The sequence below is a fragment of the Cedecea sp. B1(4) genome, from assembly GCF_059414925.1.
Window position 1 is genome coordinate 55,687 of the sequence record NZ_JCAHMZ010000014.1, and the last position, 57,191, is coordinate 112,877.

Consider the following 57,191-nt stretch of genomic DNA (forward strand, 5'->3'; position numbering starts at 1 on the left):
GGTTATTTGCCCGATAATGCCGAGGGCAGGGAGCTGGCAGCAATGCTGGCGCTGGTGATTGACGGGGCGATAGTCAAAGCCCAGCGCGATGGCCGCGGCGAAGAGGCGCTTCTGCTGCTGCGGGCGTGGCTGGCGCTGCTGCCCGCAGCAGAGGGTTAATCCTCTTTTTGCCGGTGCTTGAACCACAGGCGGACGGCCACGACCAGCACCACGGCGACAATAAGCCAAATCCAGTGGCGCAGGTGCGTATCCAGGCTGTGCAGCCACGGGCCGACGACTTCACCGCCGAGATAGCCGAGCGTCGTAAACAGCGTGGCCCACAAGATGGCCCCGCAGATATTCAGCGGGATAAACAGCTTTGGCGGCAGCTTGCTGGCGCCGATGATAATCGGCCCGACGATGCGAAACCCGTACATAAAGCGGCTGCCAATCACGAACAAATAGGGATGGCGGTTGATCAGCGCCTGCGCCTTGGCCACTTTCTTTTGATGCTTCTTAAAGCGAGCCAGCAGGGCGCTGCCGAAATGTCTGCCGACCAGGAACAGCACCTGATCGCCAATCATGCCGCCCAGCGCGACAGACAGGACGACTAATGGGAAGGTTAAAAGCCCCTGATGCGCGGCCACGCCGCCTAGCAGGGTAATGGTTTCCCCCTCTGCCATACTGCCGATAATCAGCGCGGCGTAGCCATACTGTTCTATTAAGCCATTGATATCCATTAAGCTGGACTCTCCTCCATGTATACCCGTCATACTTCAAGTGGCAGGTGCGTTGGCTGCATCCGCTCACCTCAGTCACATAGTTAGCTATGCTCCTGAGGATTCCCGGCCTTGCCGTCTTCCTGCAACTCGAATTATTTAGGGTATGAAATTTTCCCTAAAGCATACAACTCATCGCCGCCAGGCTTGTACAGAATCGGAGATATTTTTCGTCTGGTTAAATAATAACCTGAAGGTGAATTATACTTGGAGTATCGCAAGCATTTGCGCCGCAGGTCCGGAGGTTGTATGAGCCATGTCTGGGGATTGTTTTCCCATCCCAATCGGGAAATGCAGGAAATTAAGCGCGAGAACGAGTCCGTCTCGCACCACTACACTCACCATGTGCTGTTGATGGCGGCTATTCCCGTCATCTGCGCGTTTATCGGCACCACGCAAATCGGCTGGAACTTCGGGGACGGCACCTACGTTCAGCTCTCTATGTTTACCGGCCTGTATCTGGGCATTCTTTTCTACGCTCTGATGCTCGGCGGCGTCGCGGTGATGGGCCGGGTTATCTGGTGGATGGCGCGTAACTATCCGCAGCGCCCGTCGCTTGCCCGCTGTATGGTTTTCGCAGGGTACGTGGCCACGCCGCTGTTCTTAAGCGGGATTGTGGCACTTTATCCGCTGGTCTGGCTGTGCGTGGCGGTAGGCGCCCTGGCGCTGGTCTACACCGGCTATCTGCTCTACGTTGGCGTGCCAGACTTCCTCGGCATCGACAAAGAAGAGGGGATGAGTTTTTCCAGCTCAACCCTGGCCATTGGCGTGCTGGTGCTGGAAGTATTGCTGGCCGTCGCGGTGATTCTGTGGGGCTATGGCTACCGTTTGTTCTGACGGGGCGAATTAACAGAAAGTTTTGATATAACGTTACGATTCTTAACTGGCAGTCAAGCGGGGCGGCGGAGTATGATTCCGGCGCCCCGCACGTTTATGTCATCCCGATGACGCTTAGCGGTGAGCCTCTACTTTTCCGGAATCATTACAGAAGTGTCACCATGCCGACAAAAATCCGTTTATCGTTGTTCAGCCTTGCGCTGATGATGACTGTGCCTTTTGCCCCGCAGGCAGAGGCCAGTAAGGTCGCCACCCACGCGGCCAGCGCCGGTCAGGAGATTGCCTCCGGCAGCGCCATGATTGTCGATCTGCAAACTAACAAGATTCTCTATTCCAGCCATCCGGATCTGGTTCGTCCTATTGCCTCCATCACCAAGCTGATGACCGCGATGGTGGTGCTGGACGCCCATCTGCCGATGGATGAAATGCTGAAAGTGGACATCAGCCACACGCCTGAAATGAAGGGCGTTTACTCTCGCGTTCGCCTGAACAGCGAAATCAGCCGCAAAAACATGATGCTGCTGGCGCTGATGTCGTCAGAAAACCGCGCGGCGGCGAGCCTGGCACATCACTACCCTGGCGGCTACGACGCGTTTATTCGTGCGATGAATGCGAAGGCGAAGTCCCTCGGCATGACCCACACCCGCTATGTGGAGCCTACCGGCCTGTCGATTGAAAACGTCTCGACCGCGAGCGATCTGACCAAACTGCTGGTGGCGACGCAGAAATACCCTCTGCTGGGCCAGCTCAGCACCACGCATGAAGATATGGCGACCTTCCGCAACCCGGCTTATACGCTGCCTTTCCGCAACACCAACCATCTGGTGTACCGTGAAAACTGGAATATTCAGCTGACGAAGACTGGCTTTACCAATAACGCAGGCCACTGCCTGGTCATGCGCACGGTCATCAACGGCCGCCCAGTGGCGCTGGTGGTGCTGGATGCGTTCGGGAAATACACCCACTTCGCTGACGCCAACCGCCTGCGTTCCTTCCTGGAAACCGGCAAAGTAACCCCTGTTCCGGCGGCGGCGTTAAGCTACAAGCGCTCTAAAGCGGCGCAAATGGCCAGCAACACCGCAGCAGGTTCAGAAGAAGAGTAATCAGTCCGGCAGCGTCCCGTCTCCACCGTTGAGGGGGCGCTGCATCATCACCGTGTCCCGCCAGTCTCCCAGCTTAAAGCCAACGCTTCGCAAACATCCGACGGTTTCAAACCCGTGCTGACTGTGTAATTTGCACGATCCGGTATTATTTTCCCCGTCGCCAATCACCGCAATCATCTGCCGCCAGGGCCCTTTTTCACACAGTGAGATGAGCTGGCTCAACAGGGCTTTGCCAATGCCGCGTCCGGTCATTGCGGCGTCGATATACACCGAATCTTCTACCGTGTAGCGGTAGCCGGGGCGAGGGCGGTACACCGTAGCGTAGCAGTAGCCCACCACTTGATTGTCAATCACCGCAACCAGCCACGGCAGGCCGTGAGCGCGAACCGCCGCCAGCCGCTCGGTCATCTGTTTTCCATCAGGCGGAGTTTCTTCAAACGATCCTTTGCCGTGCAGCACGTGCCAGGCATAAATCGTTGTCATCGTGGGGATATCGTCGGGGGTGGCCTCCCTGATGAGTACGGCAGGGAAAGGCAGAGTTTCTACTGCGGACATCTTTCGCTCCTTGGGCAGAAAAAGGGTGAAGATAGCCTTCACCCTGCTTCATTAATCTATGCCCAAAAAAGCGTGAAACATAGTTTGCTCGTCATAGGAGAAACTTATCTCTGTCAGCCGTGCTCCTGCACGCTGTCGTCTTCGGCCCAGCTTTTACGCCGGGTTGTTTTGCCAATCCCCGGGTTCATGCTGTTGGTCGGGTCGTTGGCCTTGTAGAACTGCTTCAGCGTTTCCGGCGCTTTGTAGAGATGGCCTACGTTATGCTCGGCGGGGTACTGCGCCCCGCGTTCGTGCAACAGCGCCAGCATCTGCTCTTTCAGCTCGTGCACGTCCACGCCTTTTTTGACGATGTAATCCTGGTGGAAGACATGGCACATAAAGTGGCCGTAATAGAGACGGTGGATCAGCTTATCGCCGATCTCCGGCGGCAGCTCTTCGAACCAGTCTTCGTCGTTGCGGCGCAGCGCGATATCCAGCGCCAGAATATCTTCCACTTCATCCGCATGCACGGCGTGATAGCGGATGGCGGCCCCGGCGGCGGCAAAGCGGTGCAGGAAGGCTTTGCTGCCTTCCTCCGCAGTACAAACGAAGAAGTCACCTTCGGCGGTTTTAAAATATTCGCTCAGCCATGCTTTGGCTTCATCGATCCCGTCCCCGGCCATTTTCAGCAGCAGATGGTGAGGATATTTATCCCGCCAGGTTTTCATCCGTTCCGGCAGGTGCGCCGGGAAAACGCCGCCGAGTTTCTGCATAAAGCGGTCGGTAAAGTGCGGCTTAAACAGCGACACTTTATCGAGCATCGCATCGGTGCGTCCTTTCATGGTGAAGAAGAACGGCATTTTGTCGGTGCCGAGCTTGTCGATCATCAGGAACGTGTCTTTGCCGTACTTCTCCGCGATGTCGTAAATATCGCGATGCATATACTCCCCGGCAACCGGCAGATTTTCGAAGTTGGCCAGAATATGGCGGCGGATTTCGCCCAGCACGCGGGGCTGGTTGGTGCCGATGTAAAACACCTGCTGGCGCTTTTCCGCCTGGAAGGTGTCGAGGCGGACGGCGAAGACCGCCAGCTTGCCCGCACAGCCGGAAGATTCAAACAGGCGGTCCGGGTCTGCGTTATAACGCGCGGGCGTGTCGGCCTCCACGTCGCGCACGCGGGTGACATAATCGTGGTCGTGAGCGTGGCGGCCATCGTGCTGCACGTCGCTGTCTTTCACGCGCTCATCGTCGAGCGCGCCAAGAATTTGTTCCGGCGTGGTGCCAAGGTTAATCCCCAGATGGTTTACCAACTGCAGCTTGCCGCTTTCATCAATGCGCGCGAAAAGCGACATCTCGGTATATGCCGGGCCGCGCTGTACCAGCGACCCGCCGGAGTTGTTGCAAATCCCGCCGATTACCGAAGCGCCAATACAGGATGATCCAATCACCGAGTGCGGCTCGCGCCCGAGCGGTTTCAGCGCTTTTTCCAGCGAGTAAAGCGTGGTGCCTGGGTAGGCTAGCACCTGCTCGCCCTTATCCAGCAGATGCAGCTTGTCGAGGCGCAGCGTGCTGATAATCACAACATCGCGATCGTAATCGCTGCCGCTGGGCGTCGAGCCTTCGGTCAGGCCGGTATTAGCGGCCTGCATAATAATGATTTTATCCGCCGCGACGCAGGCGCTTAATACGCGCCACAGCTCCAGCAGAGAGCCGGGGAAGACCACCGCCAGCGCTTCCCCCTGGCCGGAACGGAAGCCTTTGCGGTAGCGGGCCGTTTTGGCCGGGTCGGTTAAAACATGGTGCGAGCCAACGTGGCGAGAGAGTTCGTTTATCAGCGTTTTATTATCGGAAGTCATCAAAACAGACATGGATCCACTCCTTGTGATGGCATCAAAAAGTCTGTCGTTAAGCATAGCGCCGAAAAACGTGAGCGTAACGAGGAAATCTCCACGAAATCAGCAGCCAGCCTTGGCTACGCTCTTCTTACCGTGATGGCGATGTGGCAAACTGCACGCCTTAACAAAAGCTTGTGAGAGTGAATCCGATGAAATGGCTCTGTTCTGTAGGGATTGCCGTAAGCCTGGCGCTGCAGCCTGCGCTGGCTGACGAAATGTTTGGCCCGCACCCTTTAACGCCGGAAGCGCGTGATGCCTACGTCACCGACCTGCTGAAAAAAATGACCACCGATGAAAAAATCGGTCAGCTGCGTTTGATAAGCGTCGGCCCGGATAACCCGAAAGAAGCCATCCGCGAAATGATCAAAGCCGGGCAGGTGGGAGCCATTTTCAACACCGTGACCCGCGAAGACATTCGCGCCATGCAGGACCAGGTGATGCAGCTCAGCCGCCTGAAAATTCCTCTTTTCTTCGCCTACGATGTGGTGCACGGCCAGCGTACCGTTTTCCCGATAAGCCTCGGCCTGGCGTCCTCGTTCAACCTTGATGCGGTCAAAACCGTGGGGCGGATTTCCGCTTATGAAGCCGCCGACGACGGCCTGAACATGACCTGGGCACCAATGGTGGACGTCTCGCGCGATCCGCGCTGGGGCCGCGTGTCCGAAGGCTTTGGTGAAGACACCTACCTGACCTCGATTATGGGGCGCACCATGGTGGAAGCGATGCAGGGCAAAAGCCCGGCGGATCGCTACTCGGTGATGACCAGCGTGAAACACTTCGCCGCCTATGGCGCGGTCGAGGGCGGGAAAGAGTACAACACCGTCGACATGAGCCCTCAGCGCCTGTTCAACGACTACATGCCGCCGTACAAAGCCGCGCTGGACGCGGGCAGCGGCGGCGTGATGGTGGCGCTGAACTCCCTGAACGGTACGCCGGCTTCCGCCGACAGCTGGTTGCTGAAGGATTTGCTGCGCGACGAATGGAAATTCAAAGGCATCACCATCTCCGATCACGGCGCGATTAAAGAGCTTATCAAGCACGGCGTAGCCAGCGACCCTAAAGACGCGGTGCGCATTGCGCTCAATTCCGGCATCAACATGAGCATGAGCGACGAGTATTACAGCAAGTACCTGCCGGAGCTGGTGAAAAGCGGCGCAGTGCCGATGAAAGAGCTGGATGACGCCGCTCGCCACGTGCTGAACGTCAAATACGACATGGGGCTGTTCAACGATCCGTACAGTCACCTCGGGCCGAAGGACTCTGACCCGGTAGATACCAACGCTGAAAGCCGGCTGCACCGCAAAGAAGCGCGTGAAGTGGCGCGTGAAAGCATGGTGCTGCTGAAAAACCGCCTGCAGACTCTGCCGCTGAAAAAGACCGCCACCATAGCGGTGATTGGTCCCCTGGCGGACAGCAAGCGTGACGCGATGGGCAGCTGGTCTGCCGCAGGCGTGGCCGCGCAGTCTGTCACCCCGCTGGAGGGCATCAAAAATGCCGTCGGCCAGCAGGGCAAAGTGGTGTTTGCGAAAGGCGCGAACGTTACTGATGAAAAAGATATCGTCGAGTTCCTGAACCAGTACGAACCGGCGGTCACCGTTGACCCGCGCACGCCGAAGGCGATGATCGACGAAGCGGTGAAGACGGCGAAAAACGCCGATGTAGTCGTGGCCGTGGTCGGTGAAGCCCAGGGCATGGCGCACGAAGCCTCCAGCCGCACCAACCTGACGCTGCCGCAGAGCCAGCGTGGCCTGATTGCCGCCCTGAAGGCTACCGGTAAACCGCTGGTGCTGGTGCTGATGAACGGTCGTCCTCTGGCGCTGGTGAAAGAAGATCAGCAGGCGGACGCGATGCTGGAAGCCTGGTACGGCGGCACGGAAGGCGGTAACGCCGTCGCTGATATCCTGTTCGGCGACTACAACCCGTCCGGCAAACTGCCTATGTCCTTCCCACGCTCCGTGGGGCAAATTCCAACGTACTACAGCCACCTGAATACCGGCCGCCCGTACGATCCGGAAAAACCGAACAAATACACCTCCCGCTACTTCGATGAAGCCAACGGGCCGCTGTACCCGTTTGGCTACGGCCTGAGCTACACCACCTTTAAAGTCGGTGATGTGAAACTTTCCGCCCCAGGCATGAAGCGCGACGGTAAAGTTGAAGCGTCGGTTACCGTTACCAACACCGGCGACCGCGCAGGGGAAACCGTGGTGCAGATGTACCTGCAGGACGTGACCGCTTCCATGAGCCGCCCGGTAAAAGAGCTGAAAGGCTTTAAGAAAGTGGCGCTGAAAGCGGGTGAAAGCCAGACGGTCAGCTTCCCAATCGACATCAGCGCCCTGAAGTTCTGGAACGCGAAGATGAAGTACGATGCGGAGCCGGGCAAGTTCAACGTGTTTATCGGCCTCGATTCTGCCCGCGTGCAGCAGGGTGAATTTGAGCTGAAATAAAACTGGGGATCATCCAAATGCAGCCACCTTTAAAGGTGGCTGTTTTTTTAGGTGTAATCAATATTCCGCTGAAAGCTAGCGTATTCCCTGATTATTTTCGCTGGCAAGATTTAGCTCGTTTAATACTGGCGCAACAGAATGGAATGAGCCGCAAACGACAATCACATCGTCGGCACTGGCGTCATCTTTAGCCGCTTCCCAGCCGGATAAAATATCCGGGAAGCTTTTTGCCTTCGGTAAATACTGAGCAATATCTTCAGCTTTAGAGCTTCTGGGGCCCGCCTGAATACCACAGCAATACCACTCTCCGTTGAGGTCTTTTAACTGTTCAATCGTGCCGTTGATATCTTTATTAATAAGCATACCGATTACAAAAAGGTACTTTCCCTTTATGGAGAAGTTACGCAATCTTTCCGCTAAATATGCCGCAGCATGCGGATTATGCGCCACATCTAAAATCACCGTCGGTTGATGGTTAATGACTTGAAAACGGCCCGGCAAATTGGCTTTATCAATGACTTCACTCAGCGCGGTAAGATCAAATTTAAGCCCGCTGACGCGCAGGGCCGCCAGTGCGGTAGCCACGTTATCGCGTGGCATTTTAGGCTGGCTCAGCGGCGCAATTTCGCCGAGGTTATCGCTAAACGCCCATGCATCTCCACGGTCTGTTATTTGCCAGTTGGCCCCACGCTGATGGGGGACCGCGCCAATCTGTTCCGCATAGCGAAGCAATGATGCCGGTGCCTGAACTTGCCCAATCACCGCCGGACGTCCACTACGGAAGATGCCCGCTTTGATTTCGCCGATGGCTTCGGTGCCTTTCCCCAGCCAGTCTTCATGGTCCAGTGCCACGTTGGTTATCACAGAGACATCCGGCGTGAGAATGTTGGTCGCATCGTCCCGGCCGCCCATGCCGACCTCAATGATGGCGACATCAACCTGAGCCCATTTCATTAGGCAAAATGCGCCTAGCGTATTGAACTCGAAAGGCGTGAGCGTCGTGGCCTCGCGCGCTTTTTCAATTTCAACAAAAGCAGCAATGTGGGCGGCGTCCGACAGCGCCTGGCCCTGAATGCGCACGGTCTCTTTATAATGAATCATGTGGGGGGAACTGAAGACGCCCACTTTGTGCCCTGACAGCATCAGCACTTTTTCAAGGGTATGGCAGGTGGTGCCTTTGCCGTTGGTCCCGCCGACCAAAAAGACAAAAGGGGCGGGCTGTAAGACATTCAGTTTGGCTGCCACGTCCCTGATTCTGTCCAGTCCCATATCAATGACCTGCGAATGAAGGCTGTCGATGTAAGCCAGCCAGCGGGGTAAGTCTGCGGTGAGATCGGGTATGTTGGCGCGGTTGCTCATCAAATATTCCTTGGTTAAAACTAAACTTTGCGGGGTGGGGTTGCCGCTTTAGCTGGCTGGGTTCAGAACGAAATTGAAGTCCAGGGTGCAGAAAGATTGCGCGCAAAACGTACCGTCAGGCGCTATGCCCGGCGCGTGCTTAACCCAGTCGGCAATCAATGAGGCTCTTACGCCAAATACGCTGTCCGAATTGAGGTATTCATCCTCTTTATTAAAGACATGCGTAATTAAACGCTGGTATCCCTCGGCATTGATCATGAAGTGCAGATGCGCCGGGCGCCACGCGGCCCTCCCCTGGGCGGCGAGCAGGCTGCCAACCGGACCGTCGCTGGGGATCTCGTAAGCCTCAGGAACCACGGTTCTAAAAAAGAAGTTTCCCTGTAAATCCGCTTTCATGACGCCGCGGCACCGAAGTCCGTGAATATCCGCTGCCTGCACATCGTATTGGCCCTCGCCGTCGGCATGCCAGATATCAATCGTTGCATTGGCAACGGTTTCCCCGCCGATCCCGGTTACTTTGCCTCTTACAAACCACGGTGTGCCCGGCGCGCCCTGTGAAAAATCTTCTCCCTGTTCAAGAAGTGGGGCTTCTGCCACATGAAAAGGCCCAAATACGGTAGATTCCGTGCATCCGGCGGGTTTGCGATTATTTTGCGCAATGACCAAAGAAGATAATCCCAGCACATCGGAAATCAAAATAAACTCCTGGCGCTCGGGGCTGCAATATTTTCCAACCTGGGTAAGAAACTCGATGCCTTTCTCCCACTCCTGCTCCGTGAGCTGGACATCCCGGGCAAAAGAATGCAAATGCTCGATCAGGCCAGTAAAAATCGTATGCATACGGTCGTCGGTGGGAATTGAAATTTTGGAGAGCACTGCCTGGGTAATATTTTTATCATCAATGTTTAACATTTTATTATGTCTCGCTGTCACGAGGCGTAGGGTAGGGACCCACAATGTGACACTGACTTTTTAAACTTTAAATATGTTCTTCTGGAATTAATGTAATCAAGTGTATTAATTTTGGTTTGATTATTTTTGTGTGGTTATTAAGAAGTTAGACATCTAACCTCACGGGCTTGTCTGGTTTTTATAGTTTATTGCATCAATAAAAAATTAAATGTGAATAAAATGCGGCAGTGAAACGTTAGCTGAGTATGCCCGCTACCGGAAATACTCCATGCTTCGTATTCTTCTAAAAATAATCCTCGGTCTGTCGATTAGCCCTTGGCTTTATGCCGCGCCGGAAAGCTACAGCGTCCTTACGCCGCAAACGTCGATAGAACTTTCATGGCGCGCGTTTGGCGGGACTTCACAGGCGCACCTCGACGGCGTCACTGGCTCAGTTTTGCTGGATGGAGGGAACGACATGCACGATAGCATCAGCGTGCGCATCCCGGCCGCAACGCTTCAGGCTTCAAACAGCCTGCTGACTTATCAGCTGCAGAGCGGGCTATTCTTTGATACCGCACATTACCCAACGCTCTCGTTTAGCAGCACCAGGGTTGTGGCCCTGGGGGCCGGGCATTACCGGATTTTCGGCCTGCTGCAGGTAAAAAATGTTCAGCGTCCGGTAGTTTTGGAGGCGAGTCTGGATAACGCCCCCGCATTAACTTCAGGCCAAAATGCCCTCTCATTACGTGCCACAACGGTTATCTCCCGCGCCGCCTTTAATATGGATAAATTTGAGGCCGTGGTGGATGACAGTATTGCGATTGAGATTAAAATCCGCGCGAGGATTAGCTAGGTTTTTTAATGTAAGTATTTGTTGTATGTGTATTTAATTGCTTATTCTTTGAGGTGGTTGGGGTCCCTATTTTAACCTTTCAATTTTCCGTTCACCCGTAGATCGATTTCCCATATACGCTCAGATCACGGTGAACGTGTCAGGGGGCACTACGCCATGCCCCCTGACAACCCCCGGCGCCCGGCGAGCTCATCGCCGCTGAAGCGATAAACCCACCGGCTATCACCCAAACATTCGGGGTCGTTCGCGATGCGTTCCCGACGATCGCTCTCTTTCGCTGTTCCCGACAGCTCAACCCCGCCTGAGTTGGGTCATAACCGGGGGCGCTGAGAGCCGGGAACAAGGGCGTGGCTTTGAGACCTGAAGCAACGTTAACGTTCCGTGTGGCTGCGGGTATAAAGCGAGGCACGGTTCCGGCTTAAATCGCCTTCGTTTTCTCTCCGACTGGCCAGGGTCCGGCCGTCGGGAACGGCCGGAGGTTGAGAGCGTCGGGAACGCATCTCAGCCGACCCAGGACTGGGAGATAAAACGGAGGTTTGCCGCTCACGCGGTCGATTTATTTGGCCGGGAGTCCGGGGTCTCGGGGGAGTGACGGTGGCTCCCCCGAGCCGTTCACCGTCTCTGTGATGGCATATCAAACCGAACTGGAAGTGAACGGGACCTTAGCCGACCCTGCATAATCACGGGTATTTGCTGCCATAAGCCTGACCGGAAACCATCAATACAAATTCTGCGGCGTAAAAATCCCGTGGTGGGAAGTGCGTAAAGGAATCACTGTTGCAGGTGCTGGAGCAGGCGCAGCGCTGAGCGAATCAATAAAAGCTCTGGCCCACCACTGGCTGTCGTACCTTTCCACTTTGGCCAGCAGCTGCTGGTGGCGGCGTTTCCGCTCGTGCAGCGGCATCGTCAGCGCGGAATAAAGCGCATGGCTTGCTTCGTTGGCATCGTAGGGATTGATCAACACCGCATCCGTCAGCTGTTCCGCCGTGCCGGTGAGGGCCGACAGCATCAGTACGCCGGGGTCTTCGGCATCCTGCGCGAGAACAAAAGCTTTCGCCTCCAGGCTCATCCCCTCAGAAAGTGGGGTGAACATCGCCACGTGGGCGTTACGGTAAAACGCGTGAATCAAATCTGAATGGCAAAGATGGTTGCGAATATAGTTGATGGGGTACCAGGTCGCATCCCCAAAGCGAGCGTTAATTTCTGCGCACTGGTGTTCCAGCTGGTCGCAGAGATCCCGCGCCGACCACGAATAGCCCCTTGAAGCGTCAGAAATTTGCAACAGGCTGACGTCACGCAGGTACTCCGGGTGCGAACTTAGAAACGTTTCCATCGTATTCAGGTGGCAGTGCACGCCGCTGATATCGCTGATCGTGTCGTTGCTGATCACAATCTGGCGAGGGTAGTTCCGCACCGCTTCGGCGTTGGTGTGCGAAAGCGGCGGTAGGGTTTTATCCACGCCGCAGGGGAAAATCCCCAGCCGGATAATGTGCCCGTTGATCTGAATAAGATTATCCGCCAGCCGCTCCACGCGGTAAAACCGCAGCGCATAGGCGAGGAAATTATTCACATCTCCGCTCGACTGAAAGCCGAGCAGATCGTAGCTGAACAGCGCCTGCATCAGGCTGTCGTGTTCAGGCACCGAACGCAGCACATCGCCTGGCGGGAAGGGCTGATGCAGGAAGAAGCCGCAGCGGTTGGTATAGCCATCCTCTTTGAGCATCTTGCCGGTGAACAACAGATGGTAGTCCTGCACCCAGACGAGGTCGCCAGGCTCGATTTTGGCGGCCACCCGAGCTTTCACGTCATGGTTATAGTTTTTCCAGGTGGTGAAATACTCTTTTTTATAGTGGATCAAATCCGGGCGATTGTGGAAAACCGGCCACAGCACCTGATGAATATAGCCCTGGTAAAAGTTGTCGTATTCGTTGGGGGTCAGCGCCCAGCTGTATTGCTGGTAGCCCGACTGACTGAAAAAACGCTCTTTTCTCTGCTTATTCCCTGCGGCTATTTCCCCGTTCCAGCCAAACCACAGGCCCGAATGTTTCTTCAGAACGGCATGCAGTACCGGAAGCAGAGGATCGCCGCGCTGCCCGCGTTCCGGTTCGCAACGATTAGACAGCATAATAAGACGAGACATACATCACCTCAGGTTAGCATTCAGATTGAGAGCACACGGGCGTTAGCGGGACAGCACCGCTTCTTCCTGGGTCACGATAGTTTCAAACCACGCCAGTTCCGACAGCTTGTGGGTCACCCACTGGCGGGAGAACGCTTCCCCCAGGCTTTCGGTCATGTAATGACTTTGCTGAAATTCATCGATTGCGACGTGCTGGAACAGCGGCAGCTCAGGGGCAAACAGCGCCGAATTTTTCAGGGTATCGCTGTCGATATTTTCCAGGCCGTAAAGCATGCCGGTCAGAATGGCGGCCATCGCCAGATACGGGTTCACGTCGGCCCCGGCGAGGCGGTACTCAATGCGGCGGTTGCCATCGTCGGAGCAGGGGATGCGCAAGGCGGCGCTGCGCTTGTTGTAGCCCCAGGAACTGAACAGCGGCTCGGTAAGGTTTTTGCGCAGCCGCCTGAAAGAGTTGACGTGCGGGGCAATAATGGCCACGGCGGCGGGCATTGTTTGCAGCATCCCCGCCAGGCAGAGCTGGGTCATTTCGTTCAGGTTTTCTGCCGGGGAGGCAAAAACATTGTCGCCTTTACGGTCGTTCAGGCTGATATGAAAATGCAGGCCATTTCCGGCCAGGTGCGAAAACGGCTTCGCCATAAAGTTGGCCTGATAGCCAAACTTATCGGCCACGATGCTGGTCAGGCGGCGTAGCGCCAGCACGCTTTCGCACACGCCGACGATCTCTTTGCCATGCTTCAGGTTCAGCTCAAACTGCCCGGCTTCCGCTTCGCAGACGATACCGCTCAGCGGCAGCTTTTGATCGGCGGCGGCCTGCTCCAGCGCTTCAATAAAAGCGGTGTAATCGGAAGGGACGGGCATATAAAAGCAGCCCTGGGCCGGCACGTCCTGCTGGGCTTTGCTGACCAGGTAAAACTCTATTTCCGGCGCGGCGACCGGGTACAGGCCGTGGTAATGAAACTTCTGCAGGACATTTTCCAGCACCACTCTGGGTTCCAGCGCGTAGCCGCTGCCGTCGCTCTGCTTCATGGTTAACAGCAGCTGCGCGTTGTGCTTCGGGTCGTGGGCGCAGGGCCGCAGCGTACCCGCCACTGGCAGGCAAAGCCCGTCGGGCTCGTCGTATTCCACGCTGGCTGATGCCTGACTAAACGGTTTACCCTCGTGATCCATCGCGTAAACGGACTGCGGGAAATAGCAGCCGGCAGAGAGCGACAGCAGGCTGTCTACCGCGATGCGCTTGCCGCGAAAAGCCCCGTTGACGTCATTGAGGTAAATATCAACGTGCTTTGTGTCGGGGTGACGCTGCAGGTAGCGCTGTACCTCTTCGGCAAACTCTTTAGCTCGCTCTGCCGCTGGCTTTTGCCGCACTGACTGGCCGACGGATTCTTCATTGGATGAGGCCTGCGGAAAAGCGAAAAGCGTAAAAATGTTTTTAACGAGTGAGTGGTGAATGAGTGAGTTCATGGCGGTCTTTTTCTAAGCCTCTCGGCGACGAAAAGAGCATATTCACTGGCGTATAAAAAGAGGGTAAAAAAGCCCAGGCGGTGGGTAAAAAAAGTATAAATGGCAATAAGTGTGGGGATTTAGCCCGGTACCTGCGGCTGTCCGCCTGTCCAAACGAGTTCGCATATCATATACCGCTTAGTGCTTTCCCCAGCTGATTCAAACTCGGCTATTCTTTGTTTACTGCATGATTTTTAAGTAAAGAACAACGAGGAATAACTATGAACATATCAACACGTTGGGGTTTGGCAGGGTTAGTGATGTTGGCAACAGGCGCGCAGGCGGCGGAACCGGTGAAAGTCGGCTCTAAAATTGACACCGAAGGCTCTTTGCTCGGCAATATTATTTTGCAGGTGCTGGAAAGCCACGATGTAAAAACCGTGAATAAAGTCCAGCTCGGCACCACCCCGGTTGTGCGCGGGGCGATTACCTCCGGTGAGCTGGATATTTACCCGGAATACACAGGCAACGGCGCGTTCTTCTTCAAAACAGAAAACGATCCGGCCTGGAAAGATGCCCAGAAGGGCTATGAAAAAGTTAAGCAACTGGATTACGATAAAAATCATCTGGTCTGGCTGACGCCGGCCCCGGCCAACAACACTTACACCATCGCGGTACGTAAAGATCTGGCGGAGAAAAACCATCTGGTTTCCCTGGCCGATCTCAGCGAATACCTGAAAAAGGGCGGCACCTTTAAGCTGGCGGCTTCCGCCGAGTTTATCGAGCGCTCCGACGCGCTGCCGGCCTTCGAAAAAGCCTACGGCTTTAAGCTGGAACAAAGCCAGCTGCTTTCCCTGGCCGGGGGCGACACCGCAGTAACCATTAAAGCAGCGGCACAGCAAACCTCCGGCGTTAATGCCGCGATGGCCTACGGCACCGATGGCCCGGTTGCGGCCCTGGGCCTGGAAACGCTCACCGATCCGAAAGGCGTGCAGGCCGTTTCTGCGCCAACCGCCGTAGTGCGTGAGGCCGTGCTGAAAGAGTACCCGCAAATTGGCGACTGGCTGAAACCGGTCTTTACTTCCCTCGACCAGAAAACGCTGCAGCAGCTGAATGCGAAGATTGCCGTGGAAGGTCAGGATGCCAAAAAAGTGGCCGCTGATTATTTAAAGCAAAAAGGCTTTGTTAAATAGCCTGCTGGCGGCGTGCATTGTGCTTCAAAGCCCGAAATGCACGTCGTTATTTGGTCTGCCTCAAACAGTCGAAAACGCCGTTTTTCGGCTGTTTGTCATCAATCTGCTGGAATGACGTTTGCTAAAAATTCATAACAGGGTACTGCTGCTGCTGGTGTTACTGCTGGCTGCCGCCTTGATGTTACTCCCGATCATCAACAACGCGCCTAACCGCCTGGTTTCCGGCGAGCCGCTGGGCATCACCCAGTTGCCCGGCACGCTGTATTACTGGCTGGCGATTCCTTTTCTGATGCTGGCTGGCCTGACGCTGGCCCCCGCCCGCGCCCTCACTCAGCTGGTGATTATTGCCACCGGCGAGCTGCTGTTTATCGGCCTGTTATTACTGCTGGGGCACACCGCTAGCCAGCTTGCCCTGGAAGGCAGTTCCCTCGCGCGTACTTCCCCCGGCAGCGGGCTGTGGCTGATGCTGGCGGTTTGCCTGCTGCTTTGCGCCGATGCGGCTAACAGACTCACGGCCAGCCCCTTGTGGCGGCTCTTGCTGAATATCCAGGTCTGGGTCGTCCCCGTCGCGCTGCTGGCAACCGGCTACTTCAGCGATCTTTCGCTAATGAAGGAGTACGTCAACCGCCAGGACGTGTTTGACGATGCCCTGAGCCGCCACCTGGCCCTGCTGGCCGGTACGCTGGCTCCGGCGCTGCTGATTGGCGTCCCGCTGGGGCTCCTTTGCTATCGCCGCCCGGCCTGGCAATCCGGCGTGTTTTCTCTGCTCAACGTGATCCAGACGGTGCCTTCCGTGGCGCTGTTTGGCCTGCTTATTGCGCCGCTAGCGGGTCTTGCCGCCTGGCTGCCGTGGCTGGGGAAAATTGGCGTGAGCGGGATTGGCGTCGCGCCTGCGCTGATTGCGCTGGTGCTCTATGCGCTCTTGCCGCTGGTGCGTGGCGTGGTGGCGGGTTTGCAGCAGGTGCCGCGCAACATCGTGGAAAGCGCATTGGGCATGGGCATGTCGCGGGCGCAAATTTTCTGGCGAGCGGAAGTGCCGCTGGCGTTGCCGGTACTGCTCCGCAGCCTGCGTGTGGTCTGCGTGCAGACGATCGGCATGGCGGTTATCGCCGCGCTGATTGGCGCAGGTGGATTTGGCTCGATTATTTTCCAGGGGCTGTTGAGCAGCGCGCTGGATCTGGTTCTGCTTGGCGTGATGCCGGTTATCGCCCTGGCGGTGATCGTCGATGCGCTGTTTAAGCTGTTTATTTCTCTGCTGGAGGCAAAATAATGATCGAGTTCGATCGCGTCAGCAAATACTTCCACGGCGAAGCGGCGGTCAGTGATTTGACGCTGAACATCCGTGAAGGGCAATTCACCGTGCTGATTGGCACCTCCGGCTCAGGCAAGTCCACCACGCTGAAGATGATCAACCGCCTGGTAGAGCATGACGAAGGGCGTATTCGCTTTGCCGGGGAAGAAATCCGCAGCTTTGACCCGAAAGTGCTTCGCCGTCGCATGGGCTACGCCATCCAGTCCATCGGCCTGTTCCCGCACTGGACGGTGGCGCAGAACATCGCCACGGTGCCTGAGCTGCTGAAGTGGCCGAAGGCGAGAGTTGCCGAACGTATTGACGAGCTGCTGGAGCTGTTAGGCCTGGACGCCGCGCAGTTCCGCGACCGCTATCCGCACCAGCTTTCCGGCGGGCAGCAGCAGCGCGTGGGCGTGGCCCGTGCGCTGGCGGCCGACCCGGAAGTGCTGCTGATGGACGAGCCTTTTGGTGCGCTGGACCCGGTCACCCGCGCGACGCTGCAGCAGGAGATGATCCGCATTCATCAGTTGCTGGGGCGCACCATTGTGCTGGTGACGCACGACATTGACGAGGCCTTAACGCTTGCCGACAACATCGTGCTGATGGACGGCGGCAAAATTATCCAACAGGGAACGCCGCTGGAGCTGCTGACCAACCCGGCCAACGATTTTGTCCGTGATTTCTTTGGCCGCAGCGAGCTTGGCGTTCGGCTGCTTTCACTGCGCCATGTCGCGGACAGCATTCGCGCCGATGAACGTCTGGAAGGCGAACCTATCCGGGCAGACATGACGCTGCGCGAAGCGCTCTCGCTGTTTATCGACCGCCAGTGCGAAAAATTGCCGGTGGTGGATGCCCAGAATCAGCCCTGCGGTGTGCTGCACTTTAGCGACCTGGTCAGGAGGAGAGAACATGCGCCTGCTGCGTGATCCTTTGCTGTGGCTTATCGCGTTTTTTGCTGCGCTCCTGGTGCTGCTGCCCTACACCAGCGGGCTGTTTAGCTGGCTGTTCCCGCAGCTGACCAGGCCGATGTACCAGCAGGACAGCTTTGTCTCTCTGGCGCTGGCGCACTTAACGCTGGTGGGCATCTCCAGCGTGGTTGCGGTGGTGATTGGCGTGGGGTTGGGGATTCTGGTCACGCGTCCGGCGGGGGAGGAGTTTCGTTCGCTGGTGGAGACCATTACCGCCGCCGGGCAAACTTTTCCTCCGGTGGCCGTCTTAGCCGTGGCGGTGCCGGTGATGGGGTTCGGGCAAGAGCCGGCGATCATCGCGCTGGTGATTTACGGGCTGCTGCCGATTTTACAGGGGACGCTGGCGGGGATTGGGGCGGTGCCTGAATCCGCGCGCGAGATTGCGCTTGGCATCGGTATGAGCCGCGGGCAAATGCTGCGGAAAGTGGAGTTGCCGCTCGCCGCGCCGGTCATTCTGGCGGGTATCAGGACGTCGGTGATTATTAATATCGGCACCGCGACGATCGCGTCTACCGTGGGTGCTAACACGCTCGGGTCACCGATTATTATCGGGCTAAGCGGCTTTAATACCGCCTATGTGATTCAGGGCGCGGTGTTGGTGGCGCTGGCGGCAATTGTTACTGACCGCCTGTTTGAGCGCCTGGAAAGTTACGTCACGCGCCATGCAAAATAACGATGTAGCCGACCAGCATCACGCCGCCAATACCGCCGATCGCCATAACCAGCATTCCGCCCACAAGGGCCATTTTTGACAGTTTCATCCGTTGCTCCGTTTGTTAACGAAGCGATTATAAAGGGAAGCGGGGTTGTTAATGAACCTTTGATTGTGATGAGGAGGGAAAAAGGCCATTTTCCCTCTTTATTGCCGTCAGTCCGTGGGCGGTCTGCGTTCGATATTGCCCAGTGCAAACACCGGCAGCCCTGCGCTGCGCCACGATTCAATTTGGTCTATTTGCCGTTCTCTGGGGCAGTCACCGCACCAGACCAGCAGCGTTTGCCGGTCAAAAATCTCAGGTTTCAGGCTGCTCAGCGAATTAGCCAGCACGTCGACCCGCCAACCTTGCTGGCTGGCAATCCACGCCGCCATCCACAGCCGCGTTGTGTCCTGCACGTTCCAGCCCACGACTAAAGCATCTCTGCCATTCTGCTTGCGCGCGGTGGCAATACACATCGCAATATAGTTGATCAGAGCGCCATCCAGCAGGCTAAGCAGCGCGCACAGTGCAATTTGCTGCCCGTAAAGGCGGCGACGCAGCGGAAGATAGAGATGTTGCACCAGCGTGTGCGCCGGGTAGATACGCCCAATGTCGGCTATCCAGGCGCGGAGCAGGTTGGGGTTGCCGCTTTGCAGATGGCGGAGCAGCGTTTCCTGCCGCTCTCCCCAGGCGTGTTCTTTTTCCCGGTTTTCACCGCTGAGTAGGCCTTTGACTTTGCTGACCTGCACGCCTTGCTCGATCCAGGTTTGGATCTCGCGAATCCGCTCGATGTCGGCGGAATCAAACAGACGATGCCCGCCGTCGCTTCGTTTAGGTTTGAGCAACCCGTAACGCCGCTGCCAGGCCCGGAGGGTTACCGGATTAATATTGCAAAGCGCAGCCACTTCTCCGATGGAATAAAGCGCCATAACGTTACCTGATACCTTAAGGGGAGGCCCTTACTAACTGTAGTAAGTTCTGGTGAGTTTGGCTTCTTATGGCGGGAGTTGTTCTGCATTACTTAGCCACAAATACATTCTATGAAGGATCGGCTCAAGTACCGTTCACTTCCAGCCCTGTTTTATATGTCATCACAGAGTCAGTGAACGTCTCAGGGGAATCACCGTCATTCCCCCGAGACCCCGGACTCCCGGCGAAATAAATCGACCGCGTGAGCGGCAAACCTCCGTTTTATCTCCCAGTCCTGGGTCGGCTGAGATGCGTTCCCGACGCTCTCAACCTCCGGCCGTTCCCGACGGCCGGACCCTGGCCAGTCGGAGAGAAAACGGAGGCGATTTAAGCCGGAACCGTGCCTCGCTGTTAGCCCACAGCCATTCTGAAAGTCATTGTTGCTTCAAGTCCTACAGCCAAGCTCTTGTTCCCGGCTCTCATCGCCCCCGGCTATGACCCAACTCAGGCGGGGTTGAGCTGTCGGGAACAGCGAAAGAGAGCGATCGTCGGGAACGAATCGCGAACGACCCCGAATGTTTGGGTGATAGCCGGTGGGTTTACCGCTTCAGCGGCGATGAGCTCGCCGGGCGCCGGGGCTGTTCGGGGGATGGCGTTATCCCCCGGACACGTTCACCGTGCTCTGGACGTACAGGGGAAACAGATCTTAGGGTGAACGGAACTTGAGCCGTTCCTTCATAGAACGTATTTGTGACTAAGTGACAGATACTCTCGTAAAACCCGGCCTTGAGCGACCAGGTTTCAGACGGGCAAACTTAATCTTCGAAGTACCAATACCCCTGGTTAATCAGCGCCGTCAGCTGGCGGATAAATTCGTCATCCTCCACGGCGGCATCCAGCTCAGCTTTGGTCAGCCGGGTATAGCGGCACATGGCGACGGCGGCTGCGTGATGACTGACGTCCAGCGGTTCGCTGTTGACGAAGAAACCCTCGCCAACCTGTAAGACCCGCAGCCCGCTCAGACGAATAAGCTCTTCTCCACCAGCCAGCGCGGCAGCCACTTCTTCGGGCTCGTAAGGCGGCTCTGCAGAAGCAATATCCAGCTCGTGCCGCGGCGTGGTCACAAAGCTGCCGAACCACTGGTTGAACGCTTCCGGCTGGCTAATCAACGCCGTCATCATGCCGCGCAGGCGTTCCAGCTCGTAGTTTTCTACTTTGCCAGGGTTTACGCGGCAGGTGAGATCCGGGTCGCTGTAGTGATCGCCGCCGAGGTCATTTTCCAGCACGTAATCGGCAAAGCTGCTGATTAAGTCTCGGCTGTTTGGTCCGCGGAAGCCAACCGAATAGTTCAGCGCCGTTTCATGGGTAAAGCCGTCGTGCGGGAAGCCTGGCGGAATGTAGAGGATATCGCCGGGGGCTAAATCTTCATCGATGATCGGCGTGAACGGCTCAACGTGCAGCAGCGCTGGGTGCGGGCAAAACTGCTTCAGCGGCAGCTTATCGCCCACGCGCCAGCGGCGGCTGCCCATACCCTGAATAATAAACACGTCATAGTTGTCGATATGCGGGCCAACGCCGCCGCCCGGTACGGAAAACGAAATCATCAAATCGTCCAGCCGCCAGTCCGGCAAAACGCGGAAAGGGCGCACCAGCGCGGCGGCGGGTTCGTGCCAGTGATTAACGGCCTGGGCCAGCAGCGACCAGCCGGTCTCGCCGAGATTATCAAAGTGTTCAAAGGGGCCATTGCTGGCGTGCCATTTCCCCTCTTTAAAACTGACCAGCCTGCTGTCGACTTCATTTTCCATTGCAAGGCCGGCAAGTTCGTCGGGCGTTATAGGGTCGACAAAATTAGGCAGCGCGTTTTTGAGCACTACCGGCTTTTTCTGCCAGTACGTTTCCATAAACTCTGGCCAGTTGAAATTAAGTTGATAATCCACGGTTATTTACCCCTGTGCGGAAGGAGGCCGATTATAGAGAGCGGCGTTCGCCGCCGACCTTGTCATGGGTCAATCTGCCGCCACATTCCCGCTTTTTCTCCGGCCAGAAAACGCCGGGGCTATCGGTTTTTTCTGATTTTATTTTAACGTTTAACCGGGCTGTAGCCCTTGCTGTGGCTGGTTTTGTCAGGTTTTACACAGAGTTAAAGAAAATTTAGCCTGGAACCGGAACTCAATTCTTACCACTGACTAAGCGGAGAACGTGTTTGACTGTTAAGGGGTAACAGCATGGGATTAGGAATATCGGCTTTTATCAAGCCAGGGCGAGCCATTAGCGACCGTGAAATTACCGATTTACAGCAGGGGCGGTCACGCGCCTCAGCGATAAAACAAAGCAAAGCGCCACCCACGCAAACTGCGTCGGGGTCACTGCACGCCGAGGCCGGGGCTAAGCTGCCCCCCGGTGGGCTGAGGCAGAGCGCGGCAAATACGCAGACGCCGCAAAAAGGAATGTTCAGCCGTTTTTTAGGACGGCATCGCGGTGGACAAGAAGCCGCGAAAATCACTATTCCCGTCCCGGCAAGCGCTTCACGCGCCAGCAGCCCAAGTCTCTATAGCCAGGCCAGCGCCAACGCTTCACGCGCCAGTAGCCCAAGCCTCTACAGCCAGCCCAGCGCCAGCTCCGCCAGCGTTTACAGCCAGCCGGATGTGTCTGACCCGAACGCCATCCCCAGTAATGAAGTCGGGACGCCCGGCAGCCACTTTACCGAGCTGCCGCCGGAGATTGAGCCTGAAAAAAATATGCTGCTGGAAACCCGGCTGTCACTCGATAAAAAAGGGCGGCTGGAGATCGATACTCCCGCAACATCAGCACCTTTGCAGGCCCTGATGGAAAAAACCATCGGCCACGACCGCCTGCGTTATCAAAACCATCTGGCCAGCGACGACGGCCATCAGCATGTTTTACTGGATAAAGAAGGGCGGCTGATGACGCTGCGCAGCCAGCCCGGCGCGTTTATTGCCCTCAGCCACAGTCAGCAAAAAATAGAGTGGCGGGAAGAGCATCAGCCCCATCGGGGATTTATGCGCCGCCAGAGCCTGGCGCCCGCCGGGCAGCATCTGTCCTGGCACGATCGCCAGACCGTCGAGATTGGCGGTGAGAAAGTGCGTCTGCCGGAAACGGGCATCCGCGACCGCCTGACGGACAGCGTTACCGACGGCGACGGCACGCGCTACCGCCTGCACGACAAAAAACTCTATAGCTTTGACAGCGCCGCCAACGCCTGGCAATCGCTCTCCGGCGAGGACGATAAACTCTCCTCCCTGTCGCGCCAGAGCGACGGCATGCTGTGGCGAGTGAACGACGACAAACAGCTTGGCAGCGCCGTGGGTGACACGATCAAGGTCAATTTTGAGCACAAAATCGATCACTATGCGGTAGGCCCGAAGCGCGATGCTCTGGTGCTGCTGAGCGACGACGAGAAGAAGCCGCAGGTGGCCTATGTGGCCAACCTGGCGGCGACCGATCCTCAGCCTAAAATGCTGACGCTGCCCGAGAACATGACGCTGAAGAAAACGGCGCTGCACGGCTCGCTGCTGTTTGCGCTGGACAACAATGGCCGCCTGCATTGCGGTGATAAACCTGATGCACAAAGCACGGCGCTGACCTTTGGGGAAGCCCGGCACAAGCCGCTGCTGGATAACATCACGCAATACGTGGCCGCGACCGTTGAAGATGGCGCGCGAATAGAAGATATGCTGGCCGATGAAACCGATCGCCTGCACCTTATCGTGAAAGATAAGTACGACCAGAAGCACGCCATTACCTTCCACTGGCACGGCGGCGATCTCAAGCCGCAGAGTAGCTGGAACCTCAGCGACAGCCTGGTGCTGGACTACCAAAAAGGGCTGCCGCAGGTCACGCCTGCCGCCCATGATGTGGTGGATCTCGGGCGGCTCGGCAAGCTGGCTTTGCACGACGGCAAAGTGCACTACTTCAACGAAACCACCGGCCTGTGGGCTGCTTCCGACGAAAAAGCGGACAAGCTGCAGTGCGGCCTGGACGGCCAGCCGTGGCTGATGAAAGACGGCGAGCTGAAGCGCCTCAAGGTCAACCTGAGCAGTAACAAAGTCGACCACGGCAGCAACGTCTTTGCGCTGCCGCAGGTGACCAAAAGCGTAAGCGCCGATCTGGCCACGGCCGGGCTGGACAAAGCCGAGAAAGCGCAGGCGTTCACGGCGATAGACAGCCGCCGCTATCTGGCGGTGAACGAAAAAGGCGATATCGGCTTCCACCACATAGACACCACCACTCGCCGTAATCAGCGTGCCACCCAGACGCTCAGTCAGGCGGCTCTGCAGCAGCAAATTGAGAAGCTGGTACCCGGCAGCGCGGGGAAAGAGGATGCGACAAAAGTCAGCGATCTCGCCCTCGGTGAAGACAAGCAGCTTTGGCTGTTAAGCAAAGAGGGTGGGCTGTTCAGCCTGCCGGAAAATGGCTGGAGCAACGGCAAAGCCGACGGGTTAGCGAAAGCCATTCTGCCGGCAAACGAGGACGGCAGCCAGCCTGAACTCAGCGCGCTGCAAACCTCGGCTAAGGGGCAAGTCAGCGCACTGGATAAGCAGGGCAATACGTTTGTTTTCAAAGCCGGGGTCTGGGAAAAAGGCGACCCGGCGACCGCGCCGGTGGCGGAACCCAACATGGCTCGCCAGAACTACGAGCGCCTGACGAAAGCGTCAAAAGACTGGCGCCTACCGGGCACTGGGATCACCTTCAAACGCGAGGTGAACTTCCTCGGCCAGACCGGGCAGGACGGCAAGCAGGTTCGGACCTCGTTCCGCACTCGTCTCAGCACGTTTGTCTTCCGTCCGTCGCTGGAATGGCCGCGCCCGATAAAAACTGCCGCCTATTCCATTCAGCACCGTTACGCCGGGCGAGAAGGGCTGAAAGACGTCTACCAGCAGCAGGGGGATTTGACCCAGCGGCTGAAGGCGCTCTCACAGCAGCCGGGCAGAGCGGCCCCTCGCCCAGGCTTAAGCCAGCGCCTCGAAATCATGAGCGGGGAAACGGCGCGCCAGTGGCAGCCGCAGGAAAAAGCGCTGCTGGAAGAGATGAGCAGCTTTGCACGCCAGCTTTCCGACAGCAGCACGCATTACTGCGAGCAAATCGGCCAGCACTATGGCGTGCGTGACGAACGCCGCCAGGAGGCCACCCCGTCTCGCTTTGGCCTGAACCACAGCCAAAGCGGGGCGCTGAACCCGTCGAGCAGCCGCCAGGATAACCTGACCGGGCAACTGAACGAATTATTGCGGCGCTACCCGGCCGATAAAAGCAACCACGCCGGGGCGATTATTGCCGAGCTGGAAGCGCGGCAAATAACCCTTAGCCACCAGAAAGAACAGGTCCCGATGGGGCGCCAGCGCGATATCCATGACGATATCGGGCTGGTGAAATCCAGGGTGATGCTGGACGTGCTGACGCTGAAATCCCTGCATGACTCGGTGGATGAGCTGCAGCAGGCTTCGCTGCTGAGCGAACCTCAGCGTTCGGCCAAAATGACGGAGATTGCCGCCAACGTGGCCCGGCTGAGGGACAGCGAGTGGGGCGGGAATGTGATTAAAACGGTCACCACTCAGGGCTTCGGCAGCCACAAGTCGCTGGAGGCCAACTATGACGCCATCAAGGCGATGACCAAGGCGTTCAGTAAAGAAAACCACGGCGTGAACATCAACACTAAAACCGTGATGCAGGCGGAAAACCAGCGCGAAATGCAGGACAAAATGGTCTCCACCGTGCTCTCGCTGGAGAGCGGCGAAAACCTGGCGTTCAGCCGCACCTATGGAGCGTCTGCCACCGCCACGGTGGCACCGGGCACTCAGGTTGTGGCGGGCGTTGGTGGCAAAGTGGGCGCAGACCGTGGCTATACTATGAGTTTTTCTCGCAGCGATACGGGGATTAACGTTAGCTTCGGGCGCACCGGTGCCGTCTCGGCAACCGGTATTGTGGGCGCGGGTTACAACGTGCTGACCGACTACAATAAAACCCACAAAGTTTACCTCGACGGCGACCATAAGCACCCGCTGTCGCAGGGCGTGCGACTGGGCGGCGGCGTCACGCTGGGCGGGCAGCTTCAGTCCCAGCACGGCGTTTCGTTTGAACTGGCGGAGCACGAAATTCCTGGGTTTATCGAACAGTTGAGCAGCGGCACGCTGGATCCGCTGGAGTTTTTAAACCGGGGCGCCAACCACAGCGTAAAAAGTGGCGCAACCCAGAGCTTCAGCGTGGACATCAACGCCGCCGCGCTGGCGAGCGTCGGCTTCCCGTTTACCGACAGCCACGAAAAAGATTTCCCGACCAGCGCTCGCCTGGGCGGCGGCGTCTATGCCAACACGAACCTGCTGGCGGGCAGCCGCGAGCGGACCGACTCCCGTAACGCCGAAGGGCAGGGTGTCAGCCACAGCGACCATCGCCTGAGGGCGTTCAACCAGATGAACGCCGGGGCCAACATCGCCATTCCGGTCAGCACCACCATTCAGCCGAAGCGCAAAGATCCCTTCTCGGTGGGTGTCGGTGTCGGAGCCAGCGTGCAGCTGTCGATCAACAACCGGACGACGCACAGCCTCACCGTAGACTTAAAGAATGCCCAGCCGGTGGAAGGTGTTCATCTGGAAAAACTGATGACTACGCTGGGCAAGCAGTTTACCGACAGCGCCTCCACGCAGTTGTTAGCCAAACTGAAAGAGGAGCCGAAAGAAGGCGAACTACCGATCTCCGTGGCTGACAAGCTCAGCCAGCTGGATGCCCATTTTACACGCTGGTATCCGCCTGCCGATAACGCGAAGGCGCGCCGCCCGCTGCTCGACACGCTGCAGCAGCTTACTGCCCGACAGCAGCAGGCCGACTCGCTTTCCGTGCAGCATACGCAGCCGGAACCGACCAATGCTGAGGTGGATGCGCTTATTACCGGGCTGCGCGGCGAGTTTACCGACCTCGCCAGCCGCCAACTTCTGGATGAACTCACGCCGGCGGAAGGGGCTCCGCGCCTGCCGATGTCAGCCGGAGAGCGGCTGGGCAAGCTGGAAACCCACTTTGCCCGCTTTATTCCGCCGTCGCGGCACCACGAGCTGACGGGCAACGGCCCGGAGGCGGCGCTGCAGTCGCTGCAGCAAACCGTGCGTCAGCAAAATGCGGTGCTCAACCAGCAGCAGTTGGTGAACAAGGCGGAATACCAGTCCACCTATAAGAACCTTTCGCGCATCGACAACAACGGCTTGTTCCACTTTATGCGCCACTTTATGGAAGGTGAGTTTTCGCCGAGTAACGCCGACCGCATTACCCAGATGATGGGCGAGGACTACCGGCTGAAAGCGCTCCTGCGCGGGCTGCAGGATAACAGCAGTTCCCAGGCGGTGGTCTCCCTTGAGCTGAAAACCAAGCCGCGTGAAAAGCTGGCCGACCAGTGGGCAAACCACGCGGTCACTCAGGACTCGATTGTTGACCTGTTAAAAGATCGCGACAAATTGCGCCTGAAATCTATCGCGTTTACCAAAACGCAGAGCAAATCCGATGGGTTCTCGACGCCGTCATTTTTACTCGGCGGCTCTAACGGCGTGTCGCTGTCGATGAACGAAAATCTGGGCACCATCAACTTTAGCTACGGCGACGACGACAGCTCGCCGCTCAGCTACACCGTGGACGGTGGTGTGGCCCAGGCAGAAAAAGAAGTGAAATCGGCGCTGCAAGATGCCGCCGAGGCAGGGTTTATGGTGAAAGGAGGATAAGACAATGACGATGCAACAGCAGCTTCAACAGTGGCTTGATGCCTGGGGAAAACAGCACAAGATCTCGCTTCGTCTGGAAGAAGGCGTGTGCCTGCTGACGGATGCGCAGCAGCAAGAGGCGGCGGTAATTGAACTGCCGCCGGAGAGCAGCGCAGTGGTGCTGCACTGCCGGGTGGGGGATTTAACCGGGCAGGATGCGGCGCTGCTGCCGAACCTGCTGGCGATGAACTTTGAAATGAACGCGATGCGTGGCTGCTGGCTGGCGCTCGATGGGGAGAATGCTATTCGGCTGTGCACTCAGTGCGAAGTGTTTGCCCTAGACGCCGAGCTGTTTGCAGGCTGGCTAAACGCCTTTATCAGCCAGAGTGGTGAGGTCAGAGCATTTATTGCCGAGCTGCCTTCGCTGTTGGAGGCGGCCACGCCGCGCTGATATTGATAGAAATAAAAAAACCGGGAAATATCCCGGTTTTTTTATTGGTTAGCGGCTGCGTTACTGGCAAACAGATCCTCTTCACGCCGCGAGGGCTGCTGCTTTTGCAGGATCTTGTAAATACGCTGGACGTCATCGGCATAGCGGCTTCGAAGCTGGCGGCGCTTTTCCGATGGGCCGGTGTTGTACATACCGACGGTATTCCAGGAGCGGCCATACTGACGGAACAGCCCGTGTAACACCCACGCGCCGGTGGCGATGCAGGTACAGGGATCGTGCAGCAGGTTGTCACGCGTCACGCCCAGCTGCTTCAACCGGCCAAAATGCACGCTGTTCACCTGCATCATGCACACGTCTTCGGTGTGGTTCGAGTTGGCGGCGTTCACCGACGAGAGACTAAATTTCGACTCTTTCCAGGCAATAGCCTCCAGCAATGCGGGAGCAATCCCAAAGGCATGCCCCACGCGGGTAAAGCATTCGGCCTGGGCGAGAGCCGGAAGGCTAAGCAGTAAAAGCCCCCAGCGCCATTGTTTAGTCTGCATCGCGTTATCTCCTCTAATGCTTACAGGCAATGTGTGGCGAAAAGCGCACTTGGGTTCCCATTTTTTGCCATATAAGGAACTCTTTACCCCTGCCTCTCACTCAGTTGAACATTCCGGGCGTGGGTAAAACTAAGCGTTATTGCGAAGTTAAGCGGCGGCCGGTTATTGCTACTGGGTATCACTTAGGGGAGTGTGTTGTATGCAGATATCATCAGGACCGGGCGGGTTCTCACCGCTTTTGCCGGAAAACCATTTTCCAGGCCTGGACGGGGCGTCACCTGACTCACAGAACGGCAGTAACAGCATTACCGCCAAACTGCTGCTGAATAACGGCGGGAACACGCTGGCTATCCCGCTGGCGCTGAACTTTGCCAACACGGGTGCGGCGGACAAGCCTTCGGCGATTAACTTTGGCGACTCGCCGGCCAGTAATAATAGCCCGGCGAATAACCCGGCGGCGTCTTCATCAGGCAGCGGCAGCGGTTCCGCCGACAGCATGATGCAGGAACTCCAGCAGATGCTGCAGCAGTTCCTGAAAGAGCTGATGCAGCTCTTCCACATGAACACCGGGCAAAGTAAGGGTGACGACGATTCCTCTTCACCGGCGAGCGGCATTGGTTCCGGCTCCGGCTCAGGTTCTGGCATGGACAGCGGCAGCAGCGATGGCGCCGGCGATGCTGGCCGCCCGCTGAACAACCTCGCGGCCGCACCTTCCGGTGGTCCATCTGGTGCGTCCGGGCCGTCTGCGGATAGCCTGCCGCCGGGCGACACCAGCCTGAAAACCAGCGATCCAACGCTGCAAAAAATTGTTTCCCAGTTCGGCGGAGAATATGAAAAAGCCTCCGCTGAAACCGGCGTTCCGGCCAAGCTTTTAGCCGCGCTGACGATGCAGGAGTCCGGTGGGGACGTAAACGCCAAATCCACCAACCCCGGCAACGGCCTGACCGACAGCGGCATGAACCAGATCAACCCGGACACTTACCGGGCGATGCAAAGCAAATACCCGGACAAGCTCGGCAGCGACATGAACTCCCCGGCCAACCAGATCATGTGCTCAGCGCTGATGCTGAAAGAAGGCAAAGAGAAATTCGGCAGCTATGATGCCGCGCTGCGCGCCTATAACTCCGGCGACGATCAGGTAAACCTGCACAACCTGTCCAGCGTCTCTTTGGGCGACCCTAACTACGTGAACGAAGTGAACAGCCACATGGCGAAATTCGCCTGATTGTGGAGCGGTAATTTTTACCCGTTTCTTTACAAAATGGGGTAATTCAGTGGCCACTTTTCCAAAGAGTAGTGGTCACTTTTTTTAGTTACAAAGTGGTTTATTTCTTTGACAAGCTAAAATAGCGTGATTAATCGCAGTAAATACGCCCAGGAATGTTCCCAATTAAACATAAATACTAAAAGTGAAATATATTTCAAAAAGAAAAGGGTGTTTCCATAGCGACCACTCAATGTAAATAATCGTAAATATATATTATCGACTTTGCGGATTGTGAGGAAATCCTGTCGGAGAATCCGTCGGGCATCATGCGTGAGTCGGGAAAAAATTCATTTTTTGGTCGCAACAGAGTGAAAAATTAACGATCTGTTTATTTTTAATTATTTTATTCATAAAAATCATTTAGTTAATTTAATAATGATATATTTAGATTCTTATTAATACATTTGGAAATATTCAGCAAACCTCACATTTTTTTTCAGTCGGCTTCATGGAATTAATCTCAGCAAACGCTATCGGCAGAAGATTTTATGACGCCAAAAATGACCTGCTATCCAGACATCGGAACAGTTAAATCTGTATTCCGATGTAGGGATATTCCTACAGGAAGCTAAAATTTTGTCTGATTGTGAAACCGCGGCTCGGTGATAGGTTGTTCCTGCTTCTCATAAACAAAACTCATTTATTTAGCGTGCTACCGTATTTTGCTCACGGCGGCAGGCGGCAATTATTTTGTGGTTCACGTTTATGGTTCATAAGTGGGACTCATACGCCAGACCTTGAATATGCCAGGCAGCGGGGGATTTATGAAAGAAAACAGTTCGAATCATTGGGAGATAAAGCATATTCCGGTCGATATCGACTTGAATATGCCGCGGTCCGCAGCCGCATTACCCGCGTCTGAAAATGTGCACGATGGGCTGGATATCTGGCTGCAAACGTTAGCCCCTCTGAAGGTTGATTTGGTGCTGGAAGGCGAAACGGGCACCGGGAAAGACACCTTTGCGCGCCGTATCTACGACCATTCAGGCTGCCGCGGCGCTTTTGTGCCGATTAACTGCGCGGCGATCCCCGAAACGCTGGCAGAAAGCGAACTGTTTGGCGTGACGGCGGGAGCCTACACCGGCGCGACACACTCGCGTGCAGGCTACATTGAAAGCGCCAATAATGGCGTCCTGTTTCTGGATGAAATTGACAGCATGTCGCTGAGCCTGCAGGCCAAGCTGCTGCGGGTGTTAGAAACCCGCACCGTGGGGCGCCTGGGCAGCACGCAGTCTATCTCGCTTAATCTGCGGGTGATTGTGGCCTCGCAAAAGCCCCTTGCCCAGCTTATGGAGCAAAAGCTGTTCCGCCAGGATCTCTTCTTCCGCCTGACGACGGTCAAAATCTCGCTCCCGGCGCTGCGTGAGCGCGTGGAATGCATTATTCCGCTGTTCCGCCGGTTTGCGCAGGAGTCGGCCATTCGGCTGAATCGCCCGATGCCGGCAATGCCGCAGCACCTCAGCGAAGCGCTATTGATGCACCGCTGGCCGGGGAATATTCGTGAATTGAAAGGTGCTGCCGAACGGTTTGTGCTGGGGCTGCCGGCCCTGGGGCAGGTTGCGCACCCGGAGATGCGTTCCGTGCGGCTGCGCGAACGGCTGCGGCGGATCGAATACAGCCTGATAGAAGATTGCCTCTCGCGGCATGAAAATCGGGTTGTCAGTGCCGCACATGAATTGGGTATTCCAAGAAGAACGCTGTATCAGAGAATTAAGTCTTTGACTGAAAAGGAAAATTAATTTTTTTAAATTTCTTTGGAACTGCCGCTTACGCCGCGCCACTTAATCCGTGAATGACACAACATTTGCTGTTTAATTAACGAGGAGTAAACATCATGGCATCAGTAAACACCGGCAACAACGCGGGCGCAAGCAGCAGCCTGGCAGATAGCTTCCAGTCTCAGATGGACTCTATCGAAAACAAATCCATGCAGGATTCTCTGGACAAAGCTGAACGTGACCGTAAGAACGCCTACGTGTCCGGCTACCAGAACTCCGCCACTACCATGATCAGTTCTCTGGCACAGAACAAAATTTCCTTCTAATGCTAATCAGGGATTCGCCCCGGCGTGAATCCCTGATCTTCTCTTCTGCTGGCGGAAACTCTCATATGCACATTCTTAATCCTGCGACAGGTATGCCTTTGCCAGAACCCGAGTCTCTGGGCGCTGCATCCAGCCCGGCCACTCAGCCTTCCATCCCGTTCGGCAACAGCGTCGCGAATCAAAGCGATGCCGCTTTCTTTTCAGCCGCGCTGCAGCAGCCGGAAGCGGCCTCGGCGATGGGCGGCGTGGGGGGGAAACCTGCCGCAATGTTTGAAAAAGCCTCCGGTATGTTCAAGCAGATGGAAGGCGACCAGAAACAGATGAATAACGTGCTGCGTAAAGCCGCGCGCTCCACCGATCCGCTGGTGCTTAACCAGGTGGACGACCAGCTCTCGAACTATTACCTGGAGAGCATGATGAACGCCAAGATTGTCTCGAAGAGCATTTCGGGGCTCGATAAACTGACCAACCTGCAGTAATCCATCATGCAACTACGCTGGCGAAAAATCCTGCAGCCCTGGCTGCTGGTCCTGCTGCTGGCAGGCTGCGACTCACAGGTCATTCTGAACACCGGCCTGACGGAAAACGATGCCAATGACATCATTTCCGAACTCTCGAAATACAAGATTGAAGCCGACAAGCAAATTGATAAAACCGGCGTCACCGTGCTGGTGGCTCAGGACAATATTGAACGCTCCGTCCGCATTCTCAACGCCAACGGGTTGCCGCACAAAGCGCGGACCAACCTGGGCGAGGTGTTCCAGAAAAACGGCATTATTTCCAGTCCGCTCGAAGAGCGCGCTCGCTATATTTATGCGCTTTCCCAGGAGCTGGAGTCCACGCTTTCACAAATTGACGGCGTGGTGGTGGCTCGGGTGAACGTTGTCCTGCCCGAGCGCGTGGCGCCCGGTGAGCCGGTGCAGCCCGCGTCGGCGTCGGTGTTTATTAAATACACCCCGGAGATGGACCCCGACAGCATTGAGCCGAGGATCCGCCGGCTGGTCGCCGCGAGTATTCCAGGGCTTTCCGGGAAAAATGACGGGGCGCTGTCCGTGGTGTTTGTGCCCGCAGCGGCCTATCACGACCGCGTGGAACTGGTGACCTTAGGGCCTTTCCAGTTGACGCTTTCGCAGTATGCCACGGTCAGGACGCTGTTCTTCTCGCTGATGGGCCTGTTACTGCTGCTCGGCGGGATCTTCACCCTTTTACCGAAGCTAAAGGCGATGAAGCGCGGTAAAAACTCAGGCTCGACTGGACTGGCCGTTGTGCCCTCAGAGCGGCGGTAACGCCAGTGGTTGCCTGGGATAACGCGCTCGCGGCGAACTGGCTGCGCTGGTGGCAGGAGGGATTCTGGCGGCAGGCGGATGTCAGCTGGTTCGGGCTGCCCTGGTTCAGCCTGGACGAGGCGCGACGCCAGAGCCTGATGCTCAAGTCGCCGCAGGCCGTGCCGGCTATGCTGGCGCTGGGGAACGCTCTGCCGGAAACGCCCGACGCCCGCTTGCTGGCGCTGGTTTCGCTTGACTTAGCCCAGCGCGAAACGCTTTTTGCGCTGGTGGCTGAGATTTGTCAGCGCGGAAGCGGGGTGGCGCAGCTCACCGAATCTCAGCGGATCTGGTGCGAACGTCTGACCCGGGGTTTACGCCCCGGCGTCTGGCTGCCCGCAAATCTTAGTTTTAGCGAAGAGTCTGGTTTCGCCGTGCTCTGCCTGCTGCGCCCGATTCTGACGACTGCGGCCTGGCAGCGGCTGCGGTTCAGTTTCCCTCAACCTGTGATTGTGCGATGTGAAGCGTGGCTGGCGGATGAGCCTGCGCCGCTAAATCGCCTGCAGGCGCTGTGGGATGGCGCGATCTGGCAGGCTCAACGTTTGGCGATGCCAGCGCTGAACGATTTTTCACGGGAGCAATAAACCATGTGGATTGGCCGTAAATTTGCCCTGGAAGAGGACGTCCAGGTGATTGAAGGCGTGCTGCTGCCTCACGCCGCCTTGCAGGAGCAGCAACAGGCTCAAAGCCTGGTTGAACAGGCCATGCGCAGGAGTGAAGCCCTGCTGGAGGAGGCCCGTCAACAGGCTGAGCAGATGCTCGCCGAAGCGCAGGCCGATGCTGAACGGCTGGTCATCACACGCTGTGAAGAGGCCGAACGGAATTTCTGGCTGCGGGCCGAGCCGTTTTTTAGCGAATGGCAGGCTGAGCGGGACGCGCAAAGTGCCGAAATTGTCACCCAGGCGCAGGCGCTCATTACGGCCGCGTTTGAACAGCTGTTTGGCTGCCTGAGCGAGCAGCAAAAGCTCACGGCGCTGCTGACGCAGCTCCAGGGGGCAAGCGCTCGGGCAACGGACGTCACGCTGTATCACCCCTCACAGTATGAAGCGCCGCTAGCAAGCTGGCTGGCCGCGCGCCCTCAGCTAGGCTGGACGCGCTGCACCGACGACGCGCTGGCGGCCGAAACGCTGCTGCTGCAAACCGCCCAGGGCGAGTTCAGCATTAGCTGGGCTTCTCTCCAGCAGCATTTGCTGCGCCTCGCCAGCTAACCCACTGCCAAAAACATCCCGCCGGGAAGTTAATTTTCCCGCGTCGGGAACTGCCGCCTTTCTGCCGCCACTTATCATGCGATTTCAACGCGAGGAGAAACGTATGAGCAATTCCTTTGATATTCAGCGCAATCTCGACAGCCAGCTGTCCCGTCTGCACCACTCGGTTGCCGAGCTGGCGCAGAGCACGCTCGGCCAGCCCGCGCCAAGCATGGGCGACATGGTGGAATTCAAAAACGCCCTGATGAAAGAGGCGGCGGCGACCTTCACCGACAGCCAGCTGGGGTCGCTCAAGCATAGCCTGAGCAAGGAGATTATCGACTCTATCAACTAGTTATGACGTTGACGGCTTATTCGTATCGATAAGCCGTTGTTTAACGCAGTTTGCACCCCGGATGGCTACCGCTTTATGCCGTCGATTACAGGAGAAGAGTCGTTGAATCAGCACGTACGTTTACTGCGCTCAGCCATGTTTGCTTTGGCCGCTACCGCCGGCTGTTACAGCGCAGCCGTGAGCGCTCAAACGCCAGCCGACTGGCAAAATGGCGCCTATGCCTATTCTGCACAGGGCACGCCGCTGCGCACCGTCTTGCAGGATTTCGCCAGCAGCCACGGCGTGAATCTGCGATTAGGCGATGTGCCCGACAGCGTGGTGGACGGACGCTTGCGTTCCGACAGCGGCGTGGCCTTCCTCGACCGCCTGGCGCTGCAGTATCGCTTCCAGTGGTTTGTCTATAACGGCTCGCTGTTCGTCAGCCCGCAGTCGGCAGAAACCTCAAAGCGCATCAGCGTGTCAGCCGATGCCGCGCCGGACCTCAAGCAGGCGCTGCGTGATGTCGGGCTGCTGGAAGACAAATTCGGCTACGGCGAACTGCCGGACGACGGCGTGGTGATTGTCACCGGCCCGCCGGAGTACGTCGCGCTGGTGGCGGATTTTAGCGCCAAAGACAAAGACAAAAAGCAGAACAAAGAGATGATGGCGTTCCCGCTGAAGTACGCCTCGGTGGCTGACCGCGAGATTAAATACCGCGAGAAAACGCTGCTGGTGCCCGGCGTGGCAACCATCCTTAACGAATTACTGGGTAAAAAGAGCACCCGCTCTTCGCAGGGCATTGTACCCGGAGGAGAAGGCAGCTCGCGTGAAGCCCTCAACAAGTCATTCCAGGAACAATCGGACAATATTCTCTCCGGGCTGATTCAGGGCCAGGACAGCCGTATGCGCGGCGCAGGCGGTGATGACGAAGGGGAAATGAACCCGCTGGTGTCTGCCGATGTGCGCAACAACGCCCTGCTGGTGCGGGACGATCCTAAACGACGCGAGCAGTATCAGGCGCTGATTTCCCAGATCGACGTGCCGCAAAAGCTGGTGGAAATTGACGCCATGATCATTGATGTCGATCGCCACGCGTTTTCGAAGTTCTCCAGCAACCTCAGCGGCACGTTCGGCAACATTACCGCCGGTTCTTCCATGCTGCAGGGCGCAGGCACGTTATTCGTGACCGACTACAGCCGCTTCTTTGCCCAGATCCAGGCGATGGAAGGCGAGGGCAACGCCTCTATCGTGGCTAACCCATCGATTCTGACGCTGGAAAACCAGCCCGCAGTGATCGACATGAGCGATACCGCTTTCATTACCGCGACCGGCGAGCGCGTGGCGACCATTGAACCGGTGACCGCCGGAACCAGCCTGCAGGTCGTCCCGCGCGCCATCGGCAACGGGCCAACCAGCACGGTGCAGTTAGTGGTGGATGTAGAAGACGGCAAAGTGCAGGTCAACGATGACGGCGTGGCAACCGGCGCGAAGCGCGCCACGGTCAGCACTCAGGCGCTGGTGCAGCAGAACGGCTCGCTGGTGATGGGCGGCTTCCATTCCCGTGAAACCGGTGACACCGACCATCGCATTCCGCTGCTGGGCGACATTCCTTACCTGGGGAAATTCTTCTCATATACCAGCCACGAAACGTCGCAGCGCGAGCGGCTGTTCATCATCACGCCGCATCTGGTGGGCGATCAGGTGGACCCGACGCGCTACATCGACGAGCAGGATCGCCAGCAGCTTTCTTCGGCGATGAATGAAGTACAGCTCCGCCAGCGCTACAGCTCGATGAAAGGGGATATCGAAAACGCCATGCGGGATCTGGCGGAAGACAAAGTCCCGACCGGGTTCCAGGCAGGCGGTGAAGGCGTGGGTATTGGCCAGCTGTGCAACGTGGGGCCGGGGCTGTCATCGGACAGCTCCCACAGCCAGTGGTACAGCAATTCGTCGGTGCAAATCAGCGTCGGGCTGATCCGCAATATCAGCGGCAAGCCGCAGCGTTTTGATGAATCCAACTGCCGCGATGATGACGTGCTTGCCGTGGCCGCCTGGCCGGGCGGAAACCTTGCCCCAGGCCAGTCGGCAGAAGTGTATATCGCCTACCGCACGCGGGGAGAAGGGCGCCGTAGCCGCCAGTCGCTGCTGAGCTCTGTCTCGTCATTGCCGGTGAATTCATCCAGGTCGCGCAGCTATCTTCTGCCGCCGCGCCCCGTACTGCATTAAGGAGCCACGATGAAACCTTCAATTTTGATACTGATGGCGCTGGCGTTTGTGCTTAGCGGCTGTGCCACTCGCAATGACAACGGCTGTGACAACGTGACGTGTCGTCCCCTGTCAGACAGTCACCACCTGACCATCTGGTGGCCGAACGATATGCGTAACGGCGTGCAGGATTACACGCAGATGCCGGTGCGCTGAGTGCGAGAGCGGGCGTGGCTGTTTTCACGCCTGTTTTTTAAAAAATCATTTTTTTCCTGATGTTAGGCAGTTTTGTGGAACCGAAGCCGGTTTCTTTTCACTTAACAGGCGTCTTAATACTGCGAACCAGCAGGGCTGGTCGCCTGTATCAACCCCGTTGTCATGGTGAGGTAATCTAATGAGTACGATTGGAAATATGCTGAATCTGGCCACTGCATTACCGCAGCTGGCGCTGAACGCAACCCCAGAAGGTATGGCCGCTAACCTGTTGAAAAACGTTGGCGATCAGATGGTGCACGACATTGCCTCCAAGCTGACCAACCTGTTGTTCTTCGGCGGCATGAACGGCAACAACAACAACACCTTTATGTCTCCGCAAAGTCAGGGCGGCGCGAGCATGGGCAACACGCTGGCAATGAGCAACATGCAGCAGATGCTGCAGCAAGTGATCCAGCAGATGGGCGTGAATTCCCAGAACACGCCGTTCAACAGCCAGGCGGGTGCGGGCAACATGAACGCTTTCAACAGCGGCATGAGCAACGGCCTGCAGTCACCTTCTACCGGCATTGGCCTGGTCCAGCTGCCACTGTCCACCACCAGCGCCAACAGCGCGAACAGCTTCAACCAGCTGGGTAACAGCATGGGCAGCCAGCTGGGCAGCAAAATGGGCCTGCAGGCGCTGGACGACGTGAAGTCAGACACCAGCGGTTTGTCCCTGATGGGTTCCGGTAAAGTTGACGGCGGCTCAAAAGAGACTCGTGCTGAAATCGGTAAATATATGGATCAGCACCCGGAAATCTACGGCAAGCCGCAAAGCGCGGGTGCCGGTATGCCGGGCCTGGTGCACATTGGTAAAGGCCCATCCAGCTGGGAAGACGCGCTGAAAAACAGCAAGCCGCTGAGCGGCGATTCGCTGAAAGCCTTCCAGTCCGCGAAAAACGATCTGAAAACCTCCATGGTGGGTGGCTCTATCCCGGGTTCCGCCACGGCACCGGGCAACGGCTCTTCCAGCCTGCTGATGAACGCTGACGCACAGCTGTTTAACGGCAATATCATCAAAGATGCCCTGAAGCACCACCACGGCGCGCTGATGGGCCTGGCCAGCGCCGTGCTGGCCTAAGAGATTGGGTTGTAATCCACAGATGTTCTTTTTGACGCGTGGTGCGAGGTAACTTCGTCACGCGTGTTTCGCGAAACTCTTCTTCGCCCTCTATTTGACCGGTTTTTCTGCGCTAATCGCGTGGGATACCGGTCTTTTTTTGTCTCGATCATGCCCAGGCTCTTGGATCGCAGAAAAATTATTCTGATCTCTCCTTAAGAGCTGTCTCTTAATCACAGATACGTTCAATTATGTTGAGATTGGAGGGGTTCCGTTCACCTTAAGTACAAGCGCATATGCTTTCACCGAGCGTAGTGAACGTGTCAGGGGGCATTACGCCATGCCCCCTGACANNCACCCAAACATTCGGGGTCGTTCGCGATGCGTTCCCGACGATCGCTCTCTTTCGCTGTTCCCGACAGCTCAACCCCGCCTGAGTTGGGTCATCACCGGGGGCGATGAGAGCCGGGGACAAGGGCGTGGCTGTGGAACCGGAAGCGACTGGAACTTTCCGTATCGCTGCGGGATTGAAGCGAGGCACGGTTCCGGCTTAAATCGCCTGCGTTTTCTCTCCGACTGGCCAGGGTCCGGCCGTCGGGAATGGCCGGAGGTTGAGAGCGTCGGGAACGCATCTCAGCCGACCCAGGACTGGGAGATAAAACGGAGGTCTGCCGCTCACGCGGTCGATTTATTTGGCCGGGAGTCCGGGTTCTTAGGGGAGTGACGGTGACTCCCCTAAGACGTTCACTGGTGCGGGGGCTGCATGTAAATTTGTGCTTGAGGTGAACGGAACCTTAACCAATCCTGCGTAAGCATGAGTATTGCTGGCGGAAAATCCTCCCCCGTTACTCCTCAAACTCAATCGTCTCGCCCTTCAGGCGGCCCTCTAGCTTGCGCAGCAGGCGGTAAATAGCGGCCACTGCTTTTAGCGTGTCGCGTGGGATATAGGCACCTTCTTCGGTGGTGCGGTAAAGATTGCGGGTAAGCCAGACGTAGCGCACCACCGGGATATTTGCGGCGTGCGCCAGTTTAATCAGCGCTTTGGCGTCTTCGTCCTGTGCTTTAAACAGCAGTACCGGCAGCGGCGTTTCGTCAGGGAGATAGCGCAGACCCACGGCGTAGTGCGTTGGGTTCACCAGCAGCACGTCGGCTTTTTCCATCTCCTGCGGGGTGACTTTTTTTGCCGGTGCGTTGAGGATTTCGTGGGCGACGTGTTTGCGGTGGCCTTTGGTGTGCGGGTCACCTTCCATCTGCTTGTACTCGTTTTTCACGTCCTCGTGGCTCATGCGGTTCTGCTTGAGGAAGAAGTATTTCTGCAGCGCGAAGTCGGCCACCGAAAACACCAGCATCACGCCAACGATGGTGTGGGTGAGGGTTTCCAGAATCGCCACGCCCGCGTGCCAGAAGCCGTCCAGCGTGCCGCCTGAAAGATTGGACATTTGCGACAGACGGGGTTTTATCAGCAACCAGAACAACACCGACAAGGTGATGGCCTTCAGCAGGCTGTTAAGGATCTGAATAAACTGCTTTACCGAAAACATCTCTTTGAATTTATTCAGCGGGTTCAGCGCCTCAAGCTTCGGGGCCAGCGCGGCGATGGCAAACAGCGGGCCAAACTGGATCCAGCCTGCGGCAATGCGCAGCAGGATCACGGTGCCCACCGTCATCATAAAAAACACCCCGACGGTCAGCAGCGCGGCACCGCCAACTTCCCCTAACGCCTGGTTGAAAGGGCTGCTGAGGCGCATCAGCGGCAGGAGCATCAGCGCCTGCAGCTTTGCCATACTGGCCTCCATCATGGAAAAAATCAGCTGCAGGACGCCGAACATGATCAGCAGTTTGGGGATGTCCTGGCTCTGGCTCACCTGGCCCTTTTTGCGGGCCTCCTGAAGTTTATGGGGGCTGGCCTTCTCTGTTTTTTCACTCACGGCTTGGCACCCTCCGACGCGGCGTTACCAGGTGGTTTGACGGGCGGGAAAAATATCCGCCAGGTGCGGGATCATATCGCGCAGGCTGCTGAACTGGTGGCCGGCGAAATACTCCAGCGTGGGCAGGTAAAAGATAAAGAACAGCAGCCCGGCGATGCATTTTAGCGGCACGGTCAGTACCGTGGCCTGCAGCTGCGGACTGTAGATGCTGAGCACGCCAACGGCGAAATCGAGGAACAGCAGGAGCAGCACCAGCGGGCCAGCGTACAGAATGGTGTCGATAAACATCTGCTTTACTTGGCCGAGAAACACCAGGAACCCCTGCTCGCGGAAGTCGGGCAGCCAGCTGTCCACCGGCCACAGCCGGTAGCTGTCCCAGATAACCTGGGTGGCGAGGGACAGGCCAAAGTTGACGATCAGCACCATCATCGACCACTGCAAAAGCATATAGCCGAGCGGCGTTTCGTCTGCGCCCAGGGCGGGGTTAAGCTGGCCCCCGCTGAGTGCTCCACGCTGGTTATCAAACAGCACGCCCACCGACTCAAACAGCCAGAAGGGTAGCGCCAGCAGGTAGCCAAGAAAAATCCCCAGCACCACTTCTTTCAGCATCATGGCGACAATGCCCCACGGCGTGTGCGGGGCGTGGGTCAACATCGGGACAATGGTCGGCGTGACAAAAAGCGCAAGCGGCACGACAATCGCCGTGCGGATCATGCCTTTCAGGGCCGAGAACGCAAACAGCGGCGTCAGCAGCACGCACGGGTAAATACGGGCGATTGCCAGCCCAAGTCCCAGCATGCCATTGAAAATGGGCGTCAGTTCGGCGGCGGTCATCGCAGGGTTCCGGACGCGGCCATCATGTTGAAGGCGGACTGCGCCAGCTCCACCATTTGCAGGCCAATCCAGCGGCCGCTCAGCGCCAGCGTGGTACCCACGGCCACCAGCTTGATGGCGAAGGGCAGGGTCTGATCCTGGAGCTGAAACACCGCCTGCAGCAGGGACACCACTATGCCCACCAGCACGGCCACCACCAGCGGCGGCGCGGAGAGCACAACCACCATCAGTACCGCCTGCTTAAACATGTAGATCATGTCCATAACGTCCTCACATATAGCTGTAGAACAGGCCGTCCAGCAGGCGTGTCCAGCCGCTCACCATGACAAAAAGCAGAATTTTGAGCGGCAAAGAGATGGTCATCGGCGACACCATCTGCATCCCCAGCGCCAGCAGCACGTTGGAGACAATCAGGTCCACCACCAGGAAAGGGATAAATATTAAAAAGGCAATTTTGAAGCCGTTTTGCAGTTCGGACAGCACGAATGCCGGGATTAGGATCAGCAGGTTGTCGCGCTGGTGGACGACCTTCTCCGACAGATCTTTCGGCCACATGCGCTGGCTGTTTTCCATCAGGTGTGTTTCCAGATCCGGATCGCTGTTGCGCAGCATAAAGTCGGTCAGCGGCTTAATGCCGTACTGCAAGCTGTTCTCTAAGCGCTCGGCGCTGGTGGTATCAAGAGGCTTCTCTTTGAAGCGGGTTTGCATCCCGTCGAATACCGGCGCCATCACGAACAGCGTGGCGGCCAGCGCGATGCCGTAAAGCGCCATGTTGGGCGGCGTTTGCTGCACCCCGATGGCGTTTCGCGTCAGCATCAGCACCATCGAAATCTTGAGAAAGCTGGTGGTGATCATCAGCAGCAGGGGCAGCAGCGAAATGGCCCCCAGCAGGATGGCCAGCGCCAGCGGATTGAATGAACTGATATTTTCGGCCATCACACGGGTTCCATGGCCGTACCCGTCTGGCGCAGCATGCGAGTGACCTGGAAGCCGAGCGTACCGTTAACGTCCACCAGTTCACCTTTCGCCAGCAGGCTGTTGCCGTGGCACAGCAGCGCCTCGCCCGGCGTGACGTGCTGAACTAATACCGTTGACCCCGCATCCAGCTGCTGTAGTTCGCCGAGCGTCAGCTGTAAGTTGCCGCAGCGGATGGTTAAATCCAGCGACAAGTCGTCGAAACTCCCCCGTGTTGTTTGCCATTCCCCGGCGGGTACCACTTCTTCGCCGTCCTGCTGATCGTCGTACTCCAGGGGGGCGTTCGGGTAAGTCATGGTTAGCTCCTCGCTAAACGTAATGTGTAGTAAGTCTCTGTGAGTGGTTTCGCTCGCCAGTTCCAGGTGAACCTGAAATTGTCGCCGCGCCAGCGGCATAACGCCGTGTCCTTCCGGCGAGAAGAACGTCTCTGAGGGCAATAGCAAATCTCCGCTAACCAGACGGCGGGCGGCACCGGCGGAAAGCTGGAGCTTGCCAACGGTCAGCGGTAACTGGAGCGGGAATTCAGGGCTCAACGGGGCCATCAGCCGCTGCCAGGCGGGATGCTGAGCAAGCCGATGCAGTGCGGCCCAGGAGAGCGACAGCAGCGTGCAGGCCTGGGCTTCGCCGAGAAAAACCTCAAGGCGCAGCGTGACGTCAGGTTTTTGCCGTTCTTCGGTGGGCTGCAGAAACTCAAAGAGTTCGGCCAGTTCAGGGCCGAGCTGTTGACTGAAATAGCGCCAGTACCAGGCATTGTCCTCGGTGGAAACGCCGGGTAGCGCCGGGCAATCGGCCAGCAGCCCCAGCACCGGCAGCGGGTCGCTAAAAAGCAGCGTGCCAGCCGCGCAGTGAAAAGCTTCACCCGGCATATCTGGCTGGATCAGCGCTCGGGAAGGCAGGAGGCGAAGTTCTCCGGCGATGGCTTCCCGGAAGAAAGGGAGCCGCCAGCCGCTGCCGATCCAGCGCCGCAGGCGGGCTTCGTCCGGTGACTGAGCGGCAAGCACCAGGCGTTTCATACCGCTTCCCGCCGCTTAAAGCGCAGGCGAACTTTTTTCCCCAGACGGCCGCTGAGCGAGCCTTGTCCATCCTGTTCAAAGCCGCGAACTTTGTCCCAGGCCTCGGCGGAAAAGCCGAGGGCAATATCCAGCCCATCGCCATTGGCCGGGGTAACTTGCGCCACCACTTCGCCTAAATCCGGTAGCAGCAGGCTAAAGCGGGCGGGCAGGCTTTCCTGCTGTTCAATGCCCTGTATCAGGTGCGATTCCAGCATCGCCCGCAGGGAGGAAGACGGGGGTTCACTGGCCTGCTGCGGCTGTTCCGTGCCGCCGAGCGAGCCATCAAACAGGTTAAGCGCCAGAATGGGCATCACCGGGCCGGGCTCATCGTCAGACAGGAGATCGCTGAACTCTTTTTCATCCCGCGACAGCTTCTGGCGATCGCTGGCCCGGCCGGACGAGAACGTGCTGCGAGCGGGCATCTGCGGCATGAAGGGCGTGTTATTCCCCGGCGTGCGCGGTGCACGAGGCGTGGGTGCCTGCGGGGCGTTCTCGGGCTGGTGATGCGGCTGCGGGGCCGGATGGGCCTGCTGCCAAAGCCTGGGCTGCGGGTGAGCGTTTTTTAGCGCGTGGTGAATCATAAAGCGTTCCCCTGATTTTGGTTGAGCAAATACTCCATTTTTTCGATGTCCCGCTGGCAGCGCTGTAGGGCTGACTGCGCGGCGGTCAGCCGCTCCTGCTGCTGTTGCACCTCTTCCTGTAGCTGGTGCGTGTGCTGAATTTGTTGAATCACGCCCGCGCGGCTGGATTTCTCAACGTCCAGCGTCTCCCTCAGGTCGTTAAGCGGCTGCGTGACGCCCGCGTGCTGCGGCACGAAATTATTGCGCAGCTGCAAATAGCCGATTTTCTGCTCTGCCAACTGCTGCTCGCCCTGTTCGACGGCCTGCCGGCAGCGCCGGAGCTGCTGCTCATGCTGGCGTTGCTCGCTTTCACAGCGGCGTAAGCGTCGCCGCCGGATGGGCAGTAAGAGCGTCAGTACTTGTTCCAGAGCAACCTGCTGCGGGTCCGGTGAAAGCGGCGTTTCAGCCTCGCTATAACGGCGCATAAGCAATCACCTCCTGTAGCTGCTGGCGGGTGTCGACGAAGTCGCTCGGGGCGTGGTTGGCCTGGCGTAAAAACGCGTTGATAGCCGATTGAGATTGCACTGCGGCGTCGGTCATCGGGTCATTTCCGGGCTGGTATTCCCCGAGGCGGATCAGCATTTCGACCTGCTGGTAAGCCGACATCATCTGGCGTAGCGTGCTGGCTTCGGCAATGTGTTCTCGTGGGACGACGTTGCTCATGGTTCGGCTCAGGCTGGCCAGCACGTCCACGGCAGGGTAGTGCCCGCGCTCCGCCAGGCGGCGGGTCAAAACTATGTGGCCGTCTATCAGCGAGCGGACTTCGTCGGCCACGGGATCGTTCATCGAGTCCTGTTCTATCAGTACCGAATAAAGGGCGGTGATGGAGCCGCGTGACGTTTTCCCGGCGCGTTCGAGCAGCCCAGGCAGCAGGGTATAGACCGACGGCGGCAGTCCGCCCCGGCCCGGAGGCTCGCCGAGCGCCAGGCCAATTTCACGCTGGGCGCGGGCAAAACGCGTCAGCGAGTCGATAATCAGCAGGACGTTTTTGCCTTTGTTACGGAAAGCTTCGGCAATGGCCGTGGCGGTAAACGCCGCGCGGGCGCGTTCCATGCTGCTGCGGTCAGAGGTGGAGCACACCAGGACGGTGCGTGAGCGCAGTTCGGCATCCAGCTCGTGGTCGAGGAATTCGCGGAGTTCGCGGCCACGTTCGCCAATCAGGCCAAACACGATGGCATCGCAAGGCGTGTTGCGCGCCATTTCAGCGAGCAGAGTCGTTTTGCCGCAGCCAGCCCCGGCGAAGACGCCCACGCGCTGGCCCACGCCAATCGTCAGCACGCCATCGATGGAGCGAATGCCCGTCGGCAGCGGAGTATCAATGCGCGGCCTGTCCGTGGGCGGTGGCGCGTCGCCGAGCACGCCCCGGGCGTCCGGTGTTTCGCTGGCCAGCGCAAAAGCCGACAGACTGTCTTCGTCGATGGCGCGGCCAAACCCGTCCAGCACGCTGCCAAATAAGCTGTCCGACACGCTAATAGAATGGGGTTGAAACAGCGGCGTGACGCGTGCACCCTGGGCGATGCCGTCCAGCGGCCCCAGCGCGGAAAGTAAAGTGTGGCGCGGGTTAAAGCCGACCACTTCGGCCATCACTTCGGTGTCGCCGCTGCGGCTGATGAGACACAGGTCGCCGATGCGCGCCTGCGGCAAGCTGCTTTCCAACAGGATGCCGCTGATACCGGTGATACGCCCGTAGGCGCTGACGGCGGAAAGCTGGCTCAGGCTGCTATGGCGCTGGGCAAACCAGGCGTTGAGGTCGGACTGATAGTGCCCCATCACCATTTCACCGCGATGTTTTCTTTGCCGCCAAACTGCACGCTGTCGCCGGTAATGCCGGTCAGGCGCAGGCCGTTACGTTCGTCCCCGACAAACAGGCGCTGCCCGTCCTCGGTCACGATGTTGGCGTGCGGCCCGGCGGTAATTTGCACGATGTGGAAGGGCAGCACGGCCTCGCGCACTTTGGTTTGGTTTGTGAGCATCACCTTGAGCTGATAATCGCTGCGGATGCTGTCCACCATGCGGCTGACAATCGGCAGCTGGTTTTCCTGCAAATCGCCGGTGAGCGTAATGCCCTGCGGCGTGCTGGTCAGCTGCACTTTGTTATAGAGCTCCCGCTCGCGCAGATCCTGTTCCACCAGGCTGCGCAGTTCGTTGCTATTGGTAATCGCCGGTTTAATTTGCGGCTCATCGTCGCTGTTTTGCTGGGCGATGCCGGGCTGTAGCACCCAGCTGAAGATGGTGAAGGTCAGCAGCATCAGGCTGGACAAGGTGAAGATTTGCGCCCAGCGGGGCAGGATCCTCGCCAGCAGTGAACGGCGCGCGGCAGGAACCGGTTTGCTTTGTGTCCCGCCGACGGGTTCGCGTATGACTGATTCTGACTGACTCGGGCTGACAGCAGGCAGCGGCGGTGGCGGGCGGTTATCCCATTCGTCGTCAGCGGCGGCAAGCGTCAGCCAGACGCCGCCGACGGCGAAGATTTCACCGGGCTGCCAGAGCTGTTGGGCACTCAGGCGTTCGCCGTGGCGGTGGCAAACGGTGCCTTCCATCGGCGTGAGCATCCAGCCCTCGGCGCTGCGGCTTAGCAGGGCGTGGCTGGCTTTAATACCGCCATCGTTGAGCTGTAAATCGCTGTCGGCGGCGTTGCCCAGTTGCCAGCGTTCGCCGCTTAACGGCAGCGCCGCGCCTTCATGTAATCCGTTTAATACTCTCAGCTCATACATGGCAGCACCCTTTATGCAGTGAAGGCGTCAAGCGCGTTTTCGTGAATATCAATGCGCCCCAGCACGTTGACCGGCAGGTTAAATTGCAGCTCGGCGAAGGACAGCACCGGGACGTGATGGAATTCGTCCTGGATAAGCAGGCGCAGCGGGCTACGTAAATCCTGGGCGGACAGCAGCACGCTGGTTTGCCGCTGGAACAGGGGGAACACTTCCCGGAGCTGGTCCAGCAGCAGGGCGTGTTTGTCCTGGCTGAGGGCGAAGAAGGTTTCGTTCTGCGTCTGGCGCAGGCTGTCGCGCAGGATCTCTTCGGTTTCCGGTGTCAGCAGCCAAACCTGTATCCCGCCGTCGTGGCTGTACTGGTGGCAAATGTGTTCTTTGATGTCGATGCGAACCTGGTCGACCAGCAGGCCCACATCGCGCTCGTGCTGGCCGTGCACAATCAGCGATTCGGTGATGCTGCGCACCGAACGCAGCGAAATACGTTCGGCCACCAGGCGCTGTAGCACGGCGCTCAGGCGGGTGATCGGGAAGATGCGCTGGAATTCCTGCGCCAGCTCCGGCAGGTCCATCTCCAGCCACGAGATAATGGCGCGGGTCTCCTGCAGGCCGATAAAGCGCGGGCCGCTGGCAAAGAGCGCTTCTTCCATGCGGGCCAGCAGCAGCTGGTGCGAACTCCAGGATTCCATCTGGAATTTATCCAGCAGCGGATCGTTTTCTTCCAGCCATGCCCAGCCTTTTTCCTGCGGATAGGTTTCGGTGCTGAGTTCGGTGCCGGTCTCTTCCTGGGCCAGCAGGCGGTAGTCCAGCGCCCGCTTGCTTGAGCTGAAGGTGCCAATCACTTTCGGCACTTCATACACCAGAAAGCGAAATTCATCGTCAGGCTGGTATGGCGAGAAATCGATGTTGAAGACCGGCAGCGTGAAGCCGTACTGGTTCACGATGCGGTTACGCAGGCGGCGAATGTCTTCGATAAGCGCCATGGCCGCCGGGTCACCGGCGCGAGCCGACGAGAAACTGAGGACAAACAGGCGGCTGGGGTTGAAGGTACGAATATCTTCTTCGCCGTTGGCTTCCGGAGCGACAATTTCGCCGCCGGTGGTGGTGGCCGCCGCGCGTTTGGCGCGCCACAGCTGGAACAGCCCCGAGCCCAGGGTGATTATCCCGAGCACGATAAACACCGCCGTGGGCATGCCCGGCAGCAGGCTGAAGCAGAACATGCCGATGGCGGACATGATCCAGGCCTTGGGCTGGTTGGTCAACTGGTCGCTGATTTCGCGGCCAATGTTGTTGTTGGGGATGTCTTCGTTGGCCGACACGCGGGTGATCATCATCCCGGCGGTCAGGGAGATAAGCATCGCCGGGATCTGGTCAATCAGGCCGTCGCCGATGGTTAGAATGGAGTAGACATTGGCGGCGTCGCCTGCGGCCATGCCCAGCTGCAGCACGCCAATACAGAAGCCGCCCACCATGTTGATGCTGAGGATCACGATCCCGGCAATGGCATCGCCTTTCACGAACTTCATGGCGCCGTCCATTGCCCCGAAAAGCTGGCTCTCTTTCGCCAGATCTTCACGTTTGCTTTTGGCCTGCTGGACGTTGATCAGCCCGGCGCGCAGGTCGCTGTCGATAGACATCTGCTTGCCCGGCATGGCATCGAGGGTAAAGCGGGCGGCCACTTCGGCGATGCGCTCTGAGCCTTTGGTGATCACCAGGAAGTTCACCACCGTCAGGATCAGGAACACCACCAGCCCCACCGCCAGGTTGCCGCCGACCACAAAGTTGCCGAAGGCGGTGACGATATGCCCGGCGTTTTGCTGCAGCAGGATCTGGCGCGTGGTGGAGATAGACAGCCCGAGGCGGAACATGGTGGTCAGCAGCAGTACCGCCGGGAAGGTGGTGAACGCCAGCGGTTTGGGCAGGTACATCGCCGTCATGATAAGCAGGCATGACACGCTGATGTTGACCGCAATCAGGACGTCAATCAGCCCCAGCGGCAGCGGGATGATCAGCATGAACACCACCGCCAGCGCGATGAAAGCTCCGACGACTTCGGAGCGTTGCATGGCGGTTATTGCCAGCCGGTTAAGAAGGTTAAACAAAGCGTTCATGGGCTATTCAATCCTGGTAAAGTCCGTTTACTGCGCCAGCTGGCTACGTTTTTCCCACGCGGCGTATTCGCCGTTGAGGGTGCGGAGCAGAAGCAGGGCGTTGCTGCGTGTTTCATCGTTCCCGCCCCAAATTTTCTCCGGCAGCGCCTGGAGCAGCGTCAGCAGGCCGTTGAAAAAGAGCGACTGCTGCAGGGGTTTTTCGCCCACCACCTGCAGCCCAAGCTGGGTCAGGTCGCGGGAATAGAAGCCGTTGCGGCACATGCTGAGCAAGGAGCGGGTCATGACATCGGCCCCCATCGTGACGTGGGAATATTTGCTCTTCAGGCGGTCGAGGAACTGGGCGACTTCCGACAAAGTGTGCGTAATGGCGCGGGTGTCGTTCAGCCCGGAAAGCAGGCGGCGCAGGGCCGTCGGCGGGGCGGAAGGGGCCAGGGCGGCGATGTCATCGGAAAGCGCGCGCTGCAGCGTACGTAATGCAGGCACGAAACCATCGACGCCAAACTTGTCCAGCAGCACGTCCATGATGTTGTCGGCGGACTGCTGGTTGATCACACCGCTGTAATAGAGCTTGCGCATTTCGCGCTTCTGCGCCGGATCGCTGCTGAAGGCGGCAATTGCCGGGGCGGTATTCACCCCGGCGTTAATTTTTTCCGGGTGCTGCTGCTGCAGGTCGGCAAGCATTTGCTCGACGCGTGCCGCCAGCGCCGGGTTGCTGCCGTTGCGCAGGCGCATGGCCATCAGGCTGAGGGTGACAAACGCGGAGGCCGGGTCGTGATTGGCCTGTTCGAGCAAATCATCCAGCGTCGGGGTCTTTCCATCGCCACCCGACAGCATCCGTTCAAAAGCCGATTCCTGCTCGGCCTGCTCTTTCCCCGACGGGCTTTCTAGCAGTTTCCCCAGCTCTACAAGGTGAGTGACCTTGATTGCCGCCACGGAGATACGGCGCAGCTGGGTGGCCTGCGTGCGCTGTTCCTCATGTTTGATTTTCTGTTCGATGCTTTCCGCAAAAGTTGACGCCATCGACTCCTGAGCGGCCCCGGGCCGCTGCGGTGCGGGCGCTGCACGAGTGGCGGACGAGGAACTGCTCGCCGCGCTCTTATCGTTATTGCTGTCGCTGATTAGCTCATCGACCAGGGCGTCCGCCTGTTCGGTTTCAAGACGCAGATTGTGGTGATGGTGGTGCTGGGGGATTCTCATGTTCATTGCGGTGTGCCTTACCCGATTCGCCTGTCAGTGTGTGGGCTAAGGCCTGGGGCGGTTCCCCGACAAATAAAAAATTTCCGTCGCTGGGGATGTGTAAAAAGTTGCACAAACCCGTTTTCGGGCTGTGTGTGTTTTTGCTCATATTTATCTGATTAATAAAAATTAATTGTCATGAATCAATATGTTAAGTTGATATTTTTCGCTGGCACGGCGCTTGCTATAGGACGAACTCCTGAATCTATTCCATAAAAAGGTGTTCACTATGTCAGCAATGTTTGATTTCGAATCACAGGTTTTCCCGGATGCGCAGTCTGCTTTTGAGTCCAACGTTGTACAGGGCGAGTTTCCGGTGGTTAACTGGGAGCGCGTAATGCGCGACAACGAACAGCGGTTGTACAATTTTATTCGTAAACGCGTGGCAAATTTTGCCGATATAGAAGACCTTGTGCAGAACACCTGGTATGAGGTGATTCGCAATAAGCACAAGTTTTGCGGCACGTCGCGCCCGGAAACCTGGATGTTCGGGATTGCGGTAAACCTGGTGAAAAATCACTATAAATCCGTCAAAGTGAGCTACCTGCACGATGAGTTAAACGATGATGTGCTCGGTACGCTGCTGCATTCGGAGCAGCCGGAAGGGGTGACTGAGGGTAAGGACATCCTGTCGAAAGTGTTGCAGCGCATTGCGCAACTCCCTGAAGATTATCAGCAATTATTACAGCTGATCGTTGATCACGATATCAGTTACCAGGAAGCGGCTGACCGGATGACTATTCCTATTGGCACCGTGCGTTCCCGTCTTTCCCGTCTCCGACAGTCTTTGAAACAGGATCTGGGGTGGGACAGCCTGAACTGAGCGAGCGGTGCTTCGTTACTCCCTGAACGAGAAGAATCACACTCTATGAAACAAGACGGCGGGCCGCACCCACGGCCCAATGATACTCAGGCATTGCTGAGCGCCGCTTTCAATAGCATGCGCGAGCTGGTTTTCATTGTTGACAGGGATTTCAATATTGTTTTTGCCAACCACAAGGCGCTCAGTCTTTGCCTGCCGGAAGGTGCCGGCCAGGCAAGGGCCGGGCATCTGGTAGGCGAAAATATTTTTACCCGGCTGCGAGGCTACGGCGACCTGCCGCTGCTGGCGGTGGTTGAGCAGCAGCTGGATCGGCCAGAACATTCGCCTTACGGCGATAAAATTAACGCTCGGTTTCAGGCGTCAACGCAGGCTATTCCGGTCGAGGTTTGCCCGAGCCGATTCGAGTTTCAGCGGCAGAACTGGGTGATGATGGTGGTGTGCGATACCCGCTATCGCAATGATATCCATCGTTTTTACTACGATCGTGAAAACGAACTTCGCGACATTCTGGACAATATGCCGGATGCGATTCTGCGCGTGGACAGTGAACAGCGGCTGCTCTATGCCAACGAAACGGCGCTGCAGTGCATGCCCAAGAGCGCGGCGGCCATCGGGCTGAAGATAAACTCGCTTATCGGGGATTCGACGCTGATGGAGCAAATCAGCTGGTCGCTGCAGCTGGTGCTGAGTAAGCATATTCAGCTGGAGGCCGTGCTGCACGGCGTGCGATCCGACCTGCGGGTGTCGAGAATCTACCAGGCGCGTTTTATTCCTGAATTTACCCAGCAGCAGACGCTGAAGTCCGTGCTGGTGATCGCTCGTCCCGCCTCCCGGCAATATTTTGCCGAACAGCAGGTGCGGCAGACTCACGAACAGCTGCGGCAGATGACCCAAAAGCTGCAAAGCAGCGTCGAAAACGAGCGCAAGCATATGGCGCGGGAAATCCATGATGAGCTGGGCCAGCACCTGACCTCGCTGCGGGTGGGGATTTCGCTGTTGGGCCAGAATCATCCTGCGCTGCAGCATGAAGTTGAACCTTTGACGCAACTGGTGGATGGCACCATCAAAGTGGTGCGCGATATCGCCACCCAACTGCGCCCGGCGGTGCTGAACATGGGGCTGAAACCCGCGCTTATCTGGCTGCGGGACCAGTTCAACAAGCACCGTTCCGGCGTGTGTACGCTGACGATTCAGCCGCTGCCGATGTCGCTGTGTGACGATGAGGTCACCGCGATTTTTCGCGTGGTGCAGGAGTCACTCACCAATGTGCAGCGGCATGCCAAAGCGCGGGAAGTGGAGGTGAAGGTGCTCACAAAGGGCAAAGTCGTGCTGATTTGTATCAATGATGACGGGCAGGGATTTGATCCCGGCCAGGTCTCCGACGGGGCCTTTGGGTTATTGAGTATGCGGGAACGCTGCATGATGAAAGGCTGGACGTTTAACATCCACAGCGCGCCGGGCAAAGGGAGCTGCGTGCATATCGAGATCCCTTATGCCCTGCCGGCGCCGGCTAAAGTTTATGATAGCGAATAGCAAACTTGATGATGTCGGCGTTGTTGTCGAACTGCATTTTTTCCATCATCCGGGTCTTGTGGGTGCTGACCGTTTTGTTGCTGATGCTTAGGGTTTCTGCGATGCCATTGATGTTTTCGCCGCTGCTCAGCAGGCGAAGGATCTGCTTCTCGCGCTGGGATAGTGTGGCGTAGCGGCGAAGCTGGTCGTTTTCCTGGGTTGAAAAGACGATGGCTTCCGCCAGGGAGGGATCAATGTAGCGCTGGCGGGAGGCGACGCGATGGATGGCGTGCAGCAGCGTTTGTGGGGCCTGATCTTTAGTAATGAAGCCGTGGGCGCCGCTGGCGAGGACCATTTGGGCGATTTGCGGCTCGTTGTGCATGCTCAGCACCAGCACCGGCAGCATCGGCCACAGGCGGGTGATTTGCTGCACCAGCTCCGGCCCGGAGTCGCCGGGCATGGAGAGATCCAGCAGCAGGACATCGACATCGATTTCCGTCAGCAGCGACAGCACCGTTTTGCCACAGCCTGCTTCCGCCACCACTTTGATTTTCTTATCCAGTGAAAAAATCTGTTTCAGTCCCTCGCGCATCAAAATGTGATCGTCCGCGAGGAGGAGTCTGATTGCCATACCGTCTGTCATCCATAATTTATAGTTATTAAATCTTTCTTTTTTATAAAAATAATTATCACGCACGAATTGCAAAGACGCGTGTTAAATGAACATAGCAGCCTCGCCGCGGCGAATCTAGCTTTGCCGGGGGGTGATAAGGTTGCAGCTTGTTACAAGTTCCCCCCGGAACCCGCTCCGTCTGTCTGCCACTTACGCCCCATGTTCCTGACTGAGACAGGTGAAATCATGATGATTGCCGAGCAGCTCTACCACAAACTCCAGCCGCTGTTTAAACAGCTGAATGTCCCCGATATTGTGTTCAACGCCCAGGGCTACTACTCGTTAACCCTCGACGGCGGCCAGCAGGTTTTCCTGGAGCTGACGGAAAACCTGACGCTGGCGATGATGGGCCTGCTGGCGCTGCCGGACAATCCCGGCGAGGCGCTGCTTCTCGAGCTGTTACAGGCCAACCTGAACATTGACCAGCAGCCAGCCATCACCGTTGCCGCCGATAAAGAGCGTGCACAGCTGGTGGTCTGGGCGGCGTTGCCGCTGGACGAGCTGCATTTCGACACGCTGCTGCCTTTGTTGGAGCGGTTGAGCTGGACGCTGTCGGTGATTGGCCGATGGTGCCAGCCTGCCGCACCGCATGAGCGCCAGGCTGCACCGGAGACAGAAAAAGATCGGCTTCAGCGCCGTCAGATTGAAGCGCTGATGCTGCGACGTTAACGTCCAACCAGGGGGAAAAGATGAGTACGATTTCTGCCAGCCACGTGGCGCCACATATCGCCATTGAATATCACCGCCCGGAAGATTATCTCGCTGCCGAAAGCGCTTTGCATAAGCTGCTCAGTCGGCCCAATGGCAGAAGCCTGGTGGGCGAACTGCGTAACCTCAGCACCCAGGGCCGGTACGTTAAGGTGAAGGTCACGGCGATGGCGAATACGGTTGCCCGCCCGGTGCTGACCGACTCTCAGGTTCGCCGGTTTCACCTCTCCGGCAGCGAGTACGATAAGGGGCACAATAAAAAAGCAACCCAATTGGCCCAAAAACAGCCACTCGGCAAAAAAGGCGAGGGGACCAGCGTAAGCGTCGACTGGAATCCGCGGCAGTCTGTGGCTATCGACGCCCACGGCCGCCCAAGCCTGCTGGACGATCCCTCGCTGGCTTTTGTGTCGCTTGCCCATGAGCTGGTTCACGGCTATCGCATGATGAAGGGGACATACACTGGCGGGACTTCCGACCGTTACGATACGGGCTCGCCGGCCGGGCAGGAGGAATCCCGCGCGGTGGGCATCGGCAAGTATGCGGGTGAAGCGCTGTCCGAAAACGGTATTCGCCATGAGCACGGCCTGCCGCTGCGCGGGCAGTACGCCGCAGGGTAAATTCTTCCGCAGCAGGAACCACCGCGCCGCTCTCCCCACATAGCCTGTTGACGCAACAACTAAAGTGGGGAGATATCATGCCGTTAAACAACGTTGATACCAGCCTGAGGGTCGATCCAGGCCTGATAAGCGGTAACTCAAACAGACGGGTCTCCATGCGCCTCGCGCTGGAGCCTAATAACCCTCAGCATTTCGATTGCACCGTGAACGTCTCGTCGCGGCGGGCGGACGCGCTCTATTACGCCAATAAGGCAATAGATGATACCTGGCGCATTCTGGACATGGGATCGGGTAACCAAAAGAACCACGTTCGCGCCACGATGGCCGAATCCTATAAGCGAACGCTTCTGTCGCAGAAGGGAACGGGTAACGGGGACTACACCGTGCGCGCCTGGGAGGCCTCTAAGTTTCGAGCGGGAAACTGCGGCGAAATGGCGGCGGTGAATGCGCTACTGCTGGCGAACTCCCGCGTCAAACAGCCGGTTTCCGTGGTGCATAACCGCGATGTCGACCACGCTTTTGTGATCATCGGCGATCCGCGGGAGAACGGGCGGTCTGTGGTGTCCGACCCCTGGCCGGAATTTGGCCGAGCCATGCGAATAGAAGACGCGAAATTCGGCGACAGTTACCACGTACTGCATACGTATCCTGTTGGCCACCGGGACGATGATGTCCGCGAGAAGCTGCTGCGTGGCGAGAAAGCGACGCAGGCGGAAGTGGATAAAGCGTTCCGCAAGGCGGCGCCAAAACTCGCGAAGCTAAGCCCTGAAAAGCTGCGGGACTCGGTGGTGGCGGGGCCTGGATACGTGCAGCGTCACGCCTCCAACAACCTGGGTATTCAGTACGATGGCAGCGACAGCCGGGGCGTTGTGCAGCATTTTGACCAGACGCTTTCCGTCGGGCAGATGCGTTCCCGAATGATCGGGCCTCAGGCTGCGGTAGATGCGCAGCAGCGTGGGACACCTGCGCCAACGTTCACCAGTAACGATCGGCCTCGTCAGCGCACGGAATCGTTCGCCGCGGAATCTTCTTCCCGTGGCCGCCGCCCGAGAACGGCATCCAATGCGGTTCCCCCCGCAGCCCCTCGTCGCCGGGCAAACTCCGTCGATATTCGCCCGGCCCCGATGCCTATTTATGCCCCACCGCCTCCCGCGCTAGGAGGGATGTACAGCACGGTTCCGCTGCCGGGTCATGCCCCCGCGTTCAACTACGGCCCGCCGCCAGCGGCTGCACCGGTTTACAGCTACGGCCCACCGCCAGCTGCCGCGCCGGTTTACAGCTATGGCCCACCGCCTGTGCACGCCCATGCGCCTATGCACGCGATGGCAAGCCGACCGGTTTACCGTGAGCCGCCGGTTATTCCGCCTGATGTCTACGGCACCGCACCAGCTCCGGCCCGAACCCGGCCTAGATCTAACTCAGTCACTGCCGCTTTCCGGCGAATCATAGGTAACTAACGATGCCTGCACCTTCAAAATTAGCGCAAGTTTTGCAGCCGTTGTTGACCGATGAGCTGGGGCAAAGAGTCGAGCTTGAGAACGCAGAAGGCTATTCCGTTGAGCTGGGCGAGGCCGTAACGCTGGAGATCAGCGAATCGCCGGTTGGACACCTGCTGCTGAGCTGCATGCTGCCCGTTCAGCCCACCCGGCTGAGTGACACCGACACGTTGACGGTGCTGCTGCAGGCTAATCTGCTGGGGATGGATTATCCCCCGGTGCTCACCGGGCTGCTTCCCGACCAGCAGCAGGTTGTGCAGTGGAGCAGTCTGCCGTTCCATCAGTTGGAGCCGGAAGTGCTCAAGCGGCTGTTTAACCGCTTTGCGCAGCAGGCCGAAAAGCTGGCCGCGTGGTTGGTTTAGCCGCGATCCTCACGTTTTAGCCGCCTCTGTGCGGTTAAAACGTTTTTCTGAGTGAACCTCCCGGAAGAGGCAAAAAACGACAGGGTCAGGGAGTAAACGTAAAACAGTAGTGGCTGTTTATACAGTATCTCGTCATAATTCGAGCCACAGACGCCGTTCTGTGACTTAAATTATCCAGAGAAAGAAGTGATGTTATGGCTTTGTCGTCGGCGCAAAAAGCGCAAATAGGTGCCTGGTATAAGGCGTTACAGCAGCAGATCCCGGATTTCATTCCGCGAGCGCCTCAGCGGCAGATGATCGCCGAGGTGGCGAAGACCCTTGCCGGTGAAGAAGGGCGGCATCTGGCTATTGAAGCGCCGACCGGCGTCGGCAAAACCCTCTCTTACCTGATCCCCGGCATTGCTATCGCCAGAGGGGATCAAAAAACGCTGGTGGTCAGCACCGCCAACGTGGCGCTGCAGGATCAAATTTACAGTAAAGATCTGCCGCTGCTGCGCAAAATCATTCCTGATCTGAAGTTTACCGCCGCCTTTGGCCGCGGGCGTTACGTGTGCCCGCGCAATCTGGCCGCGCTGGCGACCGATAACTTTACGCAGGGCGATCTGCTGGCGTTTCTGGACGATGAAATGTCGCCGACCAGCAAAGCCGAACAGCAGCGCTGCGCCAAACTTAAAGCCAGCCTCGACGGCTATAAATGGGACGGGCTGCGGGATCACACCGATGAGGCGATTGACGACGATCTCTGGCGGCGGCTAAGCACCGATAAAGCCAGTTGCCTGGGGCGAAACTGCCACTGGTATAAAGAGTGCCCGTTCTTTGTGGCCCGCCGGGAAATCGACGAGGCGGAAGTGGTTGTGGCCAACCACGCGCTGGTGATGGCGGCGCTGGAAAGCGATGCGGTGCTGCCGGAGGCGAAAAATCTGCTGCTGGTACTGGACGAAGGCCATCATCTGGCGGACGTTGCCCGCGACGCGCTGGAGATGAGCGCGGAGATAACGCCGGGCTACAGCCGCCTGCAGCTCGACCTGTTCAGCAAGCTGGTGGAAACCTGCATGGCGCAGTTCCGGCCCAAAAGCCCGCCGCCGCTGACCGTGCCTGAACGCCTGACCAATCACTGCGACGGAGTGTACGAACTGCTGCAGTCGTTTAACGCGATCGTTAGCCTTTGGCTGCCGGGGGAACGGGAAGGCGAACACCGCTTTGAAATGGGCGTCCTGCCCGAAGAGATCATGGTGATTTGCCAGCGCCTCGCGAAGCTGATGGAGGCGCTGCGCGGCCTGTCGGAAGCGTTGCTCAATGATTTGAGCGAAAAAACCGCCAGCCACGATATCGTGCGCCTGCACCGGGCGCTGCTGCAAATGAACCGGGCGCTAGGCTTCTTTGAAGCGCAGAGCAAGCTGTGGAAGCTGGCGGCGATGGAGCAGGCCTCCGGCGCGCCGGTGTCGAAGTGGGTGACGCGTGAAGTCCGCGAGGGGCAGCCGCATCTGTTCTTCCACTGCGTGGGGATCCGCGTCAGCGATCAGCTGGAAAAAATGCTGTGGCGCAAAGTGCCGCATGTGATTGTGACCTCCGCCACGCTGCGCTCGCTCAACCGCTTTGATCGCCTGCAGGAGATGAGCGGCCTGCGTGAGAAAGCGGGCGACCGGTTTATCCATCTGGACTCGCCGTTTAATCATATTGAGCAAGGGAAAATCGTTATCCCTAAAATGCGCTTTGAGCCGCTGATGGAGCACGAGGCGCAGCATATTGCCGAGATGGCGGCCTTCTTCCGGGCGCAGCTGGCACAGGGCGAGCATAAAGCGATGCTGGTGCTGTTCGCCAGCGGCCGCGCTATGCAGCAGTTTTTAACCCAC

The 57,191-nt window shown here is 57.7% G+C and carries 52 protein-coding genes (2 of these 52 only partly in view); 29 read left to right on the forward strand and 23 right to left on the reverse strand.

Annotated features, from left to right (window positions below; all coding sequences use genetic code 11):
* On the forward strand, positions 1-159 hold the final stretch of the coding sequence (locus tag ACR6JA_RS21085; RefSeq protein WP_213716719.1) for a TetR/AcrR family transcriptional regulator. Its footprint begins 411 nt before the window's first position; only the last 159 of its 570 coding nucleotides appear in the window; its start codon lies off the left edge, out of view; it ends in the stop codon at positions 157-159.
* On the opposite strand, the gene ACR6JA_RS21090 is transcribed toward ACR6JA_RS21085, so the two are convergent.
* Complete coding sequence (locus ACR6JA_RS21090; RefSeq protein ID WP_039291324.1) at positions 156-719, reverse strand: DedA family protein; 564 nt, start codon at positions 717-719, stop codon at positions 156-158. The two genes, ACR6JA_RS21085 and ACR6JA_RS21090, sit on opposite strands and share 4 nt — an antisense overlap.
* A gap of 288 nt (positions 720-1,007) precedes the next feature.
* On the opposite strand from ACR6JA_RS21090, the gene ACR6JA_RS21095 reads away from it, so the two are divergent.
* Positions 1,008-1,595 (forward strand): Yip1 family protein, encoded by a 588-nt coding sequence (locus ACR6JA_RS21095; RefSeq protein WP_008456316.1) that lies wholly within the window; start codon positions 1,008-1,010, stop codon positions 1,593-1,595.
* Positions 1,596-1,756: 161 nt separating this feature from the next.
* Positions 1,757-2,698: a D-alanyl-D-alanine endopeptidase gene (gene pbpG, locus ACR6JA_RS21100; protein ID WP_166866045.1), complete on the forward strand. Its 942-nt coding sequence runs from the start codon at positions 1,757-1,759 to the stop codon at positions 2,696-2,698.
* On the opposite strand, the gene ACR6JA_RS21105 is transcribed toward pbpG, so the two are convergent.
* Positions 2,699-3,253 (reverse strand): GNAT family N-acetyltransferase, encoded by a 555-nt coding sequence (locus ACR6JA_RS21105; protein WP_213716721.1) that lies wholly within the window; start codon positions 3,251-3,253, stop codon positions 2,699-2,701.
* A 113-nt stretch (positions 3,254-3,366) separates the two neighbouring features.
* On the reverse strand, positions 3,367-5,100 hold the full coding sequence (gene dld, locus ACR6JA_RS21110) for a D-lactate dehydrogenase (RefSeq protein ID WP_213716723.1): 1,734 nt from the start codon (positions 5,098-5,100) through the stop codon (positions 3,367-3,369).
* Positions 5,101-5,276: 176 nt separating this feature from the next.
* Here dld and bglX point away from each other — a divergent pair, with 176 nt between their 5' ends.
* Positions 5,277-7,574, forward strand: coding sequence for a beta-glucosidase BglX (gene bglX, locus ACR6JA_RS21115; protein ID WP_494494365.1), 2,298 nt, complete (start codon positions 5,277-5,279; stop codon positions 7,572-7,574).
* 75 nt (positions 7,575-7,649) lie between these two features.
* On the opposite strand, the gene folC is transcribed toward bglX, so the two are convergent.
* A complete protein-coding gene (gene folC / locus ACR6JA_RS21120) occupies positions 7,650-8,933 on the reverse strand; it encodes a bifunctional tetrahydrofolate synthase/dihydrofolate synthase (RefSeq protein ID WP_213716727.1) in 1,284 nt (427 codons plus the stop codon).
* A gap of 48 nt (positions 8,934-8,981) precedes the next feature.
* Positions 8,982-9,845, reverse strand: coding sequence for a dioxygenase family protein (locus tag ACR6JA_RS21125; protein WP_213716729.1), 864 nt, complete (start codon positions 9,843-9,845; stop codon positions 8,982-8,984).
* A gap of 268 nt (positions 9,846-10,113) precedes the next feature.
* Between ACR6JA_RS21125 and ACR6JA_RS21130 the strand changes: the two genes are divergently transcribed.
* Complete coding sequence (locus ACR6JA_RS21130; RefSeq protein ID WP_494494366.1) at positions 10,114-10,680, forward strand: YceI family protein; 567 nt, start codon at positions 10,114-10,116, stop codon at positions 10,678-10,680.
* Positions 10,681-11,398: 718 nt separating this feature from the next.
* Here ACR6JA_RS21130 and ACR6JA_RS21135 read toward each other — a convergent pair.
* Together ACR6JA_RS21135 and ACR6JA_RS21140 are read right to left on the reverse strand one after the other, a co-directional pair.
* Positions 11,399-12,820 (reverse strand): alpha,alpha-trehalose-phosphate synthase (UDP-forming), encoded by a 1,422-nt coding sequence (locus ACR6JA_RS21135; protein WP_494494422.1) that lies wholly within the window; start codon positions 12,818-12,820, stop codon positions 11,399-11,401.
* Positions 12,821-12,862: 42 nt separating this feature from the next.
* Positions 12,863-14,281: a glutamine synthetase family protein gene (locus tag ACR6JA_RS21140; protein WP_494494421.1), complete on the reverse strand. Its 1,419-nt coding sequence runs from the start codon at positions 14,279-14,281 to the stop codon at positions 12,863-12,865.
* Between the two features lie 260 nt (positions 14,282-14,541).
* On the opposite strand from ACR6JA_RS21140, the gene osmF reads away from it, so the two are divergent.
* The 4 genes from osmF to ACR6JA_RS21160 all read left to right on the forward strand — a co-directional run bounded on the left by osmF (position 14,542) and on the right by ACR6JA_RS21160 (position 18,385).
* Positions 14,542-15,453: a glycine betaine ABC transporter substrate-binding protein OsmF gene (osmF, locus tag ACR6JA_RS21145; protein ID WP_166875639.1), complete on the forward strand. Its 912-nt coding sequence runs from the start codon at positions 14,542-14,544 to the stop codon at positions 15,451-15,453.
* A gap of 118 nt (positions 15,454-15,571) precedes the next feature.
* A complete protein-coding gene (locus ACR6JA_RS21150; protein WP_494494420.1) occupies positions 15,572-16,723 on the forward strand; it encodes an ABC transporter permease in 1,152 nt (383 codons plus the stop codon).
* Positions 16,723-17,670 (forward strand): ABC transporter ATP-binding protein, encoded by a 948-nt coding sequence (locus ACR6JA_RS21155; RefSeq protein ID WP_213716028.1) that lies wholly within the window; start codon positions 16,723-16,725, stop codon positions 17,668-17,670. Before ACR6JA_RS21150 ends, ACR6JA_RS21155 begins: the two co-directional genes overlap by 1 nt.
* Complete coding sequence (locus tag ACR6JA_RS21160) at positions 17,654-18,385, forward strand: ABC transporter permease (protein WP_008455618.1); 732 nt, start codon at positions 17,654-17,656, stop codon at positions 18,383-18,385. The genes ACR6JA_RS21155 and ACR6JA_RS21160 overlap by 17 nt, the downstream gene beginning before the upstream one ends.
* Here the strand turns inward: ACR6JA_RS21160 and ACR6JA_RS21165 are convergent.
* From ACR6JA_RS21165 to ACR6JA_RS21175, 3 genes are all read right to left on the reverse strand, one after another.
* Entirely contained in the window at positions 18,366-18,458 is a 93-nt protein-coding gene (locus tag ACR6JA_RS21165) for a hypothetical protein (protein ID WP_409335219.1), read from the reverse strand. The genes ACR6JA_RS21160 and ACR6JA_RS21165 overlap by 20 nt on opposite strands.
* Positions 18,459-18,580: 122 nt before the next feature.
* Positions 18,581-19,336: a MerR family transcriptional regulator gene (locus ACR6JA_RS21170; RefSeq protein WP_494494419.1), complete on the reverse strand. Its 756-nt coding sequence runs from the start codon at positions 19,334-19,336 to the stop codon at positions 18,581-18,583.
* Positions 19,337-20,131: 795 nt separating this feature from the next.
* Positions 20,132-21,253: a ribosomal protein uL16 3-hydroxylase gene (locus tag ACR6JA_RS21175; RefSeq protein ID WP_494494369.1), complete on the reverse strand. Its 1,122-nt coding sequence runs from the start codon at positions 21,251-21,253 to the stop codon at positions 20,132-20,134.
* A gap of 288 nt (positions 21,254-21,541) precedes the next feature.
* Between ACR6JA_RS21175 and ACR6JA_RS21180 the strand changes: the two genes are divergently transcribed.
* Positions 21,542-27,034 carry an AvrE-family type 3 secretion system effector gene (locus ACR6JA_RS21180; RefSeq protein ID WP_494494370.1) on the forward strand — a complete coding sequence of 1,831 codons (5,493 nt, stop codon included), beginning with the start codon at positions 21,542-21,544 and terminating at the stop codon, positions 27,032-27,034.
* Between the two features lie 4 nt (positions 27,035-27,038).
* Positions 27,039-27,464: a type III secretion system chaperone gene (locus tag ACR6JA_RS21185; RefSeq protein ID WP_494494371.1), complete on the forward strand. Its 426-nt coding sequence runs from the start codon at positions 27,039-27,041 to the stop codon at positions 27,462-27,464.
* 41 nt (positions 27,465-27,505) lie between these two features.
* Here ACR6JA_RS21185 and ACR6JA_RS21190 read toward each other — a convergent pair whose 3' ends face one another.
* The gene (locus ACR6JA_RS21190) at positions 27,506-28,006 is read right to left on the reverse strand and encodes a lytic transglycosylase domain-containing protein (protein WP_213716024.1); all 501 of its coding nucleotides are present in this window, start codon (positions 28,004-28,006) and stop codon (positions 27,506-27,508) included.
* A 199-nt stretch (positions 28,007-28,205) separates the two neighbouring features.
* Here ACR6JA_RS21190 and ACR6JA_RS21195 point away from each other — a divergent pair, with 199 nt between their 5' ends.
* From ACR6JA_RS21195 to ACR6JA_RS21245, 11 genes are all read left to right on the forward strand, one after another.
* Positions 28,206-29,231 carry a transglycosylase SLT domain-containing protein gene (locus ACR6JA_RS21195; RefSeq protein ID WP_494494372.1) on the forward strand — a complete coding sequence of 342 codons (1,026 nt, stop codon included), beginning with the start codon at positions 28,206-28,208 and terminating at the stop codon, positions 29,229-29,231.
* An 806-nt stretch (positions 29,232-30,037) separates the two neighbouring features.
* On the forward strand, positions 30,038-31,012 hold the full coding sequence (locus ACR6JA_RS21200; protein ID WP_213716022.1) for a sigma 54-interacting transcriptional regulator: 975 nt from the start codon (positions 30,038-30,040) through the stop codon (positions 31,010-31,012).
* A gap of 95 nt (positions 31,013-31,107) precedes the next feature.
* A complete protein-coding gene (locus ACR6JA_RS21205) occupies positions 31,108-31,317 on the forward strand; it encodes a hypothetical protein (RefSeq protein ID WP_008460970.1) in 210 nt (69 codons plus the stop codon).
* A gap of 65 nt (positions 31,318-31,382) precedes the next feature.
* On the forward strand, positions 31,383-31,796 hold the full coding sequence (locus tag ACR6JA_RS21210) for an EscF/YscF/HrpA family type III secretion system needle major subunit (RefSeq protein ID WP_213716021.1): 414 nt from the start codon (positions 31,383-31,385) through the stop codon (positions 31,794-31,796).
* A 6-nt stretch (positions 31,797-31,802) separates the two neighbouring features.
* Entirely contained in the window at positions 31,803-32,603 is an 801-nt protein-coding gene (gene sctJ / locus ACR6JA_RS21215; protein ID WP_494494373.1) for a type III secretion system inner membrane ring lipoprotein SctJ, read from the forward strand.
* 5 nt (positions 32,604-32,608) lie between these two features.
* Entirely contained in the window at positions 32,609-33,223 is a 615-nt protein-coding gene (locus tag ACR6JA_RS21220) for a type III secretion protein HrpD (protein WP_494494374.1), read from the forward strand.
* A gap of 3 nt (positions 33,224-33,226) precedes the next feature.
* Positions 33,227-33,847: an HrpE/YscL family type III secretion apparatus protein gene (locus ACR6JA_RS21225; protein ID WP_494494375.1), complete on the forward strand. Its 621-nt coding sequence runs from the start codon at positions 33,227-33,229 to the stop codon at positions 33,845-33,847.
* Positions 33,848-33,950: 103 nt separating this feature from the next.
* A complete protein-coding gene (locus ACR6JA_RS21230) occupies positions 33,951-34,181 on the forward strand; it encodes a hypothetical protein (protein ID WP_008460979.1) in 231 nt (76 codons plus the stop codon).
* 135 nt (positions 34,182-34,316) lie between these two features.
* The gene (sctC, locus tag ACR6JA_RS21235; RefSeq protein WP_494494398.1) at positions 34,317-36,386 is read left to right on the forward strand and encodes a type III secretion system outer membrane ring subunit SctC; all 2,070 of its coding nucleotides are present in this window, start codon (positions 34,317-34,319) and stop codon (positions 36,384-36,386) included.
* Between the two features lie 9 nt (positions 36,387-36,395).
* Positions 36,396-36,581, forward strand: a complete 186-nt coding sequence (gene hrpT, locus ACR6JA_RS21240) for an HrpT family type III secretion system protein (protein ID WP_008460981.1) — start codon at positions 36,396-36,398, stop codon at positions 36,579-36,581.
* A gap of 178 nt (positions 36,582-36,759) precedes the next feature.
* A complete protein-coding gene (locus ACR6JA_RS21245; protein ID WP_494494376.1) occupies positions 36,760-37,701 on the forward strand; it encodes a type III secretion protein in 942 nt (313 codons plus the stop codon).
* A gap of 824 nt (positions 37,702-38,525) precedes the next feature.
* Here ACR6JA_RS21245 and sctU read toward each other — a convergent pair.
* Genes sctU through sctW form a run of 11 tightly spaced genes read right to left on the reverse strand, consistent with a single transcriptional unit; the run spans position 38,526 to position 49,114 of the window.
* Complete coding sequence (sctU, locus tag ACR6JA_RS21250; protein ID WP_494494377.1) at positions 38,526-39,608, reverse strand: type III secretion system export apparatus subunit SctU; 1,083 nt, start codon at positions 39,606-39,608, stop codon at positions 38,526-38,528.
* Between the two features lie 24 nt (positions 39,609-39,632).
* Complete coding sequence (sctT, locus tag ACR6JA_RS21255; RefSeq protein ID WP_494494378.1) at positions 39,633-40,442, reverse strand: type III secretion system export apparatus subunit SctT; 810 nt, start codon at positions 40,440-40,442, stop codon at positions 39,633-39,635.
* Positions 40,439-40,705, reverse strand: a complete 267-nt coding sequence (gene sctS, locus ACR6JA_RS21260; RefSeq protein WP_039291380.1) for a type III secretion system export apparatus subunit SctS — start codon at positions 40,703-40,705, stop codon at positions 40,439-40,441. The genes sctT and sctS overlap by 4 nt, the downstream gene beginning before the upstream one ends.
* 7 nt (positions 40,706-40,712) lie before the next feature.
* Positions 40,713-41,378: a type III secretion system export apparatus subunit SctR gene (gene sctR, locus ACR6JA_RS21265; RefSeq protein ID WP_008460987.1), complete on the reverse strand. Its 666-nt coding sequence runs from the start codon at positions 41,376-41,378 to the stop codon at positions 40,713-40,715.
* The gene (locus ACR6JA_RS21270) at positions 41,378-42,430 is read right to left on the reverse strand and encodes a FliM/FliN family flagellar motor switch protein (RefSeq protein WP_494494379.1); all 1,053 of its coding nucleotides are present in this window, start codon (positions 42,428-42,430) and stop codon (positions 41,378-41,380) included. The genes sctR and ACR6JA_RS21270 overlap by 1 nt, the downstream gene beginning before the upstream one ends.
* Positions 42,427-43,050, reverse strand: coding sequence for a type III secretion system HrpP C-terminal domain-containing protein (locus tag ACR6JA_RS21275; protein ID WP_494494380.1), 624 nt, complete (start codon positions 43,048-43,050; stop codon positions 42,427-42,429). The genes ACR6JA_RS21270 and ACR6JA_RS21275 overlap by 4 nt, the downstream gene beginning before the upstream one ends.
* A complete protein-coding gene (locus ACR6JA_RS21280) occupies positions 43,047-43,514 on the reverse strand; it encodes a type III secretion protein (protein WP_213716014.1) in 468 nt (155 codons plus the stop codon). The genes ACR6JA_RS21275 and ACR6JA_RS21280 overlap by 4 nt, the downstream gene beginning before the upstream one ends.
* Positions 43,501-44,865 (reverse strand): type III secretion system ATPase SctN, encoded by a 1,365-nt coding sequence (gene sctN / locus ACR6JA_RS21285; RefSeq protein ID WP_205247154.1) that lies wholly within the window; start codon positions 44,863-44,865, stop codon positions 43,501-43,503. Before sctN ends, ACR6JA_RS21280 begins: the two co-directional genes overlap by 14 nt.
* On the reverse strand, positions 44,859-45,803 hold the full coding sequence (locus ACR6JA_RS21290; RefSeq protein WP_213716012.1) for an FHA domain-containing protein: 945 nt from the start codon (positions 45,801-45,803) through the stop codon (positions 44,859-44,861). Before ACR6JA_RS21290 ends, sctN begins: the two co-directional genes overlap by 7 nt.
* 11 nt (positions 45,804-45,814) lie before the next feature.
* Positions 45,815-47,911, reverse strand: coding sequence for a type III secretion system export apparatus subunit SctV (gene sctV / locus ACR6JA_RS21295; RefSeq protein WP_213716011.1), 2,097 nt, complete (start codon positions 47,909-47,911; stop codon positions 45,815-45,817).
* A 27-nt stretch (positions 47,912-47,938) separates the two neighbouring features.
* Positions 47,939-49,114, reverse strand: coding sequence for a type III secretion system gatekeeper subunit SctW (gene sctW / locus ACR6JA_RS21300; protein ID WP_213716010.1), 1,176 nt, complete (start codon positions 49,112-49,114; stop codon positions 47,939-47,941).
* Positions 49,115-49,376: 262 nt separating this feature from the next.
* Between sctW and ACR6JA_RS21305 the strand changes: the two genes are divergently transcribed.
* A complete protein-coding gene (locus tag ACR6JA_RS21305) occupies positions 49,377-49,970 on the forward strand; it encodes an RNA polymerase sigma factor (RefSeq protein ID WP_039291392.1) in 594 nt (197 codons plus the stop codon).
* A 45-nt stretch (positions 49,971-50,015) separates the two neighbouring features.
* On the forward strand, positions 50,016-51,503 hold the full coding sequence (locus ACR6JA_RS21310; RefSeq protein ID WP_213716009.1) for a histidine kinase: 1,488 nt from the start codon (positions 50,016-50,018) through the stop codon (positions 51,501-51,503).
* Here the strand turns inward: ACR6JA_RS21310 and ACR6JA_RS21315 are convergent.
* Positions 51,481-52,113, reverse strand: a complete 633-nt coding sequence (locus ACR6JA_RS21315; RefSeq protein ID WP_008461003.1) for a response regulator — start codon at positions 52,111-52,113, stop codon at positions 51,481-51,483. The two genes, ACR6JA_RS21310 and ACR6JA_RS21315, sit on opposite strands and share 23 nt — an antisense overlap.
* Before the next feature lie 228 nt (positions 52,114-52,341).
* On the opposite strand from ACR6JA_RS21315, the gene ACR6JA_RS21320 reads away from it, so the two are divergent.
* The 5 genes from ACR6JA_RS21320 to dinG all read left to right on the forward strand — a co-directional run.
* On the forward strand, positions 52,342-52,824 hold the full coding sequence (locus tag ACR6JA_RS21320; RefSeq protein ID WP_494494381.1) for a CesT family type III secretion system chaperone: 483 nt from the start codon (positions 52,342-52,344) through the stop codon (positions 52,822-52,824).
* 20 nt (positions 52,825-52,844) lie between these two features.
* Positions 52,845-53,480: a XopG/HopH/AvrPtoH family type III secretion system effector gene (xopG, locus tag ACR6JA_RS21325; RefSeq protein ID WP_213716007.1), complete on the forward strand. Its 636-nt coding sequence runs from the start codon at positions 52,845-52,847 to the stop codon at positions 53,478-53,480.
* Between the two features lie 77 nt (positions 53,481-53,557).
* Complete coding sequence (locus ACR6JA_RS21330; RefSeq protein ID WP_494494382.1) at positions 53,558-54,937, forward strand: hypothetical protein; 1,380 nt, start codon at positions 53,558-53,560, stop codon at positions 54,935-54,937.
* Between the two features lie 2 nt (positions 54,938-54,939).
* Positions 54,940-55,338, forward strand: a complete 399-nt coding sequence (locus ACR6JA_RS21335; protein WP_213716005.1) for a CesT family type III secretion system chaperone — start codon at positions 54,940-54,942, stop codon at positions 55,336-55,338.
* Positions 55,339-55,532: 194 nt separating this feature from the next.
* Positions 55,533-57,191, forward strand: partial view of an ATP-dependent DNA helicase DinG gene (gene dinG, locus ACR6JA_RS21340; protein WP_494494383.1) — the 5' portion only. It continues 501 nt past the right edge of the window; only the first 1,659 of its 2,160 coding nucleotides appear in the window; the start codon lies at positions 55,533-55,535; its stop codon lies off the right edge, out of view.

Excerpts from the sequence above, each read along its gene's own strand:
- ACR6JA_RS21105 (WP_213716721.1), bottom strand. The coding sequence starts at position 3,253 with ATGTCCGCAGTAGAAACTCTGCCTTTCCCTGCCGTACTCATCAGGGAG.
- ACR6JA_RS21190 (WP_213716024.1), bottom strand. The coding sequence starts at position 28,006 with ATGCAGACTAAACAATGGCGCTGGGGGCTTTTACTGCTTAGCCTTCCG.
- sctR (WP_008460987.1), bottom strand. The coding sequence starts at position 41,378 with ATGGCCGAAAATATCAGTTCATTCAATCCGCTGGCGCTGGCCATCCTG.
- ACR6JA_RS21315 (WP_008461003.1), bottom strand. The coding sequence starts at position 52,113 with ATGGCAATCAGACTCCTCCTCGCGGACGATCACATTTTGATGCGCGAG.
- ACR6JA_RS21210 (WP_213716021.1), top strand. The coding sequence starts at position 31,383 with ATGCACATTCTTAATCCTGCGACAGGTATGCCTTTGCCAGAACCCGAG.
- ACR6JA_RS21140 (WP_494494421.1), bottom strand. The coding sequence starts at position 14,281 with ATGAACTCACTCATTCACCACTCACTCGTTAAAAACATTTTTACGCTT.
- ACR6JA_RS21090 (WP_039291324.1), bottom strand. The coding sequence starts at position 719 with ATGGATATCAATGGCTTAATAGAACAGTATGGCTACGCCGCGCTGATT.
- ACR6JA_RS21275 (WP_494494380.1), bottom strand. The coding sequence starts at position 43,050 with ATGATTCACCACGCGCTAAAAAACGCTCACCCGCAGCCCAGGCTTTGG.
- ACR6JA_RS21200 (WP_213716022.1), top strand. The coding sequence starts at position 30,038 with ATGAAAGAAAACAGTTCGAATCATTGGGAGATAAAGCATATTCCGGTC.
- ACR6JA_RS21135 (WP_494494422.1), bottom strand. The coding sequence starts at position 12,820 with ATGTCTCGTCTTATTATGCTGTCTAATCGTTGCGAACCGGAACGCGGG.
- ACR6JA_RS21125 (WP_213716729.1), bottom strand. The coding sequence starts at position 9,845 with ATGTTAAACATTGATGATAAAAATATTACCCAGGCAGTGCTCTCCAAA.
- ACR6JA_RS21170 (WP_494494419.1), bottom strand. The coding sequence starts at position 19,336 with ATGGCGCTTTATTCCATCGGAGAAGTGGCTGCGCTTTGCAATATTAAT.
- xopG (WP_213716007.1), top strand. The coding sequence starts at position 52,845 with ATGAGTACGATTTCTGCCAGCCACGTGGCGCCACATATCGCCATTGAA.
- ACR6JA_RS21245 (WP_494494376.1), top strand. The coding sequence starts at position 36,760 with ATGAGTACGATTGGAAATATGCTGAATCTGGCCACTGCATTACCGCAG.
- ACR6JA_RS21320 (WP_494494381.1), top strand. The coding sequence starts at position 52,342 with ATGATGATTGCCGAGCAGCTCTACCACAAACTCCAGCCGCTGTTTAAA.
- ACR6JA_RS21225 (WP_494494375.1), top strand. The coding sequence starts at position 33,227 with ATGTGGATTGGCCGTAAATTTGCCCTGGAAGAGGACGTCCAGGTGATT.
- sctS (WP_039291380.1), bottom strand. The coding sequence starts at position 40,705 with ATGGACATGATCTACATGTTTAAGCAGGCGGTACTGATGGTGGTTGTG.
- sctC (WP_494494398.1), top strand. The coding sequence starts at position 34,317 with ATGTTTGCTTTGGCCGCTACCGCCGGCTGTTACAGCGCAGCCGTGAGC.
- dld (WP_213716723.1), bottom strand. The coding sequence starts at position 5,100 with ATGTCTGTTTTGATGACTTCCGATAATAAAACGCTGATAAACGAACTC.
- folC (WP_213716727.1), bottom strand. The coding sequence starts at position 8,933 with ATGAGCAACCGCGCCAACATACCCGATCTCACCGCAGACTTACCCCGC.
- ACR6JA_RS21280 (WP_213716014.1), bottom strand. The coding sequence starts at position 43,514 with ATGCGCCGTTATAGCGAGGCTGAAACGCCGCTTTCACCGGACCCGCAG.
- sctW (WP_213716010.1), bottom strand. The coding sequence starts at position 49,114 with ATGAACATGAGAATCCCCCAGCACCACCATCACCACAATCTGCGTCTT.
- ACR6JA_RS21205 (WP_008460970.1), top strand. The coding sequence starts at position 31,108 with ATGGCATCAGTAAACACCGGCAACAACGCGGGCGCAAGCAGCAGCCTG.
- ACR6JA_RS21180 (WP_494494370.1), top strand. The coding sequence starts at position 21,542 with ATGGGATTAGGAATATCGGCTTTTATCAAGCCAGGGCGAGCCATTAGC.
- osmF (WP_166875639.1), top strand. The coding sequence starts at position 14,542 with ATGAACATATCAACACGTTGGGGTTTGGCAGGGTTAGTGATGTTGGCA.
- ACR6JA_RS21195 (WP_494494372.1), top strand. The coding sequence starts at position 28,206 with ATGCAGATATCATCAGGACCGGGCGGGTTCTCACCGCTTTTGCCGGAA.
- ACR6JA_RS21185 (WP_494494371.1), top strand. The coding sequence starts at position 27,039 with ATGACGATGCAACAGCAGCTTCAACAGTGGCTTGATGCCTGGGGAAAA.
- ACR6JA_RS21290 (WP_213716012.1), bottom strand. The coding sequence starts at position 45,803 with ATGTATGAGCTGAGAGTATTAAACGGATTACATGAAGGCGCGGCGCTG.
- pbpG (WP_166866045.1), top strand. The coding sequence starts at position 1,757 with ATGCCGACAAAAATCCGTTTATCGTTGTTCAGCCTTGCGCTGATGATG.
- ACR6JA_RS21160 (WP_008455618.1), top strand. The coding sequence starts at position 17,654 with ATGCGCCTGCTGCGTGATCCTTTGCTGTGGCTTATCGCGTTTTTTGCT.
- ACR6JA_RS21155 (WP_213716028.1), top strand. The coding sequence starts at position 16,723 with ATGATCGAGTTCGATCGCGTCAGCAAATACTTCCACGGCGAAGCGGCG.
- bglX (WP_494494365.1), top strand. The coding sequence starts at position 5,277 with ATGAAATGGCTCTGTTCTGTAGGGATTGCCGTAAGCCTGGCGCTGCAG.
- hrpT (WP_008460981.1), top strand. The coding sequence starts at position 36,396 with ATGAAACCTTCAATTTTGATACTGATGGCGCTGGCGTTTGTGCTTAGC.
- sctT (WP_494494378.1), bottom strand. The coding sequence starts at position 40,442 with ATGACCGCCGCCGAACTGACGCCCATTTTCAATGGCATGCTGGGACTT.
- ACR6JA_RS21330 (WP_494494382.1), top strand. The coding sequence starts at position 53,558 with ATGCCGTTAAACAACGTTGATACCAGCCTGAGGGTCGATCCAGGCCTG.
- sctV (WP_213716011.1), bottom strand. The coding sequence starts at position 47,911 with ATGAACGCTTTGTTTAACCTTCTTAACCGGCTGGCAATAACCGCCATG.
- ACR6JA_RS21165 (WP_409335219.1), bottom strand. The coding sequence starts at position 18,458 with ATGGCCCTTGTGGGCGGAATGCTGGTTATGGCGATCGGCGGTATTGGC.
- ACR6JA_RS21095 (WP_008456316.1), top strand. The coding sequence starts at position 1,008 with ATGAGCCATGTCTGGGGATTGTTTTCCCATCCCAATCGGGAAATGCAG.
- ACR6JA_RS21270 (WP_494494379.1), bottom strand. The coding sequence starts at position 42,430 with ATGAAACGCCTGGTGCTTGCCGCTCAGTCACCGGACGAAGCCCGCCTG.
- sctJ (WP_494494373.1), top strand. The coding sequence starts at position 31,803 with ATGCAACTACGCTGGCGAAAAATCCTGCAGCCCTGGCTGCTGGTCCTG.
- ACR6JA_RS21230 (WP_008460979.1), top strand. The coding sequence starts at position 33,951 with ATGAGCAATTCCTTTGATATTCAGCGCAATCTCGACAGCCAGCTGTCC.
- sctN (WP_205247154.1), bottom strand. The coding sequence starts at position 44,865 with ATGGTGATGGGGCACTATCAGTCCGACCTCAACGCCTGGTTTGCCCAG.
- ACR6JA_RS21130 (WP_494494366.1), top strand. The coding sequence starts at position 10,114 with ATGCTTCGTATTCTTCTAAAAATAATCCTCGGTCTGTCGATTAGCCCT.
- ACR6JA_RS21335 (WP_213716005.1), top strand. The coding sequence starts at position 54,940 with ATGCCTGCACCTTCAAAATTAGCGCAAGTTTTGCAGCCGTTGTTGACC.
- ACR6JA_RS21310 (WP_213716009.1), top strand. The coding sequence starts at position 50,016 with ATGAAACAAGACGGCGGGCCGCACCCACGGCCCAATGATACTCAGGCA.
- ACR6JA_RS21305 (WP_039291392.1), top strand. The coding sequence starts at position 49,377 with ATGTCAGCAATGTTTGATTTCGAATCACAGGTTTTCCCGGATGCGCAG.